Annotated in this window: 59 protein-coding genes, 1 pseudogene and 1 riboswitch (1 of these 61 cut by a window edge); of the genes and pseudogenes, 24 read left to right on the top strand and 36 right to left on the bottom strand. The window is 71.9% G+C overall.

Annotated features, from left to right (window positions below; translation table 11 throughout):
* Positions 1 to 900 carry the 5' portion of a hypothetical protein gene (locus ASE20_RS22450; RefSeq protein WP_056896797.1) on the bottom strand. It extends 75 nt beyond the left edge of the window, so the window shows 900 of its 975 coding nt (coding positions 1-900); the start codon lies at positions 898 to 900; its stop codon lies beyond the left edge, outside the window.
* Positions 893 to 1,426 (bottom strand): SigE family RNA polymerase sigma factor, encoded by a 534-nt coding sequence (locus ASE20_RS22445; protein ID WP_082612786.1) that lies wholly within the window; start codon positions 1,424 to 1,426, stop codon positions 893 to 895. The genes ASE20_RS22450 and ASE20_RS22445 overlap by 8 nt, the downstream gene beginning before the upstream one ends.
* 69 nt (positions 1,427 to 1,495) lie before the next feature.
* Between ASE20_RS22445 and ASE20_RS22440 the strand changes: the two genes are divergently transcribed.
* Entirely contained in the window at positions 1,496 to 2,170 is a 675-nt protein-coding gene (locus ASE20_RS22440) for a maleylpyruvate isomerase N-terminal domain-containing protein (protein ID WP_056896796.1), read from the top strand.
* Here ASE20_RS22440 and ASE20_RS22435 read toward each other — a convergent pair.
* From ASE20_RS22435 to truA, 4 genes are read right to left on the bottom strand one after another with little or no spacing between them, the layout of a single operon-like run.
* Complete coding sequence (locus ASE20_RS22435) at positions 2,160 to 2,393, bottom strand: hypothetical protein (protein ID WP_056896795.1); 234 nt, start codon at positions 2,391 to 2,393, stop codon at positions 2,160 to 2,162. The genes ASE20_RS22440 and ASE20_RS22435 overlap by 11 nt on opposite strands.
* Positions 2,394 to 2,401: 8 nt before the next feature.
* Positions 2,402 to 3,082: an SIMPL domain-containing protein gene (locus tag ASE20_RS22430; RefSeq protein WP_056896794.1), complete on the bottom strand. Its 681-nt coding sequence runs from the start codon at positions 3,080 to 3,082 to the stop codon at positions 2,402 to 2,404.
* Between the two features lie 25 nt (positions 3,083 to 3,107).
* Positions 3,108 to 3,707 carry a class I SAM-dependent methyltransferase gene (locus ASE20_RS22425; protein ID WP_056896793.1) on the bottom strand — a complete coding sequence of 200 codons (600 nt, stop codon included), beginning with the start codon at positions 3,705 to 3,707 and terminating at the stop codon, positions 3,108 to 3,110.
* Entirely contained in the window at positions 3,704 to 4,552 is an 849-nt protein-coding gene (truA, locus tag ASE20_RS22420) for a tRNA pseudouridine(38-40) synthase TruA (protein ID WP_056896792.1), read from the bottom strand. The genes ASE20_RS22425 and truA overlap by 4 nt, the downstream gene beginning before the upstream one ends.
* Before the next feature lie 51 nt (positions 4,553 to 4,603).
* On the opposite strand from truA, the gene xseA reads away from it, so the two are divergent.
* Positions 4,604 to 5,839, top strand: a complete 1,236-nt coding sequence (gene xseA, locus ASE20_RS22415) for an exodeoxyribonuclease VII large subunit (protein WP_056896791.1) — start codon at positions 4,604 to 4,606, stop codon at positions 5,837 to 5,839.
* Complete coding sequence (locus ASE20_RS22410) at positions 5,832 to 6,044, top strand: exodeoxyribonuclease VII small subunit (RefSeq protein WP_056896790.1); 213 nt, start codon at positions 5,832 to 5,834, stop codon at positions 6,042 to 6,044. The genes xseA and ASE20_RS22410 overlap by 8 nt, the downstream gene beginning before the upstream one ends.
* 10 nt (positions 6,045 to 6,054) lie before the next feature.
* Here ASE20_RS22410 and ASE20_RS22405 read toward each other — a convergent pair whose 3' ends face one another.
* The gene (locus ASE20_RS22405) at positions 6,055 to 6,636 is read right to left on the bottom strand and encodes a DUF4245 family protein (protein WP_056896789.1); all 582 of its coding nucleotides are present in this window, start codon (positions 6,634 to 6,636) and stop codon (positions 6,055 to 6,057) included.
* A 112-nt stretch (positions 6,637 to 6,748) separates the two neighbouring features.
* On the opposite strand from ASE20_RS22405, the gene ASE20_RS22400 reads away from it, so the two are divergent.
* From ASE20_RS22400 to glpX, 5 genes are read left to right on the top strand one after another with little or no spacing between them, the layout of a single operon-like run.
* Positions 6,749 to 7,162, top strand: a complete 414-nt coding sequence (locus tag ASE20_RS22400; protein ID WP_056896788.1) for a TOBE domain-containing protein — start codon at positions 6,749 to 6,751, stop codon at positions 7,160 to 7,162.
* A complete protein-coding gene (modA, locus tag ASE20_RS22395; RefSeq protein ID WP_056896787.1) occupies positions 7,162 to 7,959 on the top strand; it encodes a molybdate ABC transporter substrate-binding protein in 798 nt (265 codons plus the stop codon). The genes ASE20_RS22400 and modA overlap by 1 nt, the downstream gene beginning before the upstream one ends.
* Positions 7,956 to 8,741: an ABC transporter permease gene (locus ASE20_RS22390; protein ID WP_056896786.1), complete on the top strand. Its 786-nt coding sequence runs from the start codon at positions 7,956 to 7,958 to the stop codon at positions 8,739 to 8,741. Before modA ends, ASE20_RS22390 begins: the two co-directional genes overlap by 4 nt.
* A gap of 2 nt (positions 8,742 to 8,743) precedes the next feature.
* Entirely contained in the window at positions 8,744 to 9,778 is a 1,035-nt protein-coding gene (locus ASE20_RS22385; protein ID WP_225868939.1) for a sulfate/molybdate ABC transporter ATP-binding protein, read from the top strand.
* Positions 9,779 to 9,816: 38 nt separating this feature from the next.
* Complete coding sequence (glpX, locus tag ASE20_RS22380; protein ID WP_056896784.1) at positions 9,817 to 10,830, top strand: class II fructose-bisphosphatase; 1,014 nt, start codon at positions 9,817 to 9,819, stop codon at positions 10,828 to 10,830.
* Between the two features lie 146 nt (positions 10,831 to 10,976).
* On the opposite strand, the gene ASE20_RS22375 is transcribed toward glpX, so the two are convergent.
* Complete coding sequence (locus tag ASE20_RS22375) at positions 10,977 to 11,810, bottom strand: esterase/lipase family protein (protein ID WP_056896783.1); 834 nt, start codon at positions 11,808 to 11,810, stop codon at positions 10,977 to 10,979.
* Positions 11,811 to 11,868: 58 nt separating this feature from the next.
* Between ASE20_RS22375 and ASE20_RS22370 the strand changes: the two genes are divergently transcribed.
* Complete coding sequence (locus tag ASE20_RS22370) at positions 11,869 to 12,798, top strand: alpha/beta fold hydrolase (RefSeq protein WP_056896902.1); 930 nt, start codon at positions 11,869 to 11,871, stop codon at positions 12,796 to 12,798.
* Between the two features lie 169 nt (positions 12,799 to 12,967).
* Positions 12,968 to 13,330: a hypothetical protein gene (locus tag ASE20_RS22365; RefSeq protein WP_082612826.1), complete on the top strand. Its 363-nt coding sequence runs from the start codon at positions 12,968 to 12,970 to the stop codon at positions 13,328 to 13,330.
* Between the two features lie 2 nt (positions 13,331 to 13,332).
* Here the strand turns inward: ASE20_RS22365 and ASE20_RS22360 are convergent, their stop codons facing one another.
* The 4 genes from ASE20_RS22360 to ASE20_RS22345 are packed head-to-tail and all read right to left on the bottom strand — an operon-like array spanning position 13,333 to position 17,623.
* The gene (locus ASE20_RS22360; protein WP_056896781.1) at positions 13,333 to 14,535 is read right to left on the bottom strand and encodes an ABC transporter ATP-binding protein; all 1,203 of its coding nucleotides are present in this window, start codon (positions 14,533 to 14,535) and stop codon (positions 13,333 to 13,335) included.
* A gap of 7 nt (positions 14,536 to 14,542) precedes the next feature.
* Entirely contained in the window at positions 14,543 to 15,376 is an 834-nt protein-coding gene (locus ASE20_RS22355) for a carbohydrate ABC transporter permease (protein WP_056896780.1), read from the bottom strand.
* Position 15,377: 1 nt separating this feature from the next.
* Positions 15,378 to 16,304, bottom strand: a complete 927-nt coding sequence (locus tag ASE20_RS22350) for a carbohydrate ABC transporter permease (protein WP_056896779.1) — start codon at positions 16,302 to 16,304, stop codon at positions 15,378 to 15,380.
* Complete coding sequence (locus tag ASE20_RS22345) at positions 16,301 to 17,623, bottom strand: extracellular solute-binding protein (RefSeq protein WP_157538315.1); 1,323 nt, start codon at positions 17,621 to 17,623, stop codon at positions 16,301 to 16,303. The genes ASE20_RS22350 and ASE20_RS22345 overlap by 4 nt, the downstream gene beginning before the upstream one ends.
* Before the next feature lie 131 nt (positions 17,624 to 17,754).
* On the opposite strand from ASE20_RS22345, the gene ASE20_RS22340 reads away from it, so the two are divergent.
* On the top strand, positions 17,755 to 18,957 hold the full coding sequence (locus tag ASE20_RS22340; protein ID WP_056896777.1) for a DUF4032 domain-containing protein: 1,203 nt from the start codon (positions 17,755 to 17,757) through the stop codon (positions 18,955 to 18,957).
* A gap of 73 nt (positions 18,958 to 19,030) precedes the next feature.
* Positions 19,031 to 19,819, top strand: coding sequence for a hypothetical protein (locus ASE20_RS22335; RefSeq protein ID WP_056896776.1), 789 nt, complete (start codon positions 19,031 to 19,033; stop codon positions 19,817 to 19,819).
* A gap of 25 nt (positions 19,820 to 19,844) precedes the next feature.
* Here ASE20_RS22335 and ASE20_RS22330 read toward each other — a convergent pair whose 3' ends face one another.
* Positions 19,845 to 20,852, bottom strand: coding sequence for an asparaginase (locus ASE20_RS22330; protein WP_056896775.1), 1,008 nt, complete (start codon positions 20,850 to 20,852; stop codon positions 19,845 to 19,847).
* 38 nt (positions 20,853 to 20,890) lie between these two features.
* On the opposite strand from ASE20_RS22330, the gene ASE20_RS22325 reads away from it, so the two are divergent.
* Complete coding sequence (locus ASE20_RS22325) at positions 20,891 to 21,577, top strand: YdeI/OmpD-associated family protein (protein ID WP_157538316.1); 687 nt, start codon at positions 20,891 to 20,893, stop codon at positions 21,575 to 21,577.
* On the opposite strand, the gene thiC is transcribed toward ASE20_RS22325, so the two are convergent.
* From thiC to thiE, 7 genes are all read right to left on the bottom strand, one after another.
* The gene (gene thiC, locus ASE20_RS22320) at positions 21,553 to 23,223 is read right to left on the bottom strand and encodes a phosphomethylpyrimidine synthase ThiC (RefSeq protein WP_056896774.1); all 1,671 of its coding nucleotides are present in this window, start codon (positions 23,221 to 23,223) and stop codon (positions 21,553 to 21,555) included. The genes ASE20_RS22325 and thiC overlap by 25 nt on opposite strands.
* Positions 23,220 to 23,918, bottom strand: a complete 699-nt coding sequence (thiD, locus tag ASE20_RS22315; protein ID WP_056896773.1) for a bifunctional hydroxymethylpyrimidine kinase/phosphomethylpyrimidine kinase — start codon at positions 23,916 to 23,918, stop codon at positions 23,220 to 23,222. The genes thiC and thiD overlap by 4 nt, the downstream gene beginning before the upstream one ends.
* Positions 23,915 to 24,469, bottom strand: coding sequence for a thiamine phosphate synthase (locus tag ASE20_RS22310; RefSeq protein ID WP_200952914.1), 555 nt, complete (start codon positions 24,467 to 24,469; stop codon positions 23,915 to 23,917). Before ASE20_RS22310 ends, thiD begins: the two co-directional genes overlap by 4 nt.
* Before the next feature lie 59 nt (positions 24,470 to 24,528).
* Entirely contained in the window at positions 24,529 to 25,293 is a 765-nt protein-coding gene (locus ASE20_RS22305; protein ID WP_056896771.1) for a thiazole synthase, read from the bottom strand.
* Positions 25,290 to 25,493, bottom strand: coding sequence for a sulfur carrier protein ThiS (gene thiS, locus ASE20_RS22300; protein ID WP_056896770.1), 204 nt, complete (start codon positions 25,491 to 25,493; stop codon positions 25,290 to 25,292). Before thiS ends, ASE20_RS22305 begins: the two co-directional genes overlap by 4 nt.
* Positions 25,490 to 26,485 (bottom strand): FAD-dependent oxidoreductase, encoded by a 996-nt coding sequence (locus ASE20_RS22295; protein WP_056896769.1) that lies wholly within the window; start codon positions 26,483 to 26,485, stop codon positions 25,490 to 25,492. The genes thiS and ASE20_RS22295 overlap by 4 nt, the downstream gene beginning before the upstream one ends.
* On the bottom strand, positions 26,485 to 27,081 hold the full coding sequence (gene thiE / locus ASE20_RS22290; protein ID WP_056896768.1) for a thiamine phosphate synthase: 597 nt from the start codon (positions 27,079 to 27,081) through the stop codon (positions 26,485 to 26,487). The genes ASE20_RS22295 and thiE overlap by 1 nt, the downstream gene beginning before the upstream one ends.
* Positions 27,072 to 27,182: riboswitch (TPP riboswitch) on the bottom strand. It overlaps the preceding gene by 10 nt.
* Positions 27,183 to 27,392: 210 nt before the next feature.
* Between thiE and ASE20_RS22285 the strand changes: the two genes are divergently transcribed.
* The 4 genes from ASE20_RS22285 (at position 27,393) to ASE20_RS22270 (ending at position 31,790) form a co-directional block, all read left to right on the top strand.
* Positions 27,393 to 28,652 carry a choice-of-anchor P family protein gene (locus tag ASE20_RS22285; RefSeq protein WP_318655563.1) on the top strand — a complete coding sequence of 420 codons (1,260 nt, stop codon included), beginning with the start codon at positions 27,393 to 27,395 and terminating at the stop codon, positions 28,650 to 28,652.
* 111 nt (positions 28,653 to 28,763) lie between these two features.
* Positions 28,764 to 30,452 carry a fumarate hydratase gene (locus ASE20_RS22280; RefSeq protein WP_056896900.1) on the top strand — a complete coding sequence of 563 codons (1,689 nt, stop codon included), beginning with the start codon at positions 28,764 to 28,766 and terminating at the stop codon, positions 30,450 to 30,452.
* A gap of 73 nt (positions 30,453 to 30,525) precedes the next feature.
* Positions 30,526 to 31,458 carry a hypothetical protein gene (locus ASE20_RS22275; RefSeq protein WP_056896766.1) on the top strand — a complete coding sequence of 311 codons (933 nt, stop codon included), beginning with the start codon at positions 30,526 to 30,528 and terminating at the stop codon, positions 31,456 to 31,458.
* Between the two features lie 47 nt (positions 31,459 to 31,505).
* Positions 31,506 to 31,790: a zf-TFIIB domain-containing protein gene (locus ASE20_RS22270; RefSeq protein ID WP_056896765.1), complete on the top strand. Its 285-nt coding sequence runs from the start codon at positions 31,506 to 31,508 to the stop codon at positions 31,788 to 31,790.
* Between the two features lie 22 nt (positions 31,791 to 31,812).
* Here the strand turns inward: ASE20_RS22270 and ASE20_RS22265 are convergent, their stop codons facing one another.
* Positions 31,813 to 32,913, bottom strand: coding sequence for a glycosyltransferase family 4 protein (locus ASE20_RS22265; RefSeq protein WP_056896764.1), 1,101 nt, complete (start codon positions 32,911 to 32,913; stop codon positions 31,813 to 31,815).
* A gap of 170 nt (positions 32,914 to 33,083) precedes the next feature.
* Between ASE20_RS22265 and ASE20_RS22260 the strand changes: the two genes are divergently transcribed.
* A complete protein-coding gene (locus ASE20_RS22260) occupies positions 33,084 to 34,472 on the top strand; it encodes a class II fumarate hydratase (protein ID WP_082612778.1) in 1,389 nt (462 codons plus the stop codon).
* A 19-nt stretch (positions 34,473 to 34,491) separates the two neighbouring features.
* Here ASE20_RS22260 and ASE20_RS22255 read toward each other — a convergent pair whose 3' ends face one another.
* On the bottom strand, positions 34,492 to 34,809 hold the full coding sequence (locus ASE20_RS22255; RefSeq protein ID WP_082612777.1) for a hypothetical protein: 318 nt from the start codon (positions 34,807 to 34,809) through the stop codon (positions 34,492 to 34,494).
* Between the two features lie 100 nt (positions 34,810 to 34,909).
* On the opposite strand from ASE20_RS22255, the gene ASE20_RS22250 reads away from it, so the two are divergent.
* Positions 34,910 to 36,322: an acyl-CoA synthetase gene (locus tag ASE20_RS22250; protein WP_225868940.1), complete on the top strand. Its 1,413-nt coding sequence runs from the start codon at positions 34,910 to 34,912 to the stop codon at positions 36,320 to 36,322.
* Between the two features lie 8 nt (positions 36,323 to 36,330).
* Here ASE20_RS22250 and ASE20_RS22245 read toward each other — a convergent pair whose 3' ends face one another.
* A complete protein-coding gene (locus tag ASE20_RS22245; RefSeq protein ID WP_056896898.1) occupies positions 36,331 to 36,987 on the bottom strand; it encodes a lytic transglycosylase domain-containing protein in 657 nt (218 codons plus the stop codon).
* A 366-nt stretch (positions 36,988 to 37,353) separates the two neighbouring features.
* Between ASE20_RS22245 and ASE20_RS22240 the strand changes: the two genes are divergently transcribed.
* Entirely contained in the window at positions 37,354 to 38,316 is a 963-nt protein-coding gene (locus ASE20_RS22240; RefSeq protein ID WP_056896761.1) for a DUF559 domain-containing protein, read from the top strand.
* Between the two features lie 81 nt (positions 38,317 to 38,397).
* Here ASE20_RS22240 and ASE20_RS22235 read toward each other — a convergent pair whose 3' ends face one another.
* From ASE20_RS22235 to ASE20_RS22195, 9 genes are all read right to left on the bottom strand, one after another.
* The gene (locus ASE20_RS22235; protein WP_056896760.1) at positions 38,398 to 39,729 is read right to left on the bottom strand and encodes a PhoH family protein; all 1,332 of its coding nucleotides are present in this window, start codon (positions 39,727 to 39,729) and stop codon (positions 38,398 to 38,400) included.
* Between the two features lie 196 nt (positions 39,730 to 39,925).
* A complete protein-coding gene (trmB, locus tag ASE20_RS22230; protein WP_056896759.1) occupies positions 39,926 to 40,669 on the bottom strand; it encodes a tRNA (guanosine(46)-N7)-methyltransferase TrmB in 744 nt (247 codons plus the stop codon).
* A 105-nt stretch (positions 40,670 to 40,774) separates the two neighbouring features.
* Positions 40,775 to 41,968 carry an elongation factor Tu gene (gene tuf / locus ASE20_RS22225; RefSeq protein ID WP_056896758.1) on the bottom strand — a complete coding sequence of 398 codons (1,194 nt, stop codon included), beginning with the start codon at positions 41,966 to 41,968 and terminating at the stop codon, positions 40,775 to 40,777.
* Positions 41,969 to 42,049: 81 nt separating this feature from the next.
* Positions 42,050 to 44,122, bottom strand: a complete 2,073-nt coding sequence (gene fusA, locus ASE20_RS22220; protein ID WP_235538846.1) for an elongation factor G — start codon at positions 44,120 to 44,122, stop codon at positions 42,050 to 42,052.
* Positions 44,123 to 44,247: 125 nt separating this feature from the next.
* The gene (gene rpsG / locus ASE20_RS22215) at positions 44,248 to 44,718 is read right to left on the bottom strand and encodes a 30S ribosomal protein S7 (RefSeq protein WP_028654596.1); all 471 of its coding nucleotides are present in this window, start codon (positions 44,716 to 44,718) and stop codon (positions 44,248 to 44,250) included.
* A 1-nt stretch (position 44,719) separates the two neighbouring features.
* On the bottom strand, positions 44,720 to 45,094 hold the full coding sequence (rpsL, locus tag ASE20_RS22210; RefSeq protein ID WP_056896756.1) for a 30S ribosomal protein S12: 375 nt from the start codon (positions 45,092 to 45,094) through the stop codon (positions 44,720 to 44,722).
* A 224-nt stretch (positions 45,095 to 45,318) separates the two neighbouring features.
* On the bottom strand, positions 45,319 to 46,776 hold the full coding sequence (locus ASE20_RS22205; RefSeq protein WP_157538318.1) for an NCS2 family permease: 1,458 nt from the start codon (positions 46,774 to 46,776) through the stop codon (positions 45,319 to 45,321).
* On the bottom strand, positions 46,773 to 48,059 hold the full coding sequence (locus ASE20_RS22200) for an MFS transporter (protein ID WP_056896896.1): 1,287 nt from the start codon (positions 48,057 to 48,059) through the stop codon (positions 46,773 to 46,775). The genes ASE20_RS22205 and ASE20_RS22200 overlap by 4 nt, the downstream gene beginning before the upstream one ends.
* Positions 48,052 to 48,462 carry a MarR family transcriptional regulator gene (locus tag ASE20_RS22195; protein WP_225868941.1) on the bottom strand — a complete coding sequence of 137 codons (411 nt, stop codon included), beginning with the start codon at positions 48,460 to 48,462 and terminating at the stop codon, positions 48,052 to 48,054. Before ASE20_RS22195 ends, ASE20_RS22200 begins: the two co-directional genes overlap by 8 nt.
* Positions 48,463 to 48,598: 136 nt before the next feature.
* On the opposite strand from ASE20_RS22195, the gene ASE20_RS22190 reads away from it, so the two are divergent.
* Together ASE20_RS22190 and ASE20_RS22185 are read left to right on the top strand one after the other, a co-directional pair.
* Complete coding sequence (locus tag ASE20_RS22190) at positions 48,599 to 48,880, top strand: DUF2530 domain-containing protein (RefSeq protein WP_225868942.1); 282 nt, start codon at positions 48,599 to 48,601, stop codon at positions 48,878 to 48,880.
* Positions 48,877 to 49,500 carry a class I SAM-dependent methyltransferase gene (locus tag ASE20_RS22185; RefSeq protein WP_200952913.1) on the top strand — a complete coding sequence of 208 codons (624 nt, stop codon included), beginning with the start codon at positions 48,877 to 48,879 and terminating at the stop codon, positions 49,498 to 49,500. The genes ASE20_RS22190 and ASE20_RS22185 overlap by 4 nt, the downstream gene beginning before the upstream one ends.
* Before the next feature lie 6 nt (positions 49,501 to 49,506).
* On the opposite strand, the gene ASE20_RS22180 is transcribed toward ASE20_RS22185, so the two are convergent.
* Positions 49,507 to 50,283, bottom strand: a complete 777-nt coding sequence (locus ASE20_RS22180; RefSeq protein WP_225868943.1) for a DUF3027 domain-containing protein — start codon at positions 50,281 to 50,283, stop codon at positions 49,507 to 49,509.
* 87 nt (positions 50,284 to 50,370) lie between these two features.
* Between ASE20_RS22180 and ASE20_RS22175 the strand changes: the two genes are divergently transcribed.
* Positions 50,371 to 51,861 carry an MFS transporter gene (locus tag ASE20_RS22175; protein WP_225868944.1) on the top strand — a complete coding sequence of 497 codons (1,491 nt, stop codon included), beginning with the start codon at positions 50,371 to 50,373 and terminating at the stop codon, positions 51,859 to 51,861.
* A gap of 22 nt (positions 51,862 to 51,883) precedes the next feature.
* Here the strand turns inward: ASE20_RS22175 and ASE20_RS22170 are convergent, their stop codons facing one another.
* Positions 51,884 to 52,279, bottom strand: coding sequence for a cold-shock protein (locus ASE20_RS22170; RefSeq protein ID WP_056896891.1), 396 nt, complete (start codon positions 52,277 to 52,279; stop codon positions 51,884 to 51,886).
* Positions 52,280 to 52,371: 92 nt separating this feature from the next.
* Here ASE20_RS22170 and ASE20_RS22165 point away from each other — a divergent pair, with 92 nt between their 5' ends.
* Complete coding sequence (locus ASE20_RS22165) at positions 52,372 to 52,962, top strand: GNAT family N-acetyltransferase (protein WP_056896754.1); 591 nt, start codon at positions 52,372 to 52,374, stop codon at positions 52,960 to 52,962.
* A 2-nt stretch (positions 52,963 to 52,964) separates the two neighbouring features.
* On the opposite strand, the gene ASE20_RS25965 is transcribed toward ASE20_RS22165, so the two are convergent.
* Positions 52,965 to 54,158, bottom strand: a complete 1,194-nt coding sequence (locus tag ASE20_RS25965; RefSeq protein ID WP_056896753.1) for an RDD family protein — start codon at positions 54,156 to 54,158, stop codon at positions 52,965 to 52,967.
* A gap of 32 nt (positions 54,159 to 54,190) precedes the next feature.
* Positions 54,191 to 55,158: pseudogene (locus tag ASE20_RS25345) on the bottom strand (FHA domain-containing protein); the annotation flags it as partial.

The raw sequence follows: 55,158 nt of genomic DNA, 5'->3' as shown, positions 1-55,158 counted from the left end.
CAACAGGCCGAGGGCGAAGTCCTCCGGACCGCAGTCCTCGCTGCCCGCCGACCCCACCCGCACGACCAGCGTGTCCATCACCATCTCCGCGACCGCCTGGGTCGGTGCGACGACGCGGATCACCGCGCCCGGCTCGGAGCCGTCGGACAGCACGTAGTGCGCGGCGTCGCCGACGACGCCGTCGAGCTGTGGGCTGTCCTCGGGAAGCAGGCACACGGAGTAGCCCGAGCGGTCGCCGGACTCGCCGACTCCCCACCAGGTCGGGATCTCGTAGCTGATCCCCTTCCGCTCGAAGGAGACCCACTGGTCGGCGACGACGGCCGGCTGGCCCTCGACTCCGGCCGAGGCGAGGATCCGGCGCACGACGTCGCGGTCCGCGTCCGCGGCGCCGAGGTAGAGCTGCCCGACCCCGACGACACCCCGGTGGTAGGTCCGGTCGCCGTCGTGGATCCGCTCCACCGCACCGACGGTCGAGGACAGGTCGACGTGCTGAGGGCCGCCGAGCAGCGCACCCATGCCGTCGGCGCACGGATCACCCCCGGGTGCGGCCCAGATCGCGGACGCGCCGGCGTCGGCGTCCGGACAGGTGCGGCGGGTCCAGTCGGCCGGCACCGAGAAGTGGAGGCCGCTGTCGACCACGTCCTGCCAGCCGCCTTCCGGGCGCGGGGTCAGGTGCTGCTGGTCGACCGGGTCGTTGGCCCGGTCCGTGCCGCCGAGCCCGCCCACGAGCACCGCACCCGCGCCCACCACGACCGCGATGGCGCCCGCTCCGAGCGCGAGGCGCCGCTGGCGGCGTACCCGGTGCCGTCGGCGTGCTCCGTCGGCCAACCCGCTGACGGCAGGCGCCATCTCGGAGACATCGGCGAGCACGCCGGCCAGCTGCTGCTCCAGGTCACTCATCGTCCCCACCTCCCGCGAGATCCGCCCGCAGCACCGCGAGGCCGCGCGACACCCGCGAGCGCACGGTTCCCTCGCGGACGCCGGTCAGGGCGGCGATCTCGTCGTACTCGAGCTGTTCGTAGTAGCGCAGCACCACCGCGGTCCGCTGTGCTTCAGGCAGTGCCCGGCACGCGGCCCACAGGCGGCGCCGCTCGTCGTGGCCGGGGCCCTCACCGGGGCCGGCGACCGTCTCGCCGCTGTCGACGTACGACGACGGCGACTCGCGGCGACGGAACTTGCGCCACCACGAGGTGTGCGCGTTGACGACCATCCGCTTGACGTAGGCGTCGACGTCGTCGGCCTGCACGATCCGGTCCCAGCGCGGCAGTGCCCGCGAGAGCGCGTCCTGGACGACGTCCTCCGCGTCGGCGGCGTTGCCGGCGAGGACGTAGGCCAGGCGCAGCAACGCCGGTCCGCGGGCGGCCACCCAGCTGTCGAACTCCGGCGGGCTCGAGGTCGCCACCTCGTCCGGGATCAATGCCTTCACACCCTTCCGACGCCCGATCGGCGAATCCTGTTGCGACCCTCCCACAGCACGCCCTGCGAGGATGCCGCCATGGAGTGGATCGAGCTGCTGGAGAGCACGACCGGCCGGTTCGCCGACGTGCTCGCGACGGGTGACCTCGGGGCCGACGTACCGACCTGTCCGGGGTGGACGCTGGCCGACCTCGGCGAGCACACCCGGTGGACGCACGCGTGGGCGGCGCACGCCGTGACCGCGGGTACGCCGGACGGCGACTCCCCTGCGCCCGGCCTCGACCGCGACGCGCTGGTCGCCGGCTACCGCGACGCGGCGGGCGTCCTGCTCGACGCGCTGCGCAGCACCGCGCCCGACGCGCCCGCATGGACCTTCGGCACCGACCGGACCAGCGGGTTCTGGCGTCGCCGTCAGGTCCACGAGGTCACCATGCACCTGTACGACGCCCTCGCCTCCCAGCACCGCACGGACTCCTGGGGCGTGGGCCCCGAGCTCGGCTGGGACGGTGTCGACGAGGTCGCGACCGTGTTCTACCCGCGCCAGGTGCGGCTCGGGCGCACCGATCCGCTGGCCGCGCCGGTCCGGCTGACGGCGACCGACCTGGGCCGGTCCGTCGTCCTGGCACCGGCGGGCGAGGAAGCCGAGGTCGAGCTCGCCGCGCCTGCGGCGGAGCTGCTGCTGGTGCTCTGGGGTCGCCTGCCGGCGACGGGTCCTGCGGCCGAGGTGCTGGCGCAGGCGAGCGTCACTCCCTGAACCACTCCGCGGGGCAGTGCTCGTGCTCGCGGCAGCAGGCGTGGGGATACATCTCCTCGTCGGGCCACGGGTGCGACCACCCGGCGCCGGCGAGGTCGGCGTGGACGCACTTGTAGCGCTCCGGCCGTTCCGGGGCGGCGGCGAGCTGCAGCACCGCCGCGCGCTCGTGGGTGAGCGTCCCGCGGCGGTCGAGCTGCCGCGCGACGTCGGAGAGGGTGGGCACGGGACGGCTCAGTCGACGACGAAGCGCGCGTCGACGTCGGCCGACACCTCGATGTCCTCCGGCGAGAGCTCGAGCTCCGCACCGCCGGCGCTGTCCTTGGCCATCGCCGCCATCCGCTGGTACGGCGCCGGGCCGCCCCCACCCGCGGGGTGCAGCCCCGGCGAGAGCATGCCGGCGTCGGCCACCGCGACGGCACGGACCGTGCCGAGGTCGAGCGCGTCGGCGTACTCCTGCGCACGGCGCGCGGCGTCCTGCACGGCACGGCTGCGGACGGTGCGCTCCAGCTCGATGCGGTGCTGCTCGGTGAGTGCCCACACGACGCCGTCGAGCGAGAAGCCGGCGGTCGCCGCGACGTGCTGGCCGACCCAGGCGCCGAGCGCGGCGAAGTCGCGGAACTTCACCTCGACACCGACGCTCGCGTGGTGCACGAGCGGGAGCTGCTTGCCGTCCTGGTTCCACGGGCGCTCGGCCCAGGTGCGCACGTGCTTGGTCGACCACCAGGTGACCGGTCCCCGTTCGGGGTCGTGCAGCGCGGCGACGGAGGTCTTCACGGCCTCGAGGTCGCGCACGACGCGTTCGTAGACCGGCGGCAGCGCGGGGCCCTGGAAGGACAGCGTCGCGCGGACGGTGCCGCGCTCGGGCTGCTGGTAGGCGAGGTGCGAGCCGCGCACGGTGAACTCGGTGGCCATGCCCGCCACCCTAGGGCGTGTCCGGTCAGGCTCGGCGCGACTCGAGCACCCGGAAGCCCTTGGCACTGGCGACCCGTTCGGTCGGGAAGCCCTGCTCCCCCAGCCAGCGCTGGAGCGAGTCGGCGCCGAGGTTCTTGCCCACCACCATCACCGCGCGACCGCCCGGCGCCAGGCGCGGGAGCCAGGTGAGCAGCAGCTCGTGCAGCGCGGCCTTCCCGATCCGGATCGGCGGGTTCGACCAGATCTCGTCGAACTGCGCGTCGGCCGCGACCTCCTCGGGCACGGACGCGGTGAGCCGGTCGGCGACCCCGGCGGAGGCGGCGTTCTCGTTGGCGAGCAGGACCGCCCGCTGGTTGACGTCGACCGCGGTGACGATCGCGTCGGGCGCGGCCACCGCGCAGGCGATGCCGATGACGCCGTACCCGCAGCCGAGGTCGAGGATCCGCCCACCGGTGGGTGGCTGGGTCTCGCGGAACAAGACCGACGTACCGATGTCGAGGCGACCCTGCGCGAACACGCCCGAACCGCTGACCAGGCGCAGCTCGTGGCCCCAGACCTCCGTCTCGACGGGCGCGCGCTGGAAGGCGACGGACGGGTCGGCGGAGAAGTAGTGCTCGTCGCTCACAGGTCCTCCAGGGGTGTACGACGCGCCGACGTCTGCTCCACCCGCGACGCCAGCTCGGCGTCGTCGGGGTAGGCGACCTCCTCGAGGGTCAGCCCGTGCGCCGGCATCACGACCGCACCCGGGTCGCGTCGCCGGCCGGTCAGGATCTCGTGCGCCCAGGCAGGGTCCTTGCGCCCCTCACCCACGGCGATCATGCAGCCGACCAGGGCACGGACCATCGAGTGGCAGAAGGCATCGGCCTGCACGTGCCCGACCAGCATCCCGTCGGCAGTGCGCGTCCAGCCGAACTCCAGCAGCGTCCGGATCGTCGTCGCCCCCTCGCGGTGCTTGCAGAACGCCGCGAAGTCGTTGAGCCCGACCAGCGACGCGGCGGCCTCGTTCATCGCCGCCTCGTCGAGCGGTCGCGGCCACGCGAGGACGTGGTTGCGCGTGAGCGGGTCGACCTGCGTCGGGTCGTCTATGATCCGGTAGGCGTAGCGCCGCCACAGCGCCGCGAACCGGGCGTCGAAGCCCTCCGGCGCCGCGGAGATCCGCCGGACCCGGACGTCCTTGCCGAGCACCCCGTTGACCCGCCGCGCCAGCACGTCGAGCTGCGTCAGCTGCCGGGCCGCGGTCTTCGAGCCCGTCTCCTCGTCGTCCGGTACGTCGACGTGCGCCACCTGCCCGCGCGCGTGAACCCCCGAGTCGGTGCGGCCCGCGCAGGTCACCAGGAGCGATCCCTCGGGCAGCCGGAGCACGGTCGTGAGTGCACTCGTCAGCTCGGTCTGCACCGTCCGCAGGGCCGGCTGCGCCGCCCAGCCGCGGAAGTCGCTGCCGTCGTAGGCGAGGTCGATCCGCAGGCGCACCCGAGAAGGGTAGGCCCGCCTGCGTCGGTCCCATGAAATAGGCTCGCCGGCGTGACCCTGGAGACCTCGCTCGAGAAGCCGGCCCCGGTCCGGGCGATCGCGAACGCGATCTCCGGCTGGATCGACCGGCTCGGCGCGGTGTGGGTCGAGGGCCAGGTGACCCAGGTCAGCCGGCGGCCCGGCCTCAACACGGTCTTCCTCACCCTGCGCGACTCGGTCGCCGACATCTCGGTGCCGGTCACCTGCTCCCGCGTGCTGTTCGACGGCCTCGCGGCGCCGCTGCAGGAGGGCGCGAGCGTGGTCATCCACGCGCGACCGTCCTACTACGCCAACCGCGGCACCCTCTCCCTCCAGGCACGCGACATCCGCATGGTCGGGCTCGGCGAGCTGCTCGCACGCCTCGAGCAGCGGCGACAGCTGCTGGCGGCCGAGGGGTTGTTCGCCCAGGAGCTCAAGCGGCCGTTGCCCACGCTGCCCGCCCGCGTCGGACTGGTGACCGCGCCGAACTCCGCAGCCGAGCGCGACGTCGTCGAGAACGCCACCCGCCGCTGGCCCGCGGTCGCCTTCGAGATCGCCTACGCCGCGATGCAGGGCCACCGGTCCGCAGCCGAGGTCATCGAGGCCGTGCGCCGCCTCGACGCCCACCCCGAGGTCGACGTCATCGTGATCGCCCGCGGCGGCGGCTCGGTCGAGGACCTGCTGCCGTTCTCCGACGAGGGACTGATCCGCGCGGTGGCGGCGGTGCGCACGCCCGTCGTGTCCGCGATCGGCCACGAGCCCGACTCCCCGCTGCTCGACCTCGTCGCCGACGTCCGTGCGTCGACGCCGACCGACGCGGCCAAGCGGGTCGTGCCCGACATGGCGCAGGAGCGTGCCCGCGTCGTCGAGGCCCGCGGGCGGCTGCGTCAGGCGGTCCTCGCGCGACTCGACCGCGAGCAGGCCCAGCTCGACGCGATTCGCTCGCGCCCGGCGCTCGCCGACCCGACGACCCTGCTCGACGCGCGCTCGGGCGAGCTCGACGACTGGCGGGCCCGGATCCGGCGCCAGCTCGAGTGGCAGCTCGACCGCGCGGCCGACGACGTCCACCACCACCGCGCCCGTGTGCAGGCGCTGTCGCCGCTGGCGACCCTCCAACGCGGGTACGCCGTCCTCCAGGACGCCGACGGCCACGTCGTCACCAGCGTCCACGGCGTCGCCGCCGGCGCCGCCGTGTCCGTCCGCGTGGCCGACGGACGGGTCCACGCCACCGCCACCGAGACCGAACCCATCGAGGAGAGCCATGACTGACGCGACTGCGGAGAAGCCGTCCTACGAGGACGCCCGCGCCGAGCTCGTTGAGGTGGTCCGCCAGCTCGAGGCCGGGGGTACGACGCTCGAGGAGTCCCTCGCGCTCTGGGAGCGCGGCGAGCGCCTGGCCACCGTGTGCCAGGACTGGATCGACGGTGCCCGCGAGCGGCTCGAGGCCGTGCTGGGTGCCGACGACGAGGACTGACCCGTGACCGTCAGCCGAGCTTCTTCGTGACCAGCGAGTCGATGATCGTGTGCAGGTCCTCGGCCGGCGCGGACCCGAAGACCAGCACCGTCTGGTCCTGCCACTCGGCGGCGTACGCAGTGTCGCCACCGTCGTCGGTGTAGCCGTCCCACTCCCGGGCGACGGGGTGCGCGACCGAGGCCGGCACGTCGTACCCGTCCGCCACGGCCGTGTCCTGGTCGACCCAGGCGTCCAGCAGCGCACCGACGGAGGTGTCCTCCAGCCGCACCGCGACGAAGCGGTCCTCGTCGGTGAGCATCCGGATCATGAACACCGGGTCGTCGCCGACCATGACGTCGACGCCCGTGGCGATCCAGCCCTTCGGCAGCGACGGCGGGTAGGCCACCTGCAGGCCGGCCTGCTGCGCGGACTCCACCGTCTCGAGGTAGTCGACGGCCTCGGGCTTGGTCTCGAAGTCCGGCCGGAACAGGCCCATGAAGTAGAGCAGTCCGCCGACGCCGACGACCGTGACGACGAGGGAGACGATCAGGCCGACGGCGGATCGCTGGTAGCGCCCGGCTTTGCCGGTGGGCTCGGGTCGATCGCTGCTCATGACGCGGCCAGTCTCCCAGCCGGTCCCGGTCGGCGTCGCACCAGGGGCGGAGTTCGCCGCACCTGCGGCAGTTTTGGTGCTTTTCTGCCGCAGATGCGACAGAGTGCCCTCCATGAGTGAGTACCGCGTCGCCGAGGCAGCCGACCTCCTGGGCGTCAGCACCGACACCGTGCGCCGCTGGATCGACGGCGGCCGGGTTCCGGCCGCGACCGCCGACGGGCGCACCGTGGTCGACGGCGCCGACCTCGCCGCACTGGCGGCCTCCCTCGTCGACGACGCAGAGAAGGACCGCACCCGCGCCGGCGAGGTGAGCGCCCGCAACCGGATGACCGGCATCGTCACCCGGGTCGTCGCCGACACCGTGATGGCGCAGGTCGAGATGGTGTGCGGCCCGTACCGCGTCGTGTCCCTCATGAGCGCCGAGGCGGCGACCGAGCTCGGGCTGGCGCCCGGCGTGCGCGCCATCGCCTCGGTGAAGTCCACCAGTGTCGTCGTCGAGCGACCCGTCCCGAGGAAGAACCACTGATGAACAAGACCCTTCGCCGCACGACCCTGGTCGGCGCGAGCGCACTGCTCGCCCTCTCCCTCACCGCGTGCGGTGACGACAGCGATGCCGGAGACAAGGGAGACAAGGGAGACACCGAGAAGACCACGCTGACCGTGTTCGCGGCCGCGTCGCTCACGAAGACCTTCGAGCAGCTCGAGACCACCTTCGAGGACGCCCACCCGGACGTCGACGTGAAGCTGTCGTTCGGTGGCTCCTCCGACCTGGTCGCGCAGATCACCGAGGGCGCCCGGGCCGACGTCTTCGCCTCCGCCGACACCAAGAACATGGACAAGCTCGTCGCCGCGGACCTGGACGACGGCGACCCGGCCGAGTTCGCGACCAACACCCTGGTCATCGCGGTCCCGCCGGGCAACCCGGCGGGCGTCGAGGGCCTTGCGGACCTCGGCGACAAGGACCTGGACGTCGTCGTGTGCGCCCCCGAGGTGCCCTGCGGCAGTGCCTCCGTCGAGGTCGCGAAGGCTGCCGGCGTGACCCTCGCGCCCGACAGCGAGGAGCAGTCGGTCACCGACGTGCTCGGCAAGGTCGAGTCCGGCGAGGCCGACGCCGGACTGGTCTACGTCACGGACGTGAAGGGCGCCGGGGACGCCGTCGAGGGCATCGAGTTCCCGGAGTCGGGCGAGGTCGTCAACCACTACCCGATCGTCGGGGTGAAGGACTCGGCGCACGCCGACCTCGCCCGGGCGTGGATCGAGCTGGTGCTCGGCGAGGGCCAGGCCGTGTTCACCTCCGCCGGGTTCGGACCGCCGGCCGCATGAGTCGCTCCCGGCACGTCGGCCTGCCGCGCTGGGTCTACCTGCCCGCTGCGCTGGCCGGCGTGTTCGTGGTGCTGCCGGTCGCCTCGCTCGCGACCCGCATCGCGTGGGCCGACTTCCCCGGCCTGGTCACCTCCGACGCGGCGCTCTCCGCGCTCGACCTCAGCCTGCGCACCTCGGCCGCGAGCACGCTGCTCTGCCTCGTGCTCGGCGTACCGCTGGCGGTGGTGCTGGCCCGCAGCGAGGCGCGCTGGCTCGGTCCCGCCCGGTCGCTCGTGCTGCTCCCCCTGGTGCTGCCGCCGGTCGTGGGCGGCATCGCGCTGCTCGCGGCCTTCGGCCGCAAGGGCCTGCTGGGGGCGCAGCTGGAGGCGTGGGGCATCCAGATCGCGTTCTCGACGATCGCCGTCGTGATGGCGCAGACCTTCGTCTCGCTGCCCTTCCTCGTGGTCAGCCTGGAGGGGGCGCTCCGCACCGCCGGCGAGCGGTACGACGTCGTCGCCGCCTCGCTCGGCGCGGCTCCCACCACGGTGCTCCGGCGGGTCACCCTGCCCCTGGTGCTGCCCGGCCTCGCGTCCGGCGCCGTGCTCGCCTTCGCCCGGTCGCTCGGGGAGTTCGGTGCGACCGTCACCTTCGCCGGCAGCCTCGAGGGCACGACCCGCACCCTGCCGCTGCTGATCTACAACCTGCGCGTGACCGACGCCGACGCCGCGGTCGCGATGGCGCTGCTGCTCGTCGTCGTCGCAGTCCTCGTCATCGGCCTGGTCCGCCCGCGAGGTGCGTTGTGAGCGTGAACATCGACATCCGGGTCGCGGACCGCGACGTCGAGGTCGCCTTCGACGTCGCCGCCGGCGAGACCGTCGCGATCCTCGGTCCCAACGGCGCCGGCAAGTCGACCACGCTCGACGTCGTCGGCGGGCTGCTCCGTCCCGACGCGGGCCGGGTCGCGCTCGACGGCGACGTGCTCACCGGCGACGGCCGCTGGGTCGCGCCGCACGCGCGTCGTACCGCCCTCCTGGCGCAGGACCCGCTCCTCTTCCCCCACCTCAGCGTCCTCGAGAACGTCGCCTTCGGTCCCCGCAGCCGCGGGACCGGACGTCGCGCCGCCCGGGCGAGCGCCGAGCAGTGGCTGGCCGAGGTCGACGCGACCGAGCTCGCCGGCCGGAGGCCCGCGCAGCTCTCCGGGGGCCAGGCCCAGCGGGTCGCGATCGCCCGCGCCCTCGCCGCCGACCCGCGGCTGCTGCTGCTCGACGAGCCGATGGCAGCGCTCGACATCGCCGTCGCCCCCGCGCTGCGTCAGCTGCTGCGCCGCGTCCTCGCCGGCCGGACCGCCGTGGTCGTCACCCACCACGTGCTCGACGCCCTGCTGCTCGCGGACCGCGTCGTCGTGCTCGAGGGCGGGCGGGTCGTCGAGCAGGGTCCCGCCCGCGACGTGCTGTCACGACCGCGCAGCTCCTTCGCCGCCCGCTTCGCCGGGCTCAACCTCGTCGCCGGCACCGCCACCCCCGACGGCGTACGACGTCCCGACGGCTCCGTCCTCCACGGCACGCCCGGCGACCCCGCCCCCGCAGCGGGCGACGAGGCCGTCGCGGTGTTCCGGCCGTCGGCGGTCGCCGTGCACCGCGAGCCGCCCGGAGGAAGCCCGCGCAACGCGCTCGTCGTCCGCATCGACGAGCTCGAACCGCACGGTGACACGCTGCGCGTGCGGGCCGGCGACCTCGCCGCCGACGTCACCCTCGCGGCCGCGACCGAGCTCGGACTGGCCCCCGGGACCGAGGTCGTGTTCGTCGTGAAGGCAACCGAGGTGTCTGTCCACGCGCGCTGAACTGAGACAGGGGCCCGAGCAACGATAAAGTTCGCCCCATGAACGACGCCCTCGCCGTGGAGCCGCCCGCCCCCGACCGCAACCTCGCCCTCGAGCTGGTGCGCGTCACCGAGGCCGCCGCCATGGCCGCCGGTCGCTGGGTCGGCCGCGGCGACAAGAACGGCGCCGACGGCGTGGCCGTGCAGGCGATGCGCGTGATGATCTCGACGATCGGCATGAACGGCACCGTCGTGATCGGCGAGGGCGAGAAGGACAACGCCCCGATGCTCTACAACGGCGAGGCCGTCGGCGACGGCACCGGCCCGGAGTGCGACGTCGCCGTCGACCCGATCGACGGCACCACGCTGACCGCGAAGGGCATGGCGAACTCCATCGCCGTCCTCGCCGTGTCGCCGCGCGGCACGATGTACGACCCGTCCGCCGTGTTCTACATGGAGAAGCTCGTCACCGGCCCCGAGGCTGCCGACGTCGTCGACATCCGCTACCCCGTCGCCGAGAACATCCACCAGGTCGCCAAGGCCAAGGGCTCGAACCCGTCCGACGTCACCGTCGTCCTGCTCGACCGCCCCCGCCACAGCCAGATCGTGGACGAGATCCGCGCCACCGGCGCCCGGATCAAGTTCATCACCGACGGCGACGTCGCCGGCGCCATCATGGCCGCCCGCGCGGACACCGGCATCGACCTGCTGCTCGGGATCGGCGGCACGCCCGAGGGCATCATCGCCGCCTGCGCGATGAAGGCCATGGGCGGCACCATCCAGGGCCGGTTGTGGCCGACCGACGACGAGGAGCGCCAGCGCGCCATCGACGCCGGCCACAACCTCGACCCCGACCACATCCTCACCACCGACACCCTGGTCACCGGCGACGACTGCTTCTTCGTGGCGACCGGCATCACCGACGGCGAGCTGGTCCGCGGCGTCCGCTACCGCGGCGGCGGCGCCGTCACCCAGTCGCTGGTGATGCGCTCGCGCAGCGGCACGATCCGCACGATCACGTCCGAGCACCAGCTGTCGAAGCTGCGCAGCTTCAGCAGCATCGACTTCGACTGAGCCCGCCGCGGCCGAGGAACGAGGCCGCGGATGAAGGGCGAAGGTCGAGGAGCGCAACGAGCTCGCGCCGCGAAGCAAGCGAGATCGTTGCGCGTCTCGAGACCCGAGCAGGCGCGCCGCAGGTCAGCCGCGCCAGCAACTCCGGGTCAGGCGGTCTCGACGACGCTCAGCGGCGTCGCGAACGCGCCGCTCTGGCGCAGCAACGACGCCGACACGACGTCGATGACCCGCGGGTCGACGGCCATCCCGATGTGCGAGGCCCGCACCTCGACCGCCTCGCCCGCGGGGTCGATGCACGCCTTCCAGTCCACGATCCCGTCGCGGCGTGAGTAGACGTTCGTCATCGCGACGTCCGGGCGCAGCGGCTCCTGGGACTCCGTGAAGGACAGGTGCGCGCACTCCCCCGCGACGCAGTCCTCCGACATGAGCGTCGAGAAGCCCGCGTCGGAGAGCCGGTTGAGCACCCGCACCCCGCGCGTGAGCACGGCGTGGTGCGCGGCCGGCGCCCGCATCGGGCTGCCCATCGTGACGATGCCGGCGATCAGGTCGGGACGGCGGGCGGCGAGGCCACGCGAGATCATGCCGCCGAGGCTGTGCCCGACGAGCTGGACCCGCGAGTCACGCCGCTCGGCGATCTCCTCGATGCGCGCCTCGAGTGCGAGTGCCGAGTTGAGGGTGCAGCCGATGTTGGCGCGGATCTGCGAGCGGTAGGTCCGGAAACCACGCGCGCGGAGCTCACCGGCCATCGCGTTCAACGTCCAGTCGCCCGCGAGGAAGCCGGGGATGAGCAGCACCGGCTCCGTGGCGCGCGCAGCGGTCCGGGCGGCGTACGGCGTACGGCGGCGGACCCGGTGGCCCGCCCCCCGTCGTACCGCGAACCGGCCTGCCTCGGTCACCAGACTGCCCTCGCGCAGGAGCGCGGCCAGTGCCGGGCGGCCGTAGCCGTCGGGCAGCAGCCAGGGCGCCAACGTGTTGCTCACGTCACAAACGGTACCCAGTTGAAACGGCAACTACACCGAATTGGGCACACTGGTGGACATGTCCGTCCGTTCCGCTGGCCACGAATGGCCGGAAGTGATCATCTCCGACGAGCTGGTCGCCCCGATCTGCTCCGGGATCGAGATCTGCTACCAGACCTTCGGCGACCCCGACGACGAGCCGCTGCTGCTCGTCATGGGCCTCGGCGGGCCGATGACCTGGTGGGACTCCGAGCTGTGCGCCCAGCTCGCCGCCTCGGGCTTCTACGTCATCCGCTACGACAACCGCGACACCGGCCGCTCGACCCGCGGCACCGAGCGGGTCCGTCGGTCGCAGCTGCTCCGCGCCTTCCTCGGTACGCCGACCCGCGCGCCCTACTCCATCGCCGACCTCGCCCGCGACGCCTTCGGCCTGCTCGACCACCTCGGCATCTCCGCAGCGCACGTCGCCGGGATCTCGATGGGCGGCATGATCGCGCAGACCATGGCCCTGACGGCGCCCGAGCGGGTGCTCAGCCTGGCGAGCATCATGTCGACGACGGGGCGCCGCAGCGTCGGCGGCCAGCACCCCGCCCTGCTCCCCACGCTGATCGCCACCCGCGGCCCCGGCCGCGAGGACTACGTCCGCGGCAGCCTGGCGGTCTGGAGGACGATCGGCTCGCCGCGCTTCCCACAGCCCGACGACAAGCTGCGCAAGCGGGCCGGGGACACCTTCGACCGCGGCGTGAGCCGGGCGGGCGTGCTGCGCCAGATGATGGCCGTGCTCACCCAGCCGGACCGCACGGAGGCGCTGCGCCACCTCGTCGTCCCCACGCTGGTGATGCACGGGCTCGCGGACCGCATGGTCCACGTCTCCGGCGGCCGGGCCACGGCCGCCGCCGTCCCCGGCGCGCGCGTCGTGATGATCGAGGGCTGGGGCCACGACCTGCCCGCGCCGCTCTTCACGACCTTCACCCGCGCGATCCGCGCCAACGCCGACCGGGCGGCCTGAGTCCCACCTGCCTCCCCGGCAACGGCACCGGCCACCGCGCGTCCACGACCACCCGCCGGCCGTCCGGTCGTCCACAGTCCTGTGCCCGCCGGCCGGTCCGCGTCGACCGGTCCTCCTAGCGTCTGTCTCCCGCGCCGGACGTGCCGGCGCACGACTCTCGGGAGTGCAGATGAAGCTGAGGACGTTCGGCCTGCTGGCCGTGACGGTGCTCGTGACCGGCCTGCTGGCCCTCGCCGACGGCGCGTCCGCCCAGGACGGGCCCCGCGCGCCGCGCTGGCAGCCATCCGGCGACACGATCGTGGCGGTCGAGGGTGACGCCGACAACGGCTTCACCATCCATCACTACGACGGCACGTCGTTGTCCCCGCCCACACTCTCGGAGACCACGGCCGAGTGCGGCGAGTACGACACCGAGGTCGCCGTCACCGCCTGTCAGGTCGAGGTCGAGACGTGGTTCCGCGACCTCGCCGACCTGCAGGCTGCCATCGCCTGGGCGCGCTACGACGCCGCGCGCTCCCGTCCGGGCCGGTGAGCTCAGCCGGCCGCGACCTCGGCGCCCGGGATCCGCCCGGCGCGCTCGCGGTCCACGGTGAGGTTCTCCCCGGTCGCCGGGTCGAACAGGTGGATCTTGCTGGCGTCGACCCAGATCTCCGCCTCGGACCCCTCGGCGATGCGGCTGGCGCCGTCGAGGGAGACCACCAGCTGGGTCCGCATGCCCTCGCCGTCGAGGTCCTTCTCGAGCTGCTGCAGCTGCTCGCGGACCTCGGCCGGAGCCTCGAACGGGATGTAGGCGTAGGTCTCGTTGCCGAGCCACTCAACGGCGTCCACCGTGGCGGCGAACGTCGAGCCACCGCGCCCGTCGGCCGACGCCAGGGAGGCGTCCTCGAAGTGCTCGGGGCGGATGCCCGCGATCAGCAGGCCACGCCCCGCGGCGCGCGACGCCTTGTCAGCGGGGATCCTCACCGAGCCGAACGGGAGCTGGAGGCTGTCCCCCTCGACCGTCGCGGGCAGGAAGTTCATCGGCGGCGAGCCGATGAAGCCGGCGACGAACAGGTTGCCCGGGTTCTCGTAGAGCTCGCGGGGCGTGGCGAGCTGCTGCAGGACGCCTCGCTTGAGGACGGCGACCCGGTCGCCGAGCGTCATGGCCTCGGTCTGGTCGTGGGTGACGTAGACGGTGGTGATGCCCAGGCGCTTCTGCAGCCGGGCGATCTCGGTGCGCATCTGGCCGCGCAGCTTGGCGTCGAGGTTCGACAGGGGCTCGTCGAACAGGAAGGCGTCTGCCTGGCGCACGATCGCCCGGCCCATGGCCACCCGCTGGCGCTGGCCGCCGGACAGGTTGCCGGGCTTGCGCTCGAGGTGCTCGTCGAGCTCGAGGGTCGCGGATGCATCGCGGACCAGCTTGTCGACCTCGGCGTCCGGCATCTTGGCCAGGCGGAGGGGGAAGGCGATGTTCTCGTACACGGTGAGGTGGGGGTAGAGCGCGTAGTTCTGGAACACCATGGCGAGGTTGCGCTCGCGGGGTGCGAGGTCGTTGACCCGCCGCTCCCCGATCAGCATGTCGCCGGAGGTGATGTCCTCGAGACCGACGATCATCCGCAGCAGGGTCGACTTCCCGCAGCCGGACGGCCCGACGAGGATCATGAACTCGCCGTCGGCGACGTCGATCGAGACGTCGTTGACCGCCGGGAAGCCGTCGCCGTACTTCTTGACGATGTGGTTCATCGTGATGGCTGCCATGAGGACCTCACCCCTTCACCGCGCCGGAGGTGAGGCCGGCGACGATCTTGCGCTGGAAAATCAGGACGATGACGATGATCGGGATGGTCGCGATGACCGCTCCCGCGGCCAGCAGCGACGCCGGCCGGTTGAACGGGTCGTCCCCGACGAAGAACGACAACGACGCCGGAATCGGGCGGGCGTTCTCGGTCGAGGTGAGCGAGATGCCGAAGACGAAGTCGTTCCAGGCGAAGAAGAAGGTGAGGATCGCGGCCGTGAACACGCCGGGGGCGGCGAGCGGGACGATCACCTTGCGGAAGGCCTGCCAGGACGTGGCGCCGTCGACCTGGGCGGCCTGCTCCATCTCCCACGGGATCTCGCGGAAGAACGCCGAGAGCGTCCAGATCGCGAGCGGCAGGGTGAAGGACATGTACGGGATGATCAGACCGGGCCAGGTGTCGTAGAGCCCGGTCGCGCGCCACATGTCGAAGAGGGGGCCGATCAGCGAGACGACGGGGAACATCGCGATGGCCAGCGCGATCGACAGCACGGCCTTCTTCCCGCGGAACTCGAGGCGGGCGATGGCGTAGGCCGCGAGGGTCGCCACCACGACCGAGAGCAGCGTCGCGATGAGGCTGATGCCGATCGAGTTGAGGATCGCCCGGCGGAACTGCTCGTTGTCCCACACGGCCTGGTAGTTGTCCCAGCCGGCTCCCGCGCCGTCAGCAGGGAAGAAGCCCGGGCTGCCGTTCTTGACGGCCTCCTGGGACTTGAAGGAGAGCGACACGATCCAGGCGACCGGGAGGAGGCACCAGACGAGGATCAGCAGGCAGCCGACTGCGGTACCGATGCGGTTCTTCATGTCACGACTCCTGCCGGGCCTGCGCCAGGTCGACGCGGAAGAGCTTGACGATGCCGAAGGCCACGACCAGCACGGACAGGAACAGCAGCACCGAGAGGGCCGAGCCCATGCCGAGCTGGAACTGCTCGATCGTCTGGCGGTAGGTGAGGAAGCTGATCGACTCGGTGTTCACCGCACCGTTCGTCATCACGAAGATGTTGTCGAAGATCCGGTAGGCGTCCAGCGCCCGGAAGAGGACGGCGACCATGATCGCGGCCCGCATGTTCGGCAGGATCACCCGCGTCAGCCGCTGGGTCCACGTCGCTCCGTCGACCTTGGCGGCCTCGATCATGTCCTCGCTGACCTGCGCCAGCCCGGCGAGCAGGAGCAGTGACATGAACGGCGTGGTCTTCCAGATCTCCGAGACCATGATCGCCACCACCGCGGACGATCCCTGGCCGAACCAGTTGTAGTCGTCGCCGACGAACGGCAGCCAGCCGTTGACGAAGCCGTTCTGGAAGGAGAACGCGAACTGCCAGGCGAAGCCCGAGACGACGGTGATGATGCCGTAGGGCACCAGGATCGAGGTCCGGATGACCCCCCGGGCGAAGATCACCCGGTGCATCACCATGGCGAAGACGAAGCCGATGACGAGCTCCACCGCCACGGTGACGACCATGTAGAGCACGGTCACACCCGTGGTCTTCCAGAAGAGCGGGTCGCTGAGCGCGGTGAGGTAGTTGCCGAGCCCGACGAACTCGCGGTCGTCAGGAGCGGTCAGGGCGTAGTCGAAGGTCGAGAGGTAGAGCGCCCGGAGCATCGGGAACGCGGTCACCAGCAGCATCAGGACGATGGCCGGCGCGACGAGCTTCTGGCCGAGCCTGGTCTCGGCCCGGGCACGGTCGCTCACGACGGGCTTGCCGCGTGCGGGGGCGGTCGCGGTGCTCACAGCAGCGCCTTCCCTTCGAGGACGTCCTTCAGGTACTTCGCGGACTCCTCGGGCGTGCTGTCCGGGTCGACCGAGGTGGGCGAGTGCCACCGGGACTGGATCGCGCCCGAGATCATCGCGTAGAACGCGCTCTTGGGTCGCGGTCCGCCCTCGTCGACGCTCGTGCGGAACAGCTCGACGAGGTCCTTGGGGTACTCGCCGCTGGCAGCGACCTTGTCGTAGGCCGAGTTGGTCGAGGGCATCAGTCCCGCCTTGAGGGCCAGGTCCACCTGGGCCTGCTCGGAGGTGATGCAGCGCGCGGCCTCCTCGGCCCAGTCGGGGTGCTCGGAGTAGGCGCCCACGCCGATGTCGATGCCGCCGACCGGCGGTTTCGAGGGCTCGCCCTCCACCGTCTCCGGGTAGCGGGCCCACCCGAGGTCGGCCAGCTGGTCCTCGGTGATCCCGTCAGGAGCGCCGACCAGGCCCGCGTAGTTCTTGTAGACGAAGGTCCAGTTGACCATGAACTCGCCCGGCCCCTTCGCGGGGTACATCTGGCCGAGGCTGGTGCCCTCCCGCGACACGCTCAGGTCGGGCTGGGCGGCCTTGTCGGCGAGCTTCTCGATCACGGCGGCAGCCTTGCGGCCCGCGTCGGAGTCGATGTCGACCTTCGCGTCGCGCCCGGCCTCGGTGTCGGAGACGATGTCGCCGCCAGCGCCCTGGATGAGGGCGTTGATCCACACCATGTAGGCCTCGTACTTGTCGGCCTGGACCCCCACCGTGCCGCCCTGCTGGGCCGCTGCGTCGATGACCTGGTCCCAGGTGACCGGCTTGGTCATGTCGAGGCCGGCGGCCTTCGCGAGCGACTTGCGGTACCAGAGCAGCTGCGTGTTCGCCCACAGCGGGATCGCGTAGACCTTGTCGTCCCAGGTGACCGTGTCGGCGGCGCCGGAGAGGTAGTTGCCGCTGCCGTCGACGCTCTTCTCGACCTCGGTGGCGAGGTCGCCGGTGACCTCCCGGAGCCAGCCGGCGTTGGCGAACTCCGCGACGAACACGGGGTCCAGGTTCATCAGGTCGGTCGAGGAGTCCTCGGCCGCCAACCGTCGCGCCAGCTGCGTGCGCTGGTCGGTCGCGCCGGTGGGAAGCAGCTGCACCTCGATGTCGTAGTCACCGGTGCTGCACTGCTTCGCGTAGTCCTGGAAGACATCGACCCCGTCGGGGTTGACGTACCAGTTCAGGACCGGCTTCCCGGACCCGCCGCAGGCCGCGAGCCCGCCGGCAGCCAGGACCCCCGCGATGGAGACCGCGAGCGACCGGCAGCGCGTGCCTCGTCTCGACGTCATCGTCCAGATCACCCCTCCCGAAATGTGGCGTGCATCACTCGGTCTACCCCAGGAGCGGGGTGGTTGTCCACGGTCCCGCAGGCGCCCGGTGCCCGTGACCGCGGTTCTCAGACGGGCGTAGGTTCTGCGACATGGCGCTCCACGTTGTCGCCGCGCGCACCGATCCGGCCCTGTTCCGGCTGCCCTGGTCGCGCCCGCTGGCGGACTGGGAGGACTGGTACGTCGTGAACCTTCCTCTCGGACTGTCGCGCCACGTCGTGCGGGTGGTCCAGGTGAACCGCCAGTTCCTCGCGGTCAAGGAGACGACCGAGGAGATCGCCCTGCGCGAGTACGAGCTGCTGCGCGACCTCCAGCGCCTCGACCAACCGGCCGTCGTACCGCGGGGCGTCGTGACGGGCCGGGTCGACGACGCGGGCGAGCCGCTGCCCGCGGCGCTGCTGACCGAGCACCTGCACTACTCGCTGCCGTACCGCACGGTCTTCCAGCACGGGCTGCGCGCCGAGCAGGTACCGGCGCTGGTCGACGCCCTCGTCGTCCTCCTCGTGCGGCTCCACCTGGCCGGCTTCTTCTGGGGCGACGTCTCGCTGTCGAACGCCCTCTTCCGCCGTAGCGCCGGCGGTTTCGCGGCCTTCCTCGTCGACGCGGAGACCGGCGAGCTGCGTGCGAGCGTGTCCGACGCGATGCGCGAGCACGACGTCACGGTCGGGGTCGAGAACATCTTCGCCGAGCTGCTCGACCTCCAGGCGAGCGGCGACACCGACATCGAGGTCGACGGCCAGGCCGTCGTCGCGCAGCTGGCCGAGCAGTACCACTCGCTCTGGGACGAGCTCACCGCGGCGGAGGAGTTCGGCGCCGACGAGTGGTACCGGATCGAGCAGCGGATCGCACGCCTCAACGACCTCGGTTTCGACGTCGACGAGCTCGACGTCCAGGCGGCGTCGGACCGGGTCCGGATCCAGCCGAAGGTCGTCGAGGCCGGCCACCACCGGCGCGAGCTGCGCGAGCTGACGGGCCTCTCGGCCGAGGACAGCCAGGCGCGCAAGCTGCTCAACGACCTGGCCGCCTTCACCGCCCACTTCGGGTACGACGACGAGGACCGCGCAGTCGTGGCCCACCGCTGGCTCACCACCATCTACAACCCGATCGTCGCGCTGCTCCCGGCCGGCCTGGCCGACCGGATCGCTCCCCCCGAGCTCTTCCACGAGGTGATGGAGCACCGCTGGGCCCTGTCAGCGCAGGCCGGCCACGAGGTCGACATCTTCGACTCCGCACGCGACTACGTCGCGACGGTGCTCCCCCATCGCCCGCCGGACTCGCCCTCCGGCGTGCGCTGATCCCGACCGGGTTTGGCGCGGGCGCCCCGGGCCGAGGATGGGGAGACGCACCCTTCGATCTCGGGAGTCATCCATGCGTCGTCTCATCGTCCTCGTCAGCGCGGTCGTCCTCGCGTTCACCACCCTCGTCCCCGCCTCGGGACCCGGCTCCGCAGCCACCGGCAGCGGTGCTGGTCCTGTCCTCGCCCGCGACGTGCCCGCCTTCCAGACCGCCCGCAACCGCCAGTACAAGCAGGCGTCCTTCACCTACAGCCGCGTCTGTCCGGGATGCAGCGGCTACAACTACTCCAGCAACAACTTCCCGAAGGCCACGGGCAACGTGTCACTCGTGATGACCAGCTACAAGATCCTGGACCAGAACAACAGGTACGACTTCTTCCTCGTCGACGTCACGGCGACGATCGGCAACCGCAAGGGCGACGAGGACTGGGGCTGGATGAACTTCGACATCCGCAGCACCGGCACGGTGAAGGTGCTCTCGAGCTCGTACTCGCTCGGCAAGGACGTCAGGAACACCACCACCTGCAAGAGCTACCCGGTCGACCTCGGCGTCGGCTTCTACGGCGTCTCTGCGGGCACGACCGTGGGCCACGTGAAGTTCTGCAACCCCGGCTCCAAGGTCGCGTCGTCGTCGATCACGCGTGGCCGGCACTACCACGCGACGGGAATCTCGGGGATCGCGCAGCTGCAGATGCAGCGCTACGTGCGGGTCGCCAACGGCAAGCTGCCGTCCTTCTCGATCACAGCCGAGCGCAACGTCGACAGCAGCAACTGCGCGACGTGGTCCGACGGCTACCACTGCTGGGTCAACCACGGCACCCGCACGAGCAAGTGGTCGATCGGGACGTCGCGCCAGAGCTGAGGCCTGAGCGGGGCGCGCGGGTTGCTCAGAGCCGCCCGCGCGCCTCGAACTCGGCCGCCACGTCGGCCCGCGCGAGCGGGCCCCTCAGGGCCAGGGCCCACAGCAGCAGCCGCGCCTTCACCGGGGGCAGCCACCCGGCGCCGACCGCGCCCCGCTCGATCAGGTCGATCTCGGAGCCCGGGTAGCCGTACATCGCCCGTCCGGTCGGACCGGAGCCGGTGCGGGAGGCGAAGACGACCGGCACCTGGCGGGCGAGCCGCCCGATCGCCTGCGCCATCGTCGGGGAGACGTGGCCGGCACCGAAGCCCGCGACGACCACGCCGTCGACCTCGTCAGCGCGGATGGCGTCGAGGAGGTACCCGTCGTCGCCGAGGTAGGTCGTCACGAGCGGGACCCTCGGGTCGCCGGTCTCCTGGCCGGAGGACAGCCGCAGGGGCGGCACCCGGCCCGCCGGTACGCCGTACCCGACCTCCGCCTCGACGCACCGCCCGATCGGGCCGAACACCGGCGAGCGGAAGGCGCCGGTCGCCATCGAGTCGGTCTTGGCGACCCACCGCGCCTGGTGGATCTCGTCGTCGAAGGCGACCAGGGCCCCGCGCTCGCGCGACTGCCGCTCGGCCGCGCAGCGCACCGCGGTGAGCAGGTTGGCCGGGCCGTCGGCGCCCGCGGCCTGCGGCGAGCGCATCGCACCGGTGACGACCAGAGGCTCGGGACGGTCCCAGAACAGGTCGAGCAGGTACGCCGACTCCTCGAGCGTGTCGGTGCCCTGCGTGATCACCACCCCGGTCGCGCCCGCGTCGACGACCTCGCGCGCCCACAGCAGGGTGCGCAGGATCGTCGGCTCGTCGAGCGACGGGCTCGGCAGCTGCGCCAGGGTCTCCGCACGGACGTCGGCGACCGACGCCAGCCCCGGTACGGCGGCCGCGAGCCGCTCCGCCGTGAGGGTCGGCACGATCTCGCTGCCGTCGGCGACGCTGGAGGTCGAGGCGATGGTGCCGCCCAGCGCTCCGACGGCGATGGTGGGACGCGTCATGCGCCCATGATGTCGGAGCCGGGTGACAGGCTGGTGCCATGGCGAAGGACACCACCCCCGGCCGGATGGGCGGCTCGGCCGAGCGACCCGCCCGCTTCTTCGCGGACACCGACGAGTTCGACGCCTGGCTGGCGGCCCACCACGACACCGAGACCGAGCTGTGGATGGGCATCCACAAGAAGCACGTCCCCGACGGCGGGCTCACCTGGGCCGAGGCCGTGCCCGTCGCCCTGTGCTGGGGCTGGATCGACTCGATCGCCCAGCGCATCGACGAGGACGCGGTCCGCCAGCGGTGGTCGCCGCGCAAGAGGACCAGCAACTGGAGCAAGGTCAACCTCGAGCTCGTCGAGCAGCTGCGCGCCGCCGGGAGGATGCAGCCCAGCGGCCTCGCCATCTGGGAGCAGCGGCGCAAGGAGCAGGCGCCCTACACCCACGAGGTCGACGGCGAGCTCGTCCTGCCCGAGCCGTACGCCTCCCAGCTGGCCGCTTCGCCGGCGGCCACCGCCTACTGGGAGGCCGCCACCCGCACCTACCGCCGCGTCTGCACCAACTGGGTTCTCTCGGCCAAGCAGCAGAGCACCCGCGACCGCCGGATGACCCAGCTGGTCGAGGAGTCCGCCGCAGGGGAGCTCATCCCGAGCCAGCGCTACGGCGAGATTCCGAGGTGGACCGAGCGCGCGGCTGCCGCGGCCCGCGCGGCTCAGGACGCCTCCGGCTCCACGTAGACCGTCCCCCCCAGCTCGACGAACTCCGCCGACTTCTGCGCCATCCCGTCGGCCGCGAACCGCTCCCGGACGTCCTGGCTGATCCGCATCGAGCAGAACTTCGGCCCGCACATCGAGCAGAAGTGCGCGGTCTTGGCGTTCTCCGCCGGCAGCGTCTCGTCGTGGAAGGACTCCGCCGTCACCGGGTCGAGCGAGAGCGCGAACTGGTCGTGCCAGCGGAACTCGAAGCGGGCCTTCGACAGGGCGTCGTCCCAGTCCCGGGCGCCGGGGTGCCCCTTGGCGACGTCGGCGGAGTGGGCGGCGAGCTTGTAGGTGATCACGCCGGTCTTCACGTCGTCGCGGTTGGGGAGACCGAGGTGCTCCTTCGGGGTGACGTAGCAGAGCATCGCGGTGCCGTGCATCGCGATCGCGGCCGCACCGATCGCCGAGGTGATGTGGTCGTAGCCCGGCGCGATGTCGGTCGCCAAGGGCCCCAGCGTGTAGAAGGGCGCGCCGTGGCACCAGTCCTGCTGCAGCCGCACGTTCTCCTCGACGAGGTTCAGCGGGACGTGGCCGGGACCCTCGACCATCACCTGCACGTCGTACGCCCACGCCCGCTCGGTCAGCTCGGCCAGGGTGCGCAGCTCGGAGAGCTGGGCCTCGTCGTTGGCGTCGGCGGTGGCACCGGGGCGCAGGCCGTCGCCGAGGGAGAAGGACACGTCGTACTGGCGGAAGATCTCACAGAGCTCGTCGAAGTGGGTGTAGAGGAAGTTCTCCTCGTGGTGGGCCAGGCACCAGCCGGCCATGATCGAGCCGCCGCGGCTGACGATCCCGGTCACGCGGTTCGCGGTCAGCGGGACGTACCGCAGCAGCACGCCGGCGTGGATCGTCATGTAGTCGACGCCCTGCTCGCACTGCTCGATCACGGTGTCGCGGAAGACCTCCCACGTCAGCTTGTCCGCCTCGCCGTTGACCTTCTCGAGCGCCTGGTAGATCGGCACCGTCCCGATCGGCACCGGCGAGTTTCGGACGATCCACTCGCGGGTGGTGTGGATGTCCTCGCCGGTGCTGAGGTCCATCACCGTGTCGGCGCCCCACGTGATCGCGTGGGTGAGCTTGTCGACCTCCTCCGCGATCGACGAGGTGACCGCGGAGTTGCCGATGTTGGCGTTCACCTTCACCAGGAACCGCTTGCCGATGATCATCGGCTCCGACTCGGGGTGGTTCACGTTGGCCGGGATGATCGCCCGGCCCGCGGCGACCTCGCTGCGCACCAGCTCGACGTCGCACTGCTCGCGCGCGGCGACGTAGCGCATCTCCTCGGTCACGGTCCCCGCCCGGGCGTAGGCCATCTGCGTGACGTTCCCTCCGCGGCGTGGGCGCCGCCTCGCACCCCGCCACGGGTCCTGGGCCTCTCCGCGACGCACCGCCGAGCGGCCGTTGTCGAGCAGCTGCTCCTCCCTGCCGTCGTACGACGTCGTGTCGGCGCGTCCCTCGATCCAGGCCGCGCGCAGCGGCGGCAGGCCCACCTCGGGGTCGGAGCCGGGGCCGGACGTGCAGTAGCGGTCGAAGGTCTCGCCGTTGGTGAGCGCGACGCGGGTGAACGGGACGGCCAGGTCGCCGACCTCGATGCGGGTGTGGGCGGGGTGGACGGGGTGGACGGTCATGGAGTGACTCCTTCGGTGGGGGCGTGCAGGTGGGCGACGGGTCCCCGGCCGCGGCCGAGGGTCCAGTCCTTGCTGAGGTGGAGCTGTCGGGCGACGAAGGCGTCGGCGCGGAGCGCGGCAGTGGCGAGGTCCTCGCCCCGGGCCAGGTACGACGCCAGCGCGCTGCTGTGCGTGCAGCCGGTGCCGTGGTCGTTGGTCGTCGGGATGTCACCGCCGCGGGTGACCAGGACGTGCGCGCCCGTGGGCCGGCCGAGCGCGACCCACTCGTCCTCGTTCGGCGTGACGACGTCGGCGAGCGGCAACAGGTGCTCCCGGTAGGCCGCGACGACCTCGTCGGTCGCGAGCGTCGCGCCCGTGCTGGCGCGCAGCACCGGGTCGACCACGAGCCGGGGTCGTGTGCCTGGGACATCGGCCAGGCGGGTGCTCAGGCAGGAGACCGTCTCGACGGTCGCGAGCATGCCGGTCTTGATCACCGCGACCGGCAGGTCGGCCAGCACGGCGTCCAGCTGCGCGAGCACGACGGCGGTGGGCAGCGGGTGGACGGCGTGCACCGCGGTCGTGTCCTGGACGGTGACGGCGGTGACGACGCACGCACCGTGGACGCCCAGCGCGGCGAAGGTCGCGAGGTCCGCCGCGACGCCCGCGCCCCCGCCGGGGTCGGTTGCGGCGATCGTGACGACGACGGGCGGGTTCATGCGACCACCTCGAGCAACGCAGCGACCACGACCGCCGGGTCCGGCGCCCGCATGACGGCACCCATCACGGCCACGCCGTGGGCCCCGGCGGCCCGGGCCGCGGCGGCGTTGGCGGGGCCGATCCCCCCGAGCGCGTACGTCGGCACCGGCAACCCGGCGTACGCCGACGCCGCCAGCGGAGGACCGTGCCCCGGCTTGCTGGCGGTCGGGGCGAATGGCGACAGGGTCACCCAGGCCGCGCCCTCACGCGCCGCCTGGTCGACCTCGACGCGGTCGTGGCAGGACCGCCCCCACCGGCCCCCGGCCGGTGTCGGGTCGGTGGCACGGACGTGGACGCCTGCCCCGCCCGGCACCGGACGGTGGGCGGCGATGACCGACAGCCCGCGCCCGTGGGCAACCGCGGCGAGCGCGGCGCGCTCGTCGTCGGGCAGGTCGGACTCCCGCAGCAGCACGCTCGTCGCGCCGCCGTCCGCGACCGCTGCCAGGACGTCGGCGAGCGTCCGGCCGGAAGGGACCTGGTGGCGGTCGGTCAGCACGAGCAACCGAGCCAACGTCATTGTGTCCGTGGGCTCCAGCCCACGGAGCCTATGACGCAAGCTCGCGCAACCCCTCACCCGATCCTCCCCAGCACGGGGCTCGACGCCCGGGCGGTGGGCCGGCGCGGGATCCGGCCGGCCTCGTACGCCAGCCGCCCGGCCTCGACGCCCAGCCGCAGCGCCCGGGCCATCACCACCGGGTCGTCGGCCCGGGTGACGGCGGTGGCGGCGAGGACGGCGTCGCAGCCGAGCTCCATCGCCAGGGCGGCGTCGCTCGCCGTACCCACGCCGGCATCGAGGACCACGGGGACGTCGACCGCGGCCCGCACCGCGGCGATGGCGTGCGGGTTCAGGACGCCCAGGCCCGAGCCGATCGGCGAGCCCAGCGGCATCACCGCCGCGCAGCCGGCATCGACCAGCCGGCGGGCGACCACGGGGTCGTCGGTCGCGTAGGGCAGCACGGTGAAGCCGCGCCGGACCAGCTGCTCGGCCGCGTCCAGCAGCTCGACCACGTCGGGCAGCAGCGAGGCCTCGTCACCGATCACCTCGAGCTTCACCCAGTCGGTGCCGAGCGCCTCGCGGGCCAGCTCCGCCGTGAGCACCGCCTCCCGGGCCGACAGGCAGCCGGCGGTGTTCGGCAGCAGCCGGACGCCGGCGGCCCGCAGCTCGGCGAGCAGCCCTCCGTCGGCCAGCGAGGACGCACGACGCATCGAGACCGTGACCAGGGCCGGCTCCGCGGCGGCCAGGACGGGGCCGACCAGCGACACCCGCGGCAGGCCGCCGGTCCCGAGGAGGAGTCGCGACGACAGCTCGACGCCGGCGATGGTGAGAACGGTCATCCGCCCTGCACCGCCGTCACCACGTCGACCACGTCGCCGTCGGTCAGCGATGCCACCGGCCAGGTCGACCGCGGCACCACCTCCCCGTTGACGGCGACCGCGACCCCTTCGGGTCGCGGCTCCCCCAGTCGTTCGTGGAGCAGATCGGCGAGCGTCGTGTGCGGGGTCCGCACGGACGCGCCGTTCCAGGTGATCGTCATCGCACTCCTTCCATCGCGCGGCGGGGGTCGAGGACCGGCTCGAGGTGGCCGTCCTCCAGGTGGTCGGCCACGAGCCGGGCCGTCAGCGGCGCGAGCAGCACGCCGTGGCGGTGGTGGCCGGCGGCGAGCAGCACGCCGTCGACACCGCTCGGGCCGACGAGCGGCAGGCCGTCGGCCGTCGCCGGCCGGTCGCGTGCGGTGCCCTCGACGAGCTCGGCCCGGTCGAGCGCGGGCCAGAGCTGTCGGGCCGCTGCGAGCAGGCGCAGCGCACCGCCGGCCGTCACGACGGGCGGGCCGTCGTGCCGCTCGGACGTCGCGCCGAGGACGAGGCCGCCGCCGCCACGCGGCACCAGGTAGACCGGCTCGCCGGCGGCCCAGCCGCGCACCGTGCGCAGGGGCGGGTCGTCGGTCCGCAGCCGGAGGATCTCGCCCCGCACCCCGGTCACCAGGCCGGAGAAGGGCGGCGGGAGGCTGGTTCCCGTCGCGACCACGGTGACGTCCGCTCCCCGCGGTACGCCGACGAGCGGCACCCGTGCGAGCAGGGCGTCGCACACGGCCCGCGGATCGACGCTCGCCTCCTCCGGGAGCAGCGCCCCACCGGTGACCCGCGCCAGCGCGGGCTCGCGGTCGCGGACCCCGGCACGGTCGAGCAGCTGGGCGTCGTGACCGTGCCGCGTCAGCAGCTCGACCTGCCGGTCGACCTGCTGGAGGTCGCCGGCGTCGTACCCGACCAGGAGGGTGCCGTGCTGCCGCAGCTCCACGCCCAGCCGCCGGGCGAGCTCCGGCCACATCCGCAGGGACGCGGAGCCGAGGCGCAGCAGGTCCTCCTCGCCGTACCAGACCTCGGCGGTGGGGCTCAGCATCCCCGCGGCGGCGTACGACGCCCCGAGGGCCGGTCGCGGATCGACCACCGTGACGTCGTGCCCACGTCGGACCAGCTCGTCGGCGACCGTCAGCCCGACGATCCCGGCGCCGAGCACCTCGACCCTCATCAGGCGAGCGCCGTCAGGAGCTCCTTCGCTGCTGCCACGGGGTCGGGATGTCGCCAGATCGCGCCGATCACGGCGACGCCGTGGGCCCCGGCAGCGCGCACCTCGGCCGCGGACGGGGCCGTGAGCCCGCCGATCGCGACCAGCGGCAGCACACCGGCGGCGGCCGTCACGGCGGCGACCCCGAGCGGAGCGGGGAGGCCGGCCTTGGAGCCGGACAGGTGGACCGGCCCGAAGCCGGCGTAGTCAGCACCGGCCTCGGCGGCCGCGACCACCTCGGCGCGCGAGCGGCAGGTCGCCCCGACGAGCAGGCCGGGCGCGATCCGGCGCGCATCGGCGACGGCGAGGTCGTCGGCACCCAGGTGCACCCCGTCCGCGCCGGCCGCGAGCGCGACGTCCAGACGGTCGTTGACGACCACGCGGGCGCCGTACGGGCGCACCGCGGCGAGCACCTCGCGAGTAAAATTTCGAAGGGCTCTCGAGGACAGGTCCTTGGCCCGGACCTGGAACCCGTCGACGCCGGCCGCGGCCAGCGCGGGCAGCAGGTAGTGGTCGTCCGTGGCGGAGACCAGGCAGAAAAGCCGTGGCAGAGCAGTCATCTCGTCCGTTCCTTCGCCGGCATGATCCGGATCAGGTGTGACGGTCGGAGCGGCTCCAGCTCCCTCTCAGCCCGCTGCCGCGGACTCCCGTGGGTGGTCGGCACCACGCTAGCGCACCGCTGGATTGCCGCAACGAGGGGTGGTGAGAGGGTTCCCCAACGTGACTTCCCGCTCATAACGCCGTTTACTGAGCGAGGGGTTCTCTCTCCGCGGCATCGTGTGCCCGGATAGCGTTTCTCCGGGGGAACAGCAGAACTTCACACAAACGATGGGAATGGGGTCCCGTGAGCGTCCGCAGAATTTCTTATTTGGTGGCTTTCGTCCTGATGGGCATGGGCCTTGTCGCCGTTCCCTCACCTGCGCAGGCTGCGCCGGTCGAGTGGAGCTACGCCGCCAGCACCGGCGGCACCTACATCAAGGTCCTCGACGGCGTCGTGCAGTCCGACCTGACCGCGCAGTCCGGTGTCACCGGCGGCGCCAAGTCGTCCAGCTCCAAGAACAGCACCCTCGCCGCGAAGGTCGCGGGCCTCGCCGAGGTCGGTGCCATCGAGACGACGACGTCCGCCACGGTCAACCCGACCAACACGGTCCTCAAGTCCTGGGCCCGCACGGCCCACGTGAGCCTGCTCAACGGCCTGATCACCGCTGACGCCGTCGAGACCAACATCAGCACGACCGGCCAGAAGGCGACCGGCACCGGCACCTACACCGCGTCGTCGCGCCTCGCGGGCATCAAGATCATCGGCATCAACCTGCCGCTGAACATCCCGAAGAACTACTCGGTCACCGTTCCGGGCGTCGCCAACATCACGCTGAACTACGCCATCAACGGCAAGGTCGACCGCGTCCTCGGCACCATGGGCTGGGCGATCGGCGTCACCCTGCTCAAGCCGTTCGGCAGCTACTCCGCCGGCGTGACCCTGCTGGTCAACCCGGTCAACCAGTACCTCTCCGAGGTCGACCCGTCCGAGGGCGCCGGCCTGTTCGGCACCGCCTACGGCACGCGCGTCCAGGCCGACGTGGGCGACACGGTCTCGATCGTCAGTGACCCGACCGCGCGCGTCGGTACGCCGGTCGGCTCGAGCAACGGCAAGACGCTCACCAACTCCACGCTGTCCGTGAAGGTGCCCGGCCTGCTGACCACCGGCGTCGTCAGCTCGACCACCACGTCGACCAAGGACGCCTTCGGCAACGCCGAGATCACCAACACCAACCAGACCGCGGGGGTCAACCTCCTCGGCGGCCTGATCAAGGCTGACGCCATCAAGGTGACGGCCTACGGCAAGGCCGACGAGGGCAAGTGGACGAGCAAGATGGAGCTCAAGCTCGTCAACCTCGTCATCGCGGGCCAGAAGATCCCGATCGACGTCTCGCCGAACACGATCATCAACGTGGCCAACCTCGGCCAGGTGGCGATCAACCGGCAGGAGGTCCACCCGGGTGGCGCCTGGATGAACCGCATCGACGCCGTGCGGATCACCCTGAGCACCGCCCAGGCCGGCCTGCCCGTCGGCGCGGTCATCGAGATCGGTGTCGCGAGCACGGCCATCGCGCCGCCCGGGACCTACTGATCCTGAGCTGACCCCGAGCAGCACGACAGAACGGCCACGAGGGCCGGGAGCGCACCAGCGCTCCCGGCCCTCGTGCCTTTCCCGGCGCGGCACGCGATATCCTCGGTGGTCGTGGCTGAAGCAGAGTTCCGGTACTCCGACCTCCTCCCGGCGTCGCACGACGACACGCCCTACCGCCTGATCACGACGGAGGGCGTCGAGACGGTCGAGGGTCCCGACGGCCAGACCTTCCTGAAGGTCGATCCCGCGGTGATCCAGCAGCTCACCGCCGAGGCGATGCACGACATCAGCCACTACCTGCGGCCGGCGCACCTGGCGCAGCTGCGCAAGATCATCGACGACCCGGAGGCTTCCGGCAACGACCGCTTCGTGGCGCTCGACCTGCTCAAGAACGTCAACATCTCCGCCGGTGGCGTGCTGCCCATGTGCCAGGACACCGGCACCGCGATCGTGATGGGCAAGAAGTCCGAGGGCGTGCTCACCGGCGCCGACGACGCCGAGTGGGTCAGCAAGGGCGTCTACGACGCGTACACGAAGCTGAACCTGCGCTACAGCCAGCTCGCGCCGCTGACGACGTACGAGGAGAAGAACACCGGCACCAACCTGCCGGCGCAGATCGAGCTCTACTCCACCCCCTCCAAGGACGGGAAGCCGGAGTACAAGTTCCTCTTCATGGCCAAAGGCGGCGGATCGGCCAACAAGTCCTTCCTGTTCCAGGAGACCAAGGCCGTCCTGAACCCGAAGCGGATGCTGGAGTTCCTCGACGAGAAGATCCGCTCGCTCGGCACCGCCGCCTGCCCGCCGTACCACCTGGCGATCGTGATCGGCGGTACGTCGGCCGAGTTCGCCCTCAAGACGGCCAAGTACGCCTCCGCGCACTACCTCGACAACCTCCCGACCGAGGGCTCGATGAGCGCGCACGGCTTCAGGGACCTCGAGCTCGAGGAGGAGGTCTTCAAGCTGACGCAGTCCTTCGGGATCGGCGCGCAGTTCGGCGGCAAGTACTTCTGCCACGACGTCCGCGTGGTGCGCCTGCCCCGCCACGGCGCGTCCTGCCCGGTCGCGATCGCGGTGTCCTGCTCCGCGGACCGCCAGGCGCTCGGCAAGATCACGTCCGAGGGTGTCTTCCTCGAGCAGCTCGAGACGGACCCCGCGCAGTACATGCCCGACGCCGGCGTCGCCGACGACATCTCCGGCGGGGAGGTCGTGAAGGTCGACCTGAACCGGCCGATGAGCGAGATCCTGGCCCAGCTGTCGTCGCACCCGGTGAAGACGCGGCTCTCGCTGACCGGCCCGCTCGTCGTGGCCCGCGACATCGCGCACGCCAAGATCCAGGAGCGCCTGGACGCCGGCGAGGAGATGCCGGAGTACCTGAAGAACCACCCGGTCTACTACGCCGGCCCCGCCAAGACCCCCGAGGGCATGGCGTCCGGCTCGTTCGGCCCGACGACGGCCGGCCGGATGGACTCCTACGTGAAGTCCTTCCAGGCCGCCGGCGGCTCGATGGTGATGCTCGCGAAGGGCAACCGGAGCAAGCAGGTCACCGAGGCGTGCGGCGAGTACGGCGGCTTCTACCTCGGCTCGATCGGGGGCCCCGCCGCCCGCCTGGCCCAGGACTGCATCAAGAGCCAGGAGGTCATCGAGTACCCCGAGCTCGGCATGGAGGCGGTCTGGAAGATCCAGGTCGAGGACTTCCCGGCGTTCATCGTGGTCGACGACAAGGGCAACGACTTCTTCACCGACCCGAGCGGGGCGGTCACCGTCCCCGTGTCTGGCATCCGGGTGCGCTCCGCGGAGTAGGAGAAGCGGCGGGGCCGCGGCATCGGCCTGTTGACACATTTGGGCAGAAAACGCCACGAAGGCTGCGGCGGGCGTGATCTACTCCCCCTTCCGGTACCACTCGGGTGCCGCCCTCTCGGAAGGTCTGGAGATGCTCGGTCGTATTCCTGTTCTCGCCCTGATCGCCGCCCTCGCGGCGACGCTGGTCGGCGTGGTGCCGGCGCAGGCGACGCCGCCCGACGTCACCGCCATCACCTCCTCGAAGGCCACGATCTACCCGAGGATCGGCACCACGAAGCGGCCGGCCAGCACCACGATCACCGTCGTCAGCAACACCGACGACGTGACGTCCCTCGAGGTCCGCAACACGGCCACCGACACCACGGTCCAGACCTTCGACCTCGCCTCGAGCGACACCGTGGTCTGGAACGGCCGCGACACCGGCGGCAACCTGGTGGCCGCCGGCAGCTACACCCTGATCGCCTTCAACGGCACCGACGCGGCCACGGTGACCGGCTCGGTGAACGTGTCGCTGCAGCGTCTGGTCCGCAAGACCTACACCGTCCAGGCACTGCCCACGAAGGCCTACTGGAAGTACGTCGGCAAGTGCTCCACGCTGCGCAAGCCGTCGCGACGCGGCTGGGCGGGGTCGTACGGCTACTACGCCAACACCAAGTGCCGCACCCAGACCTGGAACGCCAGCTCCGTGATCACCGTCCACGCCGTCCGGGTCCCCGCGGCCGAGCGCTACGTCGACGCGCGGATCGACACCTACGGCGGAGCCGCGAAGGGCCAGGCCGGCAGCCGCGGCGGGATCGAGTACTGGGACAACCCCAAGGAGACGTGGACCGCCTTCCGGTTCGCCGGCTCCAAGGTCGCCTGGCACAACGGCTACACCCGCGGCGCGACCCCGCTCGTCGACAAGGACCGCTACATCTCCTGGCGCTACTTCACGGCCTACAAGTCGCAGTACGACGTCGCGAAGTTCCGCGTCGTGGTGCACTACGACGTGCTCAGCGCCAGCTGAGGCAGCCCCGCCGGGAACCCGCGCCGAGCGCGGTCCGTTGACGAGGCATGCGCTGCCCCATCGACGAGACCACGCTGGTGATGAGCGACCGCAACGGCATCGAGATCGACTACTGCCCCCAGTGCCGGGGCGTGTGGCTCGACCGCGGTGAGCTCGACAAGATCATCGACCGCTCGGTCGGCATGCCCGCGCCCCAGGCGGCACCCCAGGCCGCCCCGCAGCAGGGCTACCCGCAGTACGACGACCGTCGCCGTCCCGACGACCGACGCGGCGACGACAGGCACTACAAGAAGCGCAAGCGCGAGTCGTGGCTGAGCGAGCTGTTCGACTGACGCAGCTCGACGACGGGGATGGTCAGTCCAGCACCAGCGGCTCGGGGGCCGCAGGGAGCTGCATCATCTCCTCCAGCTGCCGCACGACGATGGCGGGCGGGAGTGGGCGGGGGCCGGTGAGGACCGCCAGGAGCGCGTCGACCGACTGGGCCACCGTGAAGCACTCTCCGGCCTCCCGGCGTAGGGCCGCGGGGAGCGGGCCGGCGCGGACCGCCTGCCGAATGCCCGCGGCGAGTGCCTCGGCGTTGTCCGGGGCGACCAGGATCAGGCCGCCGCAACCGGTCTCCGGCAGGCCGCCGTCGTCGGAGGCGACCACGCGACAACCGGTGTGCTGGGCCTCGATGGACACGATGCCGAAGGTCTCGTGCCAGTACTGGCTGTTCGACGGCATGACCACCACGTCGTGCTCGGCCATGAGGGCCGCCATCGCGGCGGGCGTGCGGCGGGCCGGCACCACCCGCACTCCCGGGTGTGCGGCGAGGAGGGCATGGATGATCCGGCCCTGCGGCCGATCGGCCCCCGCCAGCGTCACCGTGTAGCTGATGCTCGGGTCGCCCGCGACCAGGTCGCTGTGCAGCGCCGCCAACAGCGTGTAGACGCCCTTCTCCGGCGTCAGCCGGCCGGCGTACAGCACCCGGGTCGTCCCCGGAGCCCGGGGCGGGCGCGCCGCGGCGGCGAAGTCGGGTTCGGCGAAGGGGTGCACCACCTGGATGGTCGGCACGTCGACGTCGAGGAAGGACGCCCAGAGCCGGGCCGCGAAGTGACTGGTGGCGATGAGGGTGCGGTCCCGGGTCGCCGCGGCGACGGCGGCGCGCTCCCGTGACCGCAACGGCGGGGGCACGTGCAGGATCTGGTACGCCGGCTCGCGGGTCAGGACGGCGGGTGCCTCACTGACGAACACCACCGGGTCGGCCAGCAGGCCGATGTCGGCAACCCGGGCCAGTGCGACGAACGGGATGTCCACGAACTCCGCACGACCGTCGTCCGTGCCGAGTCCGACGGTGACCACCTGGGCCGGGACGCCGCGGCGGTTCAGCTCGCGGACCTGGCCGATCGTGTAGTTCTCGGAGCCGCCAGTACCAGCGGGCAGGGGCTCGTGCGGCGACCAGACGAAGGAGATCAAGAGTGCTCCACCGCGGTCCCGCGAACACCGGGTTTCCGCGCGTTGCTGCTGGTGCCGGTGCCTGTTGTCTCGGCGATGCCCGCCTGCGACGGCCCGACTCCTGCAGTCCTCCTTGCAGTGTAGGCAGACGGTGCTCGTGCCGCCGGCGACCGGCCGGGTACCTTCGAAGGGTGAGCACGGACGACTTCCGGATCGAGCACGACTCCATGGGCGAGGTCCGGGTCCCGGCCGCCGCACTGTGGCAGGCCCAGACGCAACGCGCGGTCGAGAACTTCCCGATCAGCGGCACCCCCATCGAGCCCGCGCTGGTGCACGCGCTGGGCGAGGTGAAGGCCGCCGCGGCACGGGCCAATGCGGCGCTCGGCGTACTGCCGGCGGAGCTCGCGGGCGCCATCGAGGACGCCGCGCGCGCCGTGGCCGGGGGACGCCACGACGACCAGTTCCCCATCGACGTCTTCCAGACCGGTTCGGGCACCAGCTCCAACATGAACGCCAACGAGGTGATCGCGACCCTCGCCGCGCAGGCCGGCGTGACGGTGCACCCCAACGACCACGTCAACGCGAGCCAGTCGAGCAACGACACCTTCCCGACCGCGATCCACGTGGCGGCGACCCTCGCCGTCGTCCGGGACCTGCTGCCCGCGCTCGACGTCCTGGCGTCCTCGCTCGAGGCGAAGGCGGGCGAGTTCGCCGACCTGGTGAAGTCGGGGCGGACCCACCTGATGGACGCCACGCCCGTCACGCTCGGCCAGGAGCTCGGCGGGTACGCCGCAACGATCCGGTACGGCGCCGAGCGGCTCGCCTCCGTGCTCCCCCGCGTGCGGGAGCTGCCCCTGGGCGGCACGGCCGTCGGCACCGGCATCAACACCCCGCCGGGCTTCGCCGAGGCCGCCATCGCGGCGCTGGGCGAGGCGACGGGCGAGCCGTTCACCGAGGCCCGCAACCACTTCGAGGCCCAGGGCACCCGCGACTCGCTCGTCGAGCTGAGCGGCGTGCTGCGCACCATCGCCGTCGGCCTCACCAAGATCTGCAACGACCTGCGCTGGATGGGCTCCGGGCCGACCACCGGCCTCGCCGAGATCCACCTTCCCGACCTGCAGCCCGGCTCCTCGATCATGCCCGGCAAGGTGAACCCGGTCCTGCCCGAGGCCACCTTGATGGTCTGCATGCAGGTGATCGGCAACGACGCCGCGACGACCGTCGCCGGGGCGAGCGGCAGCTTCGAGCTCAACGTCGCGATGCCGGTCATGGCCCGCAACGTCCTCGAGTCGATCCGCCTGCTCGCGACGTCCACGACGACCTTGGCCGCGCGCTGCATCGACGGCATCACCGCCGACGCCGAGCGGATGCACCGCTACGCCGCGTCCTCGCCGTCCGTCGTCACCCCGCTCAACCGCCACATCGGCTACGAGGCGGCCGCCAAGATCGCCAAGCAGGCGCTCGCCGACGGCACCACGATCCGCGAGACCGTCCTCGCCCTCGGGTACGTCGACCGCGGCGAGCTCACCCTCGACGAGCTCGACGCGGCGCTCGACCTGGCCGCGATGACCAGGCCCTGACCCTCCGGACCAGCTGGGTTCAGGCCTTCTTGCGGCCGGTCACACCGGCCGCGACGATCACCGCGACGGCGGCGACGACGATCTGCCACAGGTGGCGCAGCCAGTCGATGCCGTTGGTCGTGTTGTCCCACGTGGCCTCGTGGCCGTCGAAGCTCCCGTTGTTGTGGCCGGCGACGACCCAGTAGAGCAGGCTGCCGGCCAGCATGCCCACGATGCCGCAGACCGTCGTGAGCCAGAGCGGGAACCTCGTGCGGTCACCGGGAGCGACCGCCTTGCCGATGAGGCCGATGACGGTGCCGCCGACGACGGTGACGATGATGGTCCAGAGCATTGCCATTGCGGGCTCCTTCGGGTCGTGCGAGGCACCCGTGCCCCGCCCATGCAGGCATCATGCACCCGCGGGCGCCCGCAACCCGGGATCCGGGAGGATGGGTGTCGTGCCCGAGCTCCTCACCGCCCTCACCGCCGCCGCCGGACGCCCCGTCACGATCGCCGGTACGACGCTGACGTCCACCGAGCTGCGCGGAGCCGCCGCGGCCGTTGCCGCGGCCCTCCCCGGCCGCCCGCGGGTCGCCGTGCACGCGACCCCGACCATGGAGACCGTGGTCGCGGTGGTCGGTGCGCTGCTGGCCGGTGCGACCGTCGTCCCCGTGCCCCCGGACTCCGGCACCGGCGAGCTGCGCCACCTGCTCGGCGACAGCGCCCCCGACTGCTGGGTCGGCCCCGTTCCGCCCGAGGCCCACGGCCTGCCTCACCGGGCCGTCGACCTGGCCGCACGCGCGCCGTACGCACCGGTCCAGATCGCCGACGACGACCTCGCCTTCGTCCTCTACACCTCCGGCACGACCGGGCTCCCCAAGGGTGTGCTGATCACCCACGCCGCGCTGACGGCCGGCCTCGACGGCCTGGTCGAGGCGTGGGCGTGGACCGCCGACGACGTGCTCGCCCACGGACTGCCGCTGTTCCACGTCCACGGCCTCGTGCTCGGCGTCCTCGGGCCGCTGCGCGTCGGCGGCGGCCTGGTGCACGTCGGCCGCCCCACCCCCGACCGGTACGCCGACGCGGCCCGCGCGGGCGCCACGCTCTTCTTCGGCGTCCCCACCGTGTGGAGCCGCATCGCCGACGCCCCCGAGCACGCCGCGGCACTGCGCGACGCCCGCCTCCTCGTCTCCGGCAGTGCCGCCCTGCCCGTGCCCGTCTTCACCCGGCTGCGCGAGCTCACCGGCCTGGAGGTCGCGGAGCGGTACGGCATGAGCGAGACCCTGATCACCGTCGCCACCCGCGCCGACGGGCGGCGCGAGGCGGGCTGGGTCGGCGTCCCGATCGCCGGTGTGGAGACCCGGCTGCGCGACGAGCACGGCGCCGCCGTACCCGAGGACGGGGAGTCGGTCGGCCAGCTGGAGGTCCGTGGTCCGACCCTCTTCGCGGGCTACCTCAACCGCCCCGACGCCACTGCCGAGGTGTGGACCGACGACGGCTGGTTCCGCACCGGGGATGTCGCGTGCATCGCGGCCGACGGCCGGCACCGCATCGTCGGTCGCGCCTCGGTCGACCTGATCAAGTCAGGCGGCTACCGGATCGGCGCCGGCGAGATCGAGTCCACCCTGCTCGGCCATCCCACCGTGGCGGAGTGCGCGGTGGTCGGTCTGCCCGACACCGACCTCGGGCAGCGGATCGTGGCGTTCGTCGTACCGCGTGCGGAGGTGGCGGACGAGGCCGCCCTGGCCGCCGAGCTGGTCGAGCACGTCGGCGCCGAGCTGTCGGCGCACAAGCGCCCGCGCGAGGTGCGGTTCACCGACGCGCTCCCCCGCAACGAGATGGGGAAGGTGCAGAAGAAGCTGCTGACCTGAGCCTGGGCTCAGTACCAGCCGTGGCTCTCCGAGTGGCCCCAGGCGCCGCAGGGCGAGCCGTAGCGGGCCTGGATGTAACCCAGGCCCCAGCGGATCTGGGTCGCCGGGTTGGTGGCCCAGTCGGAGCCGACCGACGACATCTTCGACCCGGGCAGGGCCTGCGGGATGCCGTAGGCGCTGGAGCTGGGGTTGTCGGCGTTGACGCGCCAGTTGGACTCGCGGGTCCACAGCGAGTCGAGGCAGCCGAACTGGTCGGAGGAGAACCCGAACTCGCCGAGCAGCGCCCGCGCGATGTCGCGCGGGTCGGACTCGGAGAGCTTGCGCTCCGCCGTGATCGCGGAGCCCGTGGACTCCTCGAGGCTGGCGGTCTTGGCCGGGTCGGCCTCGGGGCGGCGGTCGGAGCGCGAGAGGACCGGCTCACGACGGTCGGCGACGACCGTGGGGTCCGCCTGGCTGGCCGCGGTCAGGGCGTCGACGTCCGCGCTCGCGGTGGGCGCGGCGACATCGTTGCCGAGGACCCCGGCGGCCACCGACACACCGGTGACGGCCACGGCGACCGACGACATCACGACGACGTTGCGGGCTGCCTTGCGAGGGGCTTGGGCGAGGTGGGCATGCTTCGGCGCTCCGCGGTGCTTGGGCACCGGCTTGGCGTGCTTCGACAAGATTCTCGACTTCGGGCTCGACTGCAGGACGCTGGCCACCGCCCGATCGGGCCCGACACCGTTGTCTTCACCGCCGGTGGCCAGCCTCCACCCTGCCTGACGGCCGAGCCCCGTGCAAACCGAACCGCAGTTCTCCCCCGGCCGGTTTCAACCACTCTGATCTCGTGCGCACCTTGCGTCACATCGGCCCCGGGAGAAGGGGTTGCCGGAGCTTGCGTCATAGGCTCCGTGGGCTGGAGCCCACGGAGCCTATGACGTTGCAGCGATGACCCGCGGCTGTCCACCGATGCGACGTCCCGGTCGGTCGTCCACAGGCTCGCCGTCAGCCGTCGAGAGCGATGCCTGCCGCGGATCATCCTCGGCGACATGAGCACACCGTTCCGATACCGGCGCGCCTACGTCGCCACTCTCGACGACCCGCGCACCTCGGCACTTCGCGAGCTCGCTTCGGATCAGGGTGGCGTCGTGTCGCGCCGGCAGCTGTACCGGCTGCGCGTCACTCGCTGGGAGGTCCGCGCCCACCTCCGGGCCGAGCGGTGGCAACGGATCGGCGACCAGACGATCGCACTGCACTCCGGCCCGGTCGGACTCGAGGGGCTCCTGTGGGCCGCGGTGTTCCAGGGCGGCGCGAACGCCCTGCTCGACGGAGCCACCTCGCTCGTCGCCTCCGGCCTGAAGCGGTTCGAGCTGGACCGGCTACGCGTCTCCGTGCCGCGCGGCGTGATGGCTCGTCGTACGGCACAGTTCGACGTCCGGCAGACGCGGCGCTGGTGTGCGACGGACCGGGCGCCGAGTGGCGTCCCCCGCACCCGTCCCGAGGTGGCGGCCGTCCGCGCGTTCCTGTGGGCACGGTCGGACCGTGAGGCGATGTACGTCCTGACGCTCGCCGTCCAACAGGGGCTCACGACCCCCGAGGCGATCGGGCAACAGGCGATCCGCATCCTTCGCGACCGGCGCAGGGCCCTGCTGCACACGGCGGTGAACGACCTGCTCGACGGTGCGCGCTCGCTCGGCGAGCTCGACGTCGTGGCCGAGCTGCGTCGTCGCGGCCTGCCACCCCCGTCGCAGCAGGTGCTCCGCCGGGACGACCGCGGCCGCTACTACCTCGACCTCTACTGGCCGGAGCTGGGTGTGGTGGTCGAGATCGACGGCATCCACCACACCTGGGCGGAGAACGTCGTCGCCGATGCACTCCGCCAGAACGCCCTCACCCTCTCCGGCGACGTGGTGCTGCGGCTGCCGCTGCTCGGTCTGCGCCTGAGGCCGGATGAGTTCTTCGCCCAGATCGCAAATGCCCTGCTTGGTGCCGCGGGCCGCCGTGCGGCCTGACCGGGCGAAGCAACGGACGTAACGTCATTGGCTCCGTGGGCTGGAGCCCACGGAGCCTATGACGCAAGCCGGCGCAACCCCTCAGACGACGACGTTCTCCAGCATCTCGGTGACGAGCGCGGCGATCGGGGAGCGCTCGGACCGGGTCAACGTGACGTGGGAGAACAGCGGGTGGCCCTTGAGCTTCTCCACCACGGCGACGATGCCGTCGTGGCGCCCGACGCGGAGGTTGTCGCGCTGGGCGACGTCGTGGGTGAGCACGACCTTGGAGTTCGCACCGATGCGGGAGAGCACCGTGAGCAGCACGTTGCGCTCGAGTGACTGCGCCTCGTCGACGATCACGAAGGAGTCGTGCAGCGAGCGACCGCGGATGTGGGTCAGCGGGAGGACCTCGAGCATGCCGCGGTCGAGGATCTCGTCGACGACGTCGCGCGAGGTGAGGGCGCCGAGGGTGTCGAACACGGCCTGGCCCCAGGGCGACATCTTCTCCGACTCCGAGCCCGGCAGGTAGCCGAGCTCCTGGCCGCCGACGGCGAACAGCGGGCGGAACACCACGACCTTCTTGTGCTGCTGGCGCTCCATCACCGCCTCCAGGCCGGCGCAGAGCGCGAGCGCGGACTTGCCGGTGCCGGCGCGGCCGCCGAGGGACACGATGCCGACGTCGGGGTCGAGGAGCAGCTCGAGGGCGATGCGCTGCTCGGCGCTGCGGCCGTGGATGCCGAACGCCTCGCGGTCGCCCCGCACCAGGTGGACCTGCTTGTCGGGACCGACCCGGCCCAGCGCCGTGCCCCGCTCGGAGAGCAGGACCAGGCCGGTGTGGCACGGCAGCTCGCGGGCGTCGGCGAGGTCGAGGGTGCCGTCGTCGTACAGCTCGTCGAGGTCGGCGGCGGCCACCTCGACCTCCGCCATGCCGGAGTAGCCCGTGTCGGAGTCGCTGATCGCCTCGCCGCGGTACTCCTCGGCGTCCAGACCGACCGCCGACGCCTTGATCCGCATCGGCAGGTCCTTGGAGACCAGGGTGACCTGGTGCCCCTCGTCGGCCAGGTTGCGCGCGACCGCCAGGATCCGGGTGTCGTTGTCCCCGAGCCGGAAGCCCGACGGCAACGACGCGGCATCGGTGTGGTTGAGCTCGACGCGCACGGAGCCGCCGTCCTCACCCACGGGGACGGGCGTGTCGAGCCGGCCGTGGCTGACGCGCAGCTCGTCGAGCGAGCGGAGCGCGCTGCGCGCGAAGTAGCCGAGCTCGGGGTGGTGCCTCTTCGCCTCGAGCTCGGTGATCACGACCACCGGGAGCACGACCTCGTGCTCCTCGAACCGGCGCAGGGCGGCGGGGTCGGCCAGCAGGACGCTGGTGTCGAGGACGTACGTACGGCGCTGCGTGCTGGCCTGTGCCCCATCGTGAATGGATCCCACGACTCAACCTCACCGGACCGCGCGCACCCGCCAGGGCCGCCCCGGCCCTATTCCTTGTGGACGGACCGGGTTGCGCAGTCGTGATGGTTCACGTCGGGCCTCCCGATGTGGCCGGCTTCCCCACCTGCCACTGCTCGGAAAGTACGCCCGGGCCCCAAACCGATCCGGGCGCCACGCCGCACGCCGAAAGTTAATGTCAGGTGACGCGTCGGTACGCCAGGTCCGTGATCGTGCGCTCCTTCGCGAGGCCCTTGCGCTCGAATTTCGTGACCGGCCGCTCCGCCCAGCGCTCCACGATCCCGCCCTCGAGCTGCGGCTCCGCGTCGAGCACCTCGACCATCTGGTCGGCGTACTCGGCCCAGTCGGTCGCCAGCCGCCACAGCGCGCCGGGCGCCAGCCGCGAGGCGACCAGCCGGGAGTGCTCCTCGTTGACGAGACGGCGCTTGTGGTGGCGGGTCTTGTGCCACGGGTCCGGGAAGAAGGTCCACAGCTCGCTGATGCTGCCCTCCGCGACCAGGTGCTCGAGGGTCCACACCGCGTCGACACTGGAGAAGCGGACGTTGGTCGCGCCGGCCTCCGCCACACGCCCCAGGCCCTCGGCCACACCCGGAAGCCAGACCTCGAGCGCCAGCACGTTGACCTCGGGCCGGGCGGCGGCCAGCGCCGCCGTCGCCTCGCCGACGCCACCACCGATCTCGACGACCAGCGGCGCCTCGCGGCCGAACCACTGCGCCCAGCTGAAGTCCGGAGCGTCGACGGCCGCGTCCGGGATGACCCACCGGTCGGCGTACCCGTCCCAGGCGGCCTGCTGCTTCGGCGTGAACCGGCTCCCCCGCCGCGCGTAGGTCAGGACCTCGCGCACCCGCCGTCCGTCGTCGGTCAGCTTGTGGTGCGGTCGTGCCGGGCGTACGCCGCCCGCCTGGTCCTGCTCGTCGTTCACCCGGCCATTCTCCCGACTCGGGCGGTCCCGCCGGAAATCCGGTGCAGTGAAATGCAGGAGGCCCCCGCACCCGAAGGTGCGGGGGCCTCCCCGAAGCAGGTCAGATCACTTGGTGATCTTCGTGACCCGGCCGGCGCCGACGGTGCGGCCACCCTCACGGATCGCGAACTTCAGACCCTCGTCCATGGCGATCGGCTGGATGAGCTCGACCGACATGTCCGTGTTGTCGCCCGGCATGACCATCTCGGTGCCCTCGGGAAGGGTCACGACGCCGGTCACGTCGGTGGTCCGGAAGTAGAACTGCGGACGGTAGTTGTTGAAGAACGGCGTGTGACGGCCGCCCTCCTCCTTCGAGAGGATGTAGACGCTGGCCTCGAAGTTGGTGTGCGGGGTGGTCGTACCCGGCTTCACCACGACCATGCCGCGCTCGACGTCCTCGCGCTTGGTGCCACGGAGCAGCAGACCGACGTTCTCACCGGCCTGGCCCTCGTCGAGCAGCTTGCGGAACATCTCGACACCGGTGACGGTGGACTTGATCGCGGTGTCGCGGATGCCGATGATCTCGACCTCCTCGTTCACCTTGACGATGCCGCGCTCGATGCGACCGGTGATGACGGTGCCACGACCGGTGATCGTGAAGACGTCCTCGACGGGCATGAGGAACGGCTTGTCGACCTCGCGCTCCGGCTGGGGGATGTACTCGTCGACGGCCGACATGAGCTCGGCAACCGACTCGCCCCACTTGGCGTCGCCGTTGAGGGCCGGGAAGGCCGCCACGCGGACGACGGGGATGTCGTCGCCCGGGTACTCGTACTCGGAGAGGAGCTCGCGCACCTCCATCTCGACGAGCTCGATGAGCTCCTCGTCGTCGACCATGTCGCACTTGTTGAGCGCGACGACCAGGGCGGGGACGCCGACCTGGCGGGCGAGCAGCACGTGCTCACGGGTCTGCGGCATCGGACCGTCGGTCGCGGCCACCACCAGGATCGCGCCGTCCATCTGCGCGGCACCGGTGATCATGTTCTTGATGTAGTCAGCGTGACCCGGGCAGTCGACGTGGGCGTAGTGACGCGCCTCGGTCTGGTACTCGATGTGCGCGATCGAGATCGTGATGCCGCGCTGACGCTCCTCGGGAGCCTTGTCGATCTGGTCGAACGGCGAGGCCTCGTTGAGGTCCGGGTACTTGTCGTGCAGGACCTTCGAGATCGCCGCGGTCAGCGTGGTCTTGCCGTGGTCGATGTGACCGATGGTGCCGATGTTGACGTGCGGCTTGGTCCGCTCGAACTTGGCCTTAGCCATTGCTGGCTCCTCCTGGGATTGTTACTTGACTCGTACTGGAAGGGTGCTGCGCCGAGGGCACGCGAGAGAGTGACCCGGAGGTCACTCGCCGCGCACCTTCTTGATGATCTCGTCGGCGATGTTCGTGGGAACCTCGGCGTACGAGTCGAACTCCATCGAGTACGACGCCTGACCAGAGGTCTTGGACCTCAGGTCGCCAACGTACCCGAACATCTCGGAGAGCGGCACGAGGGCGGACACGACGATGTCGCCGTGACGCTCCTCCTGCGCGCGGATCTGACCGCGACGGCTGTTGATGTCACCGATGACCGTGCCGAGGTAGTCCTCGGGGGTCGTGACCTCGACGGCGAACATCGGCTCGAGGAGGCACGGCTTGGCCTTGCGGGCCGCCTCCTTGAACGACTGGATGCCGGCGATCTTGAACGCGAGCTCGGACGAGTCGACGTCGTGGTAGGCGCCGTCCTCGAGCGTGAACTTCACGTCGACCATCGGGTAGCCGGCGAGCACGCCGAACTCCATGGCCTCCTGGCCGCCGTTGTCGACGGACGGGATGTACTCGCGCGGGACGCGTCCGCCCGAGACGTTGTTGACGAACTCGTAGCCCGCACCGAGACCGGTCTCGGGGTCGATGTTCGGCTCGAGCGAGATGACGACCTTCGCGAACTGGCCCGACCCACCGGTCTGCTTCTTGTGGGTGTAGCTGTGGTTCGAGACGGTGCCGCGAATGGTCTCGCGGTAGGCGACCTGCGGCTTGCCGACGGTGGCCTCGACCTTGAACTCGCGCTTCATGCGGTCCACGAGGATCTCCAGGTGGAGCTCGCCCATGCCCGAGATGATGGTCTGGCCGGTCTCCTCGTCGGTCTTGACGACGAAGGTCGGGTCCTCCTCGGCCAGGCGGCCGATCGCGACGCCGAGCTTCTCCTGGTCGGCCTTGGTCTTCGGCTCGATGGCCACCGAGATCACGGGCGCCGGGAAGGTCATCGACTCGAGCACGACCTGCTTGGTCGCGTCCGAGAGGGTGTGCCCGGTGCGGGTGTCCTTGAGGCCCATCACGGCCACGATCTGGCCGGCGCCGACCGACGCGATCTCCTCACGCTTGTTGGCGTGCATCTGGTAGACCTTGCCGATCCGCTCCTTGCGGCCGTTGCTCGTGTTGAGCACGGTGCCGCCGGCCTCGAGCTTGCCCGAGTAGACGCGGACGAAGGTCAGCTTGCCCAGGTGCGGGTCAGCAGCGATCTTGAACGCCAGCGCCGCGAGGGGCTCGTCGGACGACGGCTTGCGGACGATCTCGTTCTCCTCGGTCTCCTCCGAGCCCGGCTTGTGGCCGACGATGCCGTCGACGTCGAGCGGGGAGGGGAGGTAGTCGACGATCGCGTCGAGCAGGGGCTGCACGCCCTTGTTCTTGAACGCGGTGCCGGTGAGGATCGGGTTGAGCTTGTCGGCGAGGGTCGCGCGACGGATGGCGGCCTTGAGGGTCGGCACGTCGAACGTGTCGCCGTCCTCGAGGTAGACCTCCATGATGTCGTCGTCGGCCTCGGCCAGCGTCTCGACGAGCTTCTCGCGGTACTCCGCAGCCTTGTCGGCCAGGTCCGCGGGGATCTCCTCGACGACGTAGTCCTCGCCCTGGGCGGTCTCGCCGCGCCAGACCTTGGCGTTCATCTCGACCAGGTCGACGACACCGATGAAGTCGCCCTCGGCGCCGATCGGGAGCTGCAGCACGAGCGGGGTCGAGTTGAGCTTGGCCACGATCGAGTCGACGACGCGGTAGAAGTCCGCACCGGTGCGGTCGAGCTTGTTGACGAAGCACATCCGCGGGACGGCGTACTTGTTGGCCTGGCGCCACACGGTCATGGTCTGCGGCTCGACGCCGGCCACGCCGTCGAAGACGGCGACGGCGCCGTCGAGGACGCGCAGCGAGCGCTCCACCTCGACGGTGAAGTCGACGTGCCCGGGGGTGTCGATGATGTTGATCTGGTGCTTCTTCCACCAGCAGGTCGTCGCGGCGGACGTGATGGTGATGCCGCGCTCCTGCTCCTGCTCCATCCAGTCCATCGTGGCGCCGCCATCGTGGACTTCACCGATCTTGTAGGTGATGCCGGTGTAGAACAGGATGCGCTCGGTGGTGGTGGTCTTGCCGGCGTCGATGTGCGCCATGATGCCGATGTTGCGGACGACGTTGAGGTCCGTCGTGATGTCGACTGCCACGTGAGTCAGCGTTCCTTAGGTTTGGGGATGAGCAGGTGTCGTACGGCGGAGCCGGAGCTCCGCCGTACGGGTGGTCACCAGCGGTAGTGAGCGAAGGCCTTGTTGGACTCGGCCATCTTGTGGGTGTCCTCGCGCTTCTTCACCGCGGCACCGAGGCCGTTGGCAGCGTCGAGGATCTCGTTCTGGAGGCGCTCGGCCATGGTCTTCTCACGACGCTCCTGGGCGTAGCCCACGAGCCAGCGCAGCGAGAGGGTCGTGCCGCGGTTGCCCTTGACCTCGACCGGGACCTGGTAGGTCGCGCCACCGACGCGGCGGGACTTGACCTCGAGCGCGGGGCGCACGTTGTCGAGCGCACGCTTGAGGGTGATCACCGGGTCGGTGCCGGTCTTCTCACGGGTGCCCTCGAGAGCGGCGTACACGATCCGCTGAGCAACCTGCTTCTTGCCGTCCTGGAGCACCTTCGACACCAGCTGGCTGACCAGCTGCGAACCGTAGACCGGGTCGACGTCGATGGGGCGCTTCGGAGCGGGGCCCTTGCGCGGCATGTCAGCTCTTCTCCTTCTTGGCGCCGTAGCGGCTGCGAGCCTGCTTACGGTTCTTCACGGCCTGCGTGTCGAGCGCGCCGCGGATGACCTTGTAGCGAACACCGGGCAGGTCCTTCACACGACCGCCGCGGACGAGCACGATCGAGTGCTCCTGCAGGTTGTGACCCTCACCCGGGATGTAGGCGGTGACCTCGACGCCGCTGCTCAGGCGCACGCGGGCGACCTTGCGGAGGGCGGAGTTCGGCTTCTTGGGGGTGGTGGTGTAGACGCGGGTGCACACACCGCGTCGCTGGGGCGAACCCTTCAGGGCAGGCGTCTTCGTCTTGGACGCCTTGTCCTGGCGGCCCTTGCGGACCAGCTGGTTAATGGTGGGCACTCTTGTGCTTCCCTCTCGGTCTTTTCTCGGTCCAGCGCCATGCCGGACTCGGGGTGATGCTCGTGCTGTGCCGGATGCTGGATCCCCTGCCGCAACCCGTCCGATCGGGGGTTGGCCTGAGGGCATGCGCGACGTGCCGGGTAGCCCCAGACACGAGAATCGAGATTACCGGCCGCCCACAGGCCGGTCAAAATGCCGAGCAGCAGTCGGAAACGCGCTCGCGATCAGGTGAGCCAGCGCGTGATGGGGTCGATGGCGAAGTAGACCACGAACAGACCGGCCACCACCCACAGGAGCGGGTGCAGCTCCCGGGCCTTCCCGCGCACCACCTTGAGCACGGCGTAGGTCACGAAACCGGCCCCGATCCCCACCGTGATCGAGTAGGTGAACGGCATCAGCACGATCGTCAGGAAGGCCGGGATGGCGATCTCCGGGTCGTCCCAGGAGATGCCGGTGATCTGCTGCATCATCAAGAAGCCCACGAGCACCAGCGCCGGGACCGCCGCCTCCGACGGGATCATCGCCACGAGCGGCGACAGGAAGATCGTCACGAGGAACAGCAGGCCGGTCACGACCGAGGCCAGGCCGGTACGCGCGCCCTCGCCGACGCCCGAGGCCGACTCGATGTAGGAGGTGTTCGACGACACGCCCGCGGCGCCGCCGGCGATCGCGGCGATCGAGTCGACGACCAGGATCCGCTCCGCGTTCGGCGGCATGCCCTCCTCGTCGAGCAGGTTCGCCTCCGCACCGATCGCCGTCATCGTGCCCATGGTGTCGAAGAAGTCGGCGAGCAGCAGCGAGAAGACGAGCAGCAGCACCGCGACGACGCCGACCCGGTCCCAGGAGCCGAGCAGGTTGAACTCGCCGAGCGTGCCGAAGTCGGGGGCGTGGAACCTGTCGGGCCAGGCCGGGACGGTGAGCGACCAGCCGCCGGCCTTCTCCGAGGCGCGTCCGAGGTCACCGATCGCCTCGACGACCACCGCGACGATCGTCATCACCACGATCGAGATCAGGATCGCGCCACGCACCTTGCGCACCCACAGGGCGAGCATCAGCAGCAGGCCGACGATGAAGACGAGGACCGGCCAGCCGCTGAGGTTGCCGTCGGCGCCGAGCTGGACCGGGACGGTCGTCAGCGCGGCGTCCGGGATCCGCTTGACCACGCCCGCGTCGACGAAGCCGATGAGGGCGATGAACAGGCCGATGCCGACCGAGATCGCGACCTTGAGCTGCGCGGGCACGGCCCGGAACACGGCCGTCCGGAAGCCGGTGAGGACCAGGACCAGGATCAGGACACCCTCGATCACGACCAGGCCCATCGCGTCGGCCCAGGTCATCTGGCTCGCGACCGAGAAGGCCAGGAAGGCGTTGAGGCCGAGCCCGGTCGCGAGGGCGAGCGGGTAGTTGGCCACCACGCCCATCAGGATCGTCAGCACGCCCGCGACGAGCGCGGTGCCCGCCGCGATCGCGGCCAGGTTCGGCTTGTCGCCGCCCCCGAGGAACTGCCCGTCGGCGTCGACGGCGTAGCCGAGGATCAACGGGTTGAGGACGACGATGTAGGCCATCGTGAAGAAGGTGACCACGCCGCCCCGGACCTCCTGGCCGAGGCTGGAGCCTCGCTCGGAGATCCGGAACCAGCGGTCGATCGGGTTGCTGCCGGGGGCGATCTGCGCTGAGCTCACAGGGGCAGCATGGCAGGCGCGGACCTCACCGCGCGCGGGGACCCGCGGCGGGCGACGACCCCGACCAGCACGGCCAGGCCGACGCCGACCAGCACGAGAACTCCCCCGACGACGAGGGTCCAGCGGGCGCCGTACGTGTCGCCGATCCAGCCGATGAAGGGCGAGCCGAGGGGCGTGCCGCCCATCACGATGGTCATGTAGATCGCCATGACGCGGCCGCGGAAGGCCGGGTCGGACTCGACCTGGAGCAGCGCGTTGCAGGAGTTCATGACCGTGATGACCGAGAGACCGAGCAGCGGGCAGACCAGCACGAACAGCAGGTACGACGGCGCGAAGCCCGCCACGACCTCGAGCAGCCCGAACGCGACGGCCGCCCCCATCAGCAGCCGGACCCGGACCCGGGCGCGGCCGGCGGCGAGCAGGGCGCCGCTCAGCGAGCCGATCGCGAGGAAGGAGCCGAGGACGCCGTACTCCTCGGCGCCCTTGCCGAAGACCTCGGTGGCCATGAGCGCCGAGGTGAGCTGGAAGTTCATCCCGAACGTGCCGACGAAGAAGACCAGCACCAGGATCATGACCATCTTGGGCTGGGTGCGCACGTAGGCCACACCGGCGCGCAGCATGCCCGGCTCGCGGGCCACCGGTCGCGGGGACTGCAGCTCGTCGGGGTCCATCCGGCGCAGCTGGAGGATCACGGCGGCGTACGACACGGCGTTCGCGAGGATCACCCAGCCGGTCGCGCGCATCCCTCCCCCGCCGATGCCGATCAGCAGGCCGGCGATGCCGGGGCCGACCATGCGGGCGGTGTTGAACGCCGCGGAGTTGAGGCTGACCGCGTTGGCGACGTCGTCGGGCCCGACCATCTCGGACACGAAGGCCTGGCGCGCGGGCGCGTCGAAGGCGGCGCCGATGCCGAACACGAAGGCCAGCAGGTAGACGTGCCAGGTCTCCGCTGCGCCGGACGCGGCGATCGCGCCGAGGGCGAGCGCGGCGAGGGCCATCACGGTCTGCGTCACCTGGAGCAGGCGGCGCTTGGAGAAGCGGTCCGCGACCACGCCGGCGTACGGCGAGAGGAGCAGGACCGGCAGGAACTGCAGCCCGGTCGTGATGCCGAGCGCGGTGCCTCCGTTGCCCGGGATGGTCAGGACCAGCCAGTCCTGGGCGACCCGCTGCATCCAGGTCCCGACGTTGGAGACGAGGCTGCCGGCGAAGTAGAGGCGGTAGTTGTGGTGGGCGAGGGATCGGAAGCGGGGACTCGTGGTGGCTCCTTGGTTCGGTTCAGTCAGCGGCGGCGATGCGCTGCAGGATGGGGGCGGCCCGGCGCAGCACGTCGCGCTCGGCGGGGGTGAGCTCCTCGAGCCGGCGCGAGAGCCAGCGGTCGCGGCGAGCGGCGTCGGCGTGGACCACCGCACTCCCCTCCTCCGTGAGCCGGACGACGACCTGACGGCCGTCCGTGGGGTGCGCCTCACGGGTGACGAGGCCGTCGTCGGCCAGGCAGTTGACGGTGCGGGTCATGCTCGGCGGGCGCACCTGCTCGCGGGAGGCCAGCGCGCCGACGCTCAGGTCGCCGTGGCGGTGCAGCGCCCAGAGCACGGCCATCGCCGAGAGGCTGAGGTCGTTGTCGGGGTGCCGCTCGCGGACCAGCCGCCGGCGCAGGCGCATGACCGAGAAGCGAAGCTCGGTGGCCACTGCCGCGGTTGATCGCGGAGCTGCTTCACCCCTGCTGGGGTGGCGCACGTGCTGTTCCCTGGTCGGCATGTCGTTAGCATAAGTCATTACCCTTGCTAACTATTCCGCAGGATCGGCGGAGCGGTAGCATCGGGGCGTGGAGCTCCGCGACGACCAGCCGACCCAGCACGAGATCGGCAAACGGACGTACCTCATCGCGCCCGTCGAGCCCCTCGACGTCGACGGCGTGCGCACCGTCCAGGTCGGCACCGCGCTGTTCGCGATCGCCTTCCTCGCACTGCTGCCGTTCTACGGCCGGCTCGAGGAGGACGACCGCACCTGGCTGCTGTGGATGTGCCTGACCGGTGTCGGGCTCGGCCTGCTCGGCATGGAGTACTGCAAGCGCCGACGCAGCGTGCGCGCCGAGCTCGACCAGTGACCGAGCCGCTGCGGCCCACCCGGTGGGCGCTGGGCGGGGCGAGGAACGTCGGGTACGGCGAACGCTTCGCCGAGCTCATGGAGCGTGGCGAGGACGTCTTCGGCGAGGCCCGCCTCGCCGACGCGATGGTGCCGCGCGGCGCGACCGTCCTCGACGCCGGCGCAGGGATGGGCCGGATCGGCGCCCACCTCCAGGCGCAGGGCCACCGCGTCGTCGCCGCGGAGCCGGACCCGGCACTCGTGGCGCAGGCCCGGGAGACCTGGCCACAGCTCGTCGTCGTACCGCTGGAGATCCTGGCGCTCACGCCCGAGGCGCTCACCGCGGCGGGCGCGCCGACCGCCTACGACCTCGTGGTGTGCGTCGGCAACGTGCTGACCTTCCTGGCCGAGGACTCCGAGGTCGCGGTGCTGGCCCACCTGGGCTCGCTGCTCGCACCCGGCGGGCGGATCCTCGCGGGCTTCCACCTGTCCGGTGGACCCGCGACGGCACGCTCGTACGCCCCCGAGGCGTTCGTCGCGGACGCCGCGGCGGCGGGGCTGCGCGTCGACCACCGGTTCGGCGGGTACGACCTGCGCCCGGTCGACGACCAGTACGCCGTCTGGGTGCTCTCGCGCGCGTAGGGCGGGCTACAGCCGGTCGAGGTCGTCGACGCCGACCGTGTCCAGCACGGGCGGCGCGGGCGCCAGCGGCTGCTGGCGCTTGGTGAGCCGCACCTCGGAGTGGCCCCCGCAGCCGTGCTGGAAGGCGACCACGCGACCGTCGTCGTTGGCGTCGCCGTTGGCGCAGACGCCGAACAGCTCCGACAACGGGCCGGCGAGCCGGACCAGGAAGCCGCAGGAGTAGCAGTGGTCCGGCGCGGACTTGGCGATCGGCGCGTCGGGGCCGGCCTCGCCGTCGTACCAGCGTTCGGCGGCGGCGTCGCGGCCCTCCGGGGACAGGACGCGGACCCGGCCGAGGCCGAGGTCCTTGGCGACCTGGCGCACCTGCGCCTTGTCATCGGTGTCGAGCGGGTCGTCGCCGAAGGAGTACGTCGGCACGAGGCGCGGGTCCTCGTCGCTGACCGGCAGCAGGTCGCCGGGCGACATGTCGCCGGGGAGGAGCCGCTCGCGGTAGGGCACCCAGGCGGGGGCGACGATGGCGTCCTGGCCCGGCAGCAGCACGACCTCGACCACGGTGACCTTGCGCTGGCGCGAGGCACGGGTGAGCGTGACCGCCCACTGCCAGCCGACGTAGCCCTTGCGGCGGCACTCGAAGAGGTGCGTGACGACGCGCAGGCCGTCGACCTGGTGGCCGAGGTGCTCGCCGACGTCGGCGGCGTCGACCTCGTCGAGCAGCGCCGCGCGGGCGGCGTCGACCGCGTCGGCGGTGGCGGCGTCGGTCAGCTTGCGCTCGAGGGTGGACACGGGCACAGCATTCCCCATCGGGGCGACGATCGTCACGTCGGGGGCGGCGCGCGGCACCTGTCGTCCCCAGCAGGCAAGATAGGACGAGTGAGCAGCAACGGACCCGACCCGCGCCGTCCGGGGGCGCCTTCCGGTCCGCTGCCGGGCGCCGACCCGCCCACCGAGTCGCCGTCCGAGTCGCCGTCCGAGTCGCCGTCCGACCAGATGGCCGAGACGGGATCGATCCGGGCGGCGAAGGCGACTGCGCGCGGCATGAAGGGCTTCGCCCGGGTCACCGGGCGCGCCAGCCGGGCGACGGTGCGCACGGCACGGAAGGCCGCGGGTGCGCAGGGCGCCGAGCGCTCGGGCCTCAACCGGTTGATCGAGCTGCACGCCGCCAACGCAGCGGGCGACTCGGCGTTCGCGATCGCCCTGGCCGGCACCGTCTTCTTCGCCGGCGCGACGAGCGGCCAGCGCGGCCCGGTGCTGCTGTTCCTCGGACTGACGATGGTCCCGTTCGCGATCGTGGCCCCGCTGATCGGGCCCTTCCTCGACCGGTTCAGCCACGGCCGCCGCTGGGCGATCGGCGCGACCTTCGCCCTGCGCGCCTTCCTGTGCTGGGTGCTGGCCGGGACGCTGACGAGCGGCTCGCCCTGGTTCTACGTCGCCGCGCTCGGCGTCCTTGTCTCGTCCAAGGCCTACGGCGTGGCCAAGGCCGCGGCCGTCCCGCGTCTCGTGCCACCCGAGATCACCCTCGTCAAGGCCAACGGCCGCGTGGCACTGGCCGGCGTGGTCGGCGCGTGCGTGTCCGGCCCGTTGGCCGGCCTGGCGTACTGGATCGGTCCCGAGTGGGCCTGCCGCTACGCCTTCCTCGTGTTCACGCTCGGCACGGTCGCCGCGATCCTGCTGCCGGCCAAGATCGACGCCACCGGCGACGAGGAGTCGATCGACGCGCCCCGTGACCCCCGCAGCGGCGTACGGCGCGGCAACGGCCTCCCACCCCAGGTCGCCTTCGCGCTCCGGGCCAACTGCGGGCCGCGTCTGCTGTCGGGCTTCCTGACCATGTTCATGACGTTCGTGCTGGCGACCGAGCCGCTCGACGGCTGGGAGTCCAAGACCAAGTCGACCCTGCTCGTCGGCCTCGTCATCGGCGCCGCGGGGCTCGGGAACACGCTCGGGATCGTGGTGGCCTCGCTCGCCCGAAGGATCAACCCGGCCGTGATGGTGGTCGTCGCGCTGCTCGCCGACATCGTCGCCCTGGTGTTCGCGACGATCTTCTACGGCCTGCTGCCGCTGGTGGTGCTGGGCCTGACGGTCGGCCTGATGCAGTACCTCGCCAAGGTCTCCCTCGACTCCACCATCCAGTCGGGCGTGCCCGTGCGGGCGCACGCCAGCGCCTTCGCCAAGGGCGACACCACGCTCCAGCTCGCCTGGGTGATCGGCGGCTTCCTCGGCGTGATCCTGTCCTACCCGGCCATCAACGGCGTCGGACTCGGCTTCGCCGCCGTCCTGCTCACGGCATGGGCGGTGTTCGTGCTGCGCTCCGCGCCGGCGCGCCGCAAGAGGGCCGCCGAGCGGCCCGTCACGACCGTGGGCTGAGCCGGGTCCGAGCTCCTGGGCCTCAGGCCTCGAGCTCGTCGGCGAGGGCGCGCAGCAGCTTGGCGACCGGCTCCGACGTACGACGGTCGGGGTGGCGGCCGTGGCGGTAGGCCTCGCCGACGCCGTCGAGCAGGCGGATCAGGTCCTCGACGATCGGGACCATCTCCTCCGGCTTGCGACGACGCGCCTCCTTCTGGTTGCGCGACACCGACGCCGGCGCGTCGACGAGCTTGACCTGGAGCGCCTGGTCACCGCGACGACCCTGGGCGATGCCGAACTCGACGCGCGTGCCGGCCTTCAACGTGGTGACGCCCTCGGGCAGCGCGTCGGAGCGCACGTAGACGTCCGGCCCGTCGGTCTGGGAGAGGAAGCCGAAGCCCTTCTCCGCGTCGTACCACTTCACCTTGCCAGTCGGCACGGTCTCGCCCTTCCTCGTCGATCGGCCCTCGGCGGGCCGCAGGCTGCGCGCGCCGGTGGGACGCCCGCGAGGGATCATCCTAGGGTCAGGCTGTGACCCCCGGACCCATCACCCCGCCGCTCCCCCTGCGCACCGAGCGCCTCCTGCTGCGCACCGTCGTCGCCGAGGACCGTGCCGCGATCGGTGCGTACTGCGCGGATCCGGAGGTCACCCGCTACCTGCCCTTCCCGGCCCTCGACGACCAGGCCCTGACCCAGCGGGTGGACCGGCTGGTCGCCGCGACCGCGCCTGCTGCGGTGGGCGAGTTCCTCGCGCTCGCGGTCGAGCACGAGGGGGTGCTGGTCGGGGACCTGATGCTGCGCTTCTCCGCGGCCCACGGACCGGACGAGGCGCCGTCGATCGCGGAGCTGGGCTGGGTCTTCGGCCCCGGGTACGCCGGCCGCGGGTTCGCCACGGAGGCGGCCCGGGCACTGGTGGACCTGGCGTTCTCGACGTACCCGCTGCACCGGCTGATGGCCCAGCTCGACCCGCGCAACACCCGGTCGGCCGCGCTGTGCGAGCGCCTCGGGATGACGCACGAGGCGCACACCCGCGAGGACTACCCCGACCGCGAGGGCGGCTGGAGCGACACCGCGGTCTACGGACTGCTGCGCCGCGAGTGGGAGTCCGGACGGGCAGGCTGAGGCTACTGCTCGCGCTCGACCGTCATCGTGCGGTCACCGAAGCGGACCTCGTCACCGGGCAGCAGGGTGCTCGGCCGGCCGGCGGTCAGCGCCTTCGAGAGGCCGCGGCGCACGACGTACGAGCCGTTGGTGGAGCCGCGGTCCATCACGACGAGCGCACCGTCGGGCGCGACCTGGAACTGCGCATGGGTCTTCGACAGGGACATGTCGGACGAGCGCAGCGGGACGACGTGGCGGACCGGCTCACCCGGCCGCGGTTCGGGGCGACGGCCGACCAGGGCCAGACCCTCGACCACGAAGGCCTCACCGGTGTCGAAGGCGACTCGCCACCGGGCCGGCTCCGGTGCCGCGGCCGCGGGCGCCGCGGGGTCCGGGGCGGCGGGACGGAGCTGGGTGCGCTCGGGCGCGGGCTCGGCAGGAGCGGCCGGCGGCGCCCGGTGGGCGCCGGGGGCGCGCGGGGCAGGAGGGGCGGCGGGAGCCGGTGGGGCAGCAGGGGCGGGCGGGGCGACGGGGGCCGGCGCCGCGACCGGCGGTGCGGAGGCCGCGATCGGCGGTGGGGCAGCGGCGGGCGCGGGTGCCGGGACGGGAGCGGGCACCGGGGTGGGCGCCGGCTGCGGGACCGGGATCGACGCGATCGACTCCGGCTGCGCGGGAGCGACGGGCATCAGCCGCATGGCGGTGAGGTTGACGAGCTGCTGCGGCCGGTCGTCCTCGACCTCGGAGTCGTCGGCCACCGGCCGGACGTCGACCACCACCGCGTCTCCGAACCGGTCGTGCAGCGCACGGCGCTGACGGGTCGGGTCCGCGGCGGCTGTCCAGGCGAGGGTGGCCAGGCCCATGCCGACGGTGGGCAGCCCGGCGATCCCGAGCACGGCGTACCGGGCCAGGGCGGCGGGCACGCCGATCGGGCGGCCGTCGGCGCGACGCACGACCCGCTGCCCGACGGCGGTCTTCCCCGGCGTGACGCCCGTGGTGCCGACCAGGACGGCGAGCACGATCCCGATCAGCACGTCGCAACCGAGCGCGCTGAGCACCGCCGTGGCGACGCTGGCGCCGCCGAGCTCGTGGACGGCGTACCCGACGGCGGCCGAGACTCCCCACGCGATGACGCGGTCGACCACGAACGCCGAGAACCGGCGGTCGAGCTCAGCCGGCGGGAACATCGACGGCTCCGCCGTGGGCGGCAGGTGGGACATGGGGTGCGCTCCGAGTGGCGGCGGCCGGCCGGTCAGGGCCGGGTGACCTGGATGGTGACGCCGTCGCCGAGGTTGATGACGGCACCGGGGATGAGCTGGACGGCGATGCCGGGCTTGAGGTCCTCGGGCCCGAGGCCGGGCTGGACGAGCACGGTGCCGTTGGTCGAGCCCATGTCGGTGACGACGGCGCTGCCGTGGTCGGCGCCCGTGCCCGGGCGCACCTCGACGTGCGTGGACGAGATCTCGTGGAGCCGGCTGGGGACGGTCACCAGGGTCGGCTGCTCGGTCGAGGAGAACCGGCGGGCCTCCGGCGCGCGACCGATCAGGACCGCACGGTCGACGACGATGGTCTGGCCGTCGGAGACGAGCAGCTTCGCGACCGGCTGGGTGACCGCGGGCGCCTGCGGCTGGCCGGGGATGCCCGGCAGCACGGGGGCGGCGATGCCCGGCCCGGAGACGGTCTGCCCGTCGTGGTCGGCGTCGAACGGCGTCGGCTCCGGCGCGACCGGGGGCGGCGGCGTCGTGGGCGCAGCACCGACCGGCTCCCAGGTGCCGATCGCGAGGGGCGGAGCGTCGACCTCGGGTGCACCCGGCAGGCCGACCGGCGGCGCGGAGGGCGGCGGCGGGATCCAGCCGACGGGCGTGGCCCCCGGCGGCGGGGGCGGCAGCGGGATGTCGCGCGGGGTGGGCAGCTCGTCGGCCGGCTGGTCGGCCGGCTCGTCGGCCGGCTCGTCGGCCGGCTCGTCGGCGATGTCGCCGGTGGCGTCCGCGGGCGTCATCCAGTCGTCGGGGCTCTCCGGCGGGGACGCCGGGGCCGACGGGATCGGGTCGCTCAGCGGGTCCGGGACCTCCTCGAGGACCTCGGTGACCGGGTCCTCGTCGAAGGGTGCGGGCTCGGGCTCCGGATCGGGCTCGAGCTCGGGATCGGGCTGAGGCTCCGGCTCCGGCTCCGGCTCCGGGTCGGGCTCCGCGACCACGATCTCCTCGACCACGGGCTCCA

Source organism: Nocardioides sp. Root240 (assembly GCF_001428825.1).
In the GTDB taxonomy this organism is placed as follows: Bacteria; Actinomycetota; Actinomycetes; order Propionibacteriales; family Nocardioidaceae; genus Nocardioides.
This window is presented reverse-complemented; position numbering and strand designations above follow the sequence as displayed.

Excerpts from the sequence above, each read along its gene's own strand:
- ASE20_RS22440 (WP_056896796.1), top strand. The coding sequence starts at position 1,496 with ATGGAGTGGATCGAGCTGCTGGAGAGCACGACCGGCCGGTTCGCCGAC.
- ASE20_RS22430 (WP_056896794.1), bottom strand. The coding sequence starts at position 3,082 with ATGGCCACCGAGTTCACCGTGCGCGGCTCGCACCTCGCCTACCAGCAG.
- ASE20_RS22410 (WP_056896790.1), top strand. The coding sequence starts at position 5,832 with ATGACTGACGCGACTGCGGAGAAGCCGTCCTACGAGGACGCCCGCGCC.
- ASE20_RS22405 (WP_056896789.1), bottom strand. The coding sequence starts at position 6,636 with ATGAGCAGCGATCGACCCGAGCCCACCGGCAAAGCCGGGCGCTACCAG.
- ASE20_RS22400 (WP_056896788.1), top strand. The coding sequence starts at position 6,749 with ATGAGTGAGTACCGCGTCGCCGAGGCAGCCGACCTCCTGGGCGTCAGC.
- modA (WP_056896787.1), top strand. The coding sequence starts at position 7,162 with ATGAACAAGACCCTTCGCCGCACGACCCTGGTCGGCGCGAGCGCACTG.
- ASE20_RS22390 (WP_056896786.1), top strand. The coding sequence starts at position 7,956 with ATGAGTCGCTCCCGGCACGTCGGCCTGCCGCGCTGGGTCTACCTGCCC.
- glpX (WP_056896784.1), top strand. The coding sequence starts at position 9,817 with ATGAACGACGCCCTCGCCGTGGAGCCGCCCGCCCCCGACCGCAACCTC.
- ASE20_RS22370 (WP_056896902.1), top strand. The coding sequence starts at position 11,869 with ATGTCCGTCCGTTCCGCTGGCCACGAATGGCCGGAAGTGATCATCTCC.
- ASE20_RS22365 (WP_082612826.1), top strand. The coding sequence starts at position 12,968 with ATGAAGCTGAGGACGTTCGGCCTGCTGGCCGTGACGGTGCTCGTGACC.
- ASE20_RS22360 (WP_056896781.1), bottom strand. The coding sequence starts at position 14,535 with ATGGCAGCCATCACGATGAACCACATCGTCAAGAAGTACGGCGACGGC.
- ASE20_RS22355 (WP_056896780.1), bottom strand. The coding sequence starts at position 15,376 with ATGAAGAACCGCATCGGTACCGCAGTCGGCTGCCTGCTGATCCTCGTC.
- ASE20_RS22345 (WP_157538315.1), bottom strand. The coding sequence starts at position 17,623 with ATGACGTCGAGACGAGGCACGCGCTGCCGGTCGCTCGCGGTCTCCATC.
- ASE20_RS22340 (WP_056896777.1), top strand. The coding sequence starts at position 17,755 with ATGGCGCTCCACGTTGTCGCCGCGCGCACCGATCCGGCCCTGTTCCGG.
- ASE20_RS22335 (WP_056896776.1), top strand. The coding sequence starts at position 19,031 with ATGCGTCGTCTCATCGTCCTCGTCAGCGCGGTCGTCCTCGCGTTCACC.
- ASE20_RS22330 (WP_056896775.1), bottom strand. The coding sequence starts at position 20,852 with ATGACGCGTCCCACCATCGCCGTCGGAGCGCTGGGCGGCACCATCGCC.
- ASE20_RS22325 (WP_157538316.1), top strand. The coding sequence starts at position 20,891 with ATGGCGAAGGACACCACCCCCGGCCGGATGGGCGGCTCGGCCGAGCGA.
- thiC (WP_056896774.1), bottom strand. The coding sequence starts at position 23,223 with ATGACCGTCCACCCCGTCCACCCCGCCCACACCCGCATCGAGGTCGGC.
- thiD (WP_056896773.1), bottom strand. The coding sequence starts at position 23,918 with ATGAACCCGCCCGTCGTCGTCACGATCGCCGCAACCGACCCCGGCGGG.
- ASE20_RS22305 (WP_056896771.1), bottom strand. The coding sequence starts at position 25,293 with ATGACCGTTCTCACCATCGCCGGCGTCGAGCTGTCGTCGCGACTCCTC.
- thiS (WP_056896770.1), bottom strand. The coding sequence starts at position 25,493 with ATGACGATCACCTGGAACGGCGCGTCCGTGCGGACCCCGCACACGACG.
- ASE20_RS22295 (WP_056896769.1), bottom strand. The coding sequence starts at position 26,485 with ATGAGGGTCGAGGTGCTCGGCGCCGGGATCGTCGGGCTGACGGTCGCC.
- thiE (WP_056896768.1), bottom strand. The coding sequence starts at position 27,081 with ATGACTGCTCTGCCACGGCTTTTCTGCCTGGTCTCCGCCACGGACGAC.
- ASE20_RS22270 (WP_056896765.1), top strand. The coding sequence starts at position 31,506 with ATGCGCTGCCCCATCGACGAGACCACGCTGGTGATGAGCGACCGCAAC.
- ASE20_RS22255 (WP_082612777.1), bottom strand. The coding sequence starts at position 34,809 with ATGGCAATGCTCTGGACCATCATCGTCACCGTCGTCGGCGGCACCGTC.
- ASE20_RS22240 (WP_056896761.1), top strand. The coding sequence starts at position 37,354 with ATGAGCACACCGTTCCGATACCGGCGCGCCTACGTCGCCACTCTCGAC.
- tuf (WP_056896758.1), bottom strand. The coding sequence starts at position 41,968 with ATGGCTAAGGCCAAGTTCGAGCGGACCAAGCCGCACGTCAACATCGGC.
- fusA (WP_235538846.1), bottom strand. The coding sequence starts at position 44,122 with ATGGCGCACATCGACGCCGGCAAGACCACCACCACCGAGCGCATCCTG.
- rpsG (WP_028654596.1), bottom strand. The coding sequence starts at position 44,718 with ATGCCGCGCAAGGGCCCCGCTCCGAAGCGCCCCATCGACGTCGACCCG.
- ASE20_RS25965 (WP_056896753.1), bottom strand. The coding sequence starts at position 54,158 with ATGTCCCACCTGCCGCCCACGGCGGAGCCGTCGATGTTCCCGCCGGCT.